Source organism: Arthrobacter sp. R1-13 (assembly GCF_054161475.1).
On the sequence record NZ_CP096420.1, the window covers coordinates 337,987 to 395,657 of the forward strand.

General features: G+C 61.4%; 51 protein-coding genes, 1 tRNA gene and 1 pseudogene (2 of these 53 only partly in view). 26 read left to right on the plus strand and 27 right to left on the minus strand.

Annotated features, from left to right (window positions below):
- The 5 genes from M1D88_RS01670 to pstB (M1D88_RS01690) all read left to right on the plus strand — a co-directional run.
- Positions 1 to 528, plus strand: the 3' portion of a protein-coding gene (locus M1D88_RS01670; protein ID WP_458112894.1) for a S8 family serine peptidase. 2,298 nt of this gene lie to the left of the window's left edge; the window shows 528 of its 2,826 coding nt (coding positions 2,299-2,826); the start codon falls outside the window, past its left edge; the stop codon is at positions 526 to 528.
- A 257-nt stretch (positions 529 to 785) separates the two neighbouring features.
- Positions 786 to 1,904, plus strand: coding sequence for a phosphate ABC transporter substrate-binding protein PstS (gene pstS, locus M1D88_RS01675; protein ID WP_458112895.1), 1,119 nt, complete (start codon positions 786 to 788; stop codon positions 1,902 to 1,904).
- A 204-nt stretch (positions 1,905 to 2,108) separates the two neighbouring features.
- A complete protein-coding gene (gene pstC, locus M1D88_RS01680; RefSeq protein WP_458112896.1) occupies positions 2,109 to 3,041 on the plus strand; it encodes a phosphate ABC transporter permease subunit PstC in 933 nt (310 codons plus the stop codon).
- Entirely contained in the window at positions 3,042 to 4,157 is a 1,116-nt protein-coding gene (gene pstA / locus M1D88_RS01685) for a phosphate ABC transporter permease PstA (protein WP_458112897.1), read from the plus strand.
- Between the two features lie 58 nt (positions 4,158 to 4,215).
- Complete coding sequence (pstB, locus tag M1D88_RS01690) at positions 4,216 to 4,995, plus strand: phosphate ABC transporter ATP-binding protein PstB (protein ID WP_309108482.1); 780 nt, start codon at positions 4,216 to 4,218, stop codon at positions 4,993 to 4,995.
- A gap of 14 nt (positions 4,996 to 5,009) precedes the next feature.
- On the opposite strand, the gene M1D88_RS01695 is transcribed toward pstB (M1D88_RS01690), so the two are convergent.
- From M1D88_RS01695 to M1D88_RS01725, 7 genes are all read right to left on the minus strand, one after another.
- Complete coding sequence (locus M1D88_RS01695) at positions 5,010 to 6,362, minus strand: glycoside hydrolase family 32 protein (RefSeq protein ID WP_458112898.1); 1,353 nt, start codon at positions 6,360 to 6,362, stop codon at positions 5,010 to 5,012.
- A 24-nt stretch (positions 6,363 to 6,386) separates the two neighbouring features.
- Entirely contained in the window at positions 6,387 to 7,751 is a 1,365-nt protein-coding gene (locus M1D88_RS01700; RefSeq protein WP_458112899.1) for a glycoside hydrolase family 172 protein, read from the minus strand.
- A gap of 32 nt (positions 7,752 to 7,783) precedes the next feature.
- Positions 7,784 to 8,665, minus strand: a complete 882-nt coding sequence (locus tag M1D88_RS01705) for a carbohydrate ABC transporter permease (RefSeq protein ID WP_458112900.1) — start codon at positions 8,663 to 8,665, stop codon at positions 7,784 to 7,786.
- Entirely contained in the window at positions 8,658 to 9,614 is a 957-nt protein-coding gene (locus M1D88_RS01710) for a carbohydrate ABC transporter permease (protein WP_458112901.1), read from the minus strand. Before M1D88_RS01710 ends, M1D88_RS01705 begins: the two co-directional genes overlap by 8 nt.
- Complete coding sequence (locus tag M1D88_RS01715) at positions 9,611 to 10,915, minus strand: ABC transporter substrate-binding protein (RefSeq protein ID WP_458112902.1); 1,305 nt, start codon at positions 10,913 to 10,915, stop codon at positions 9,611 to 9,613. Before M1D88_RS01715 ends, M1D88_RS01710 begins: the two co-directional genes overlap by 4 nt.
- A gap of 86 nt (positions 10,916 to 11,001) precedes the next feature.
- The gene (locus M1D88_RS01720; RefSeq protein ID WP_458112903.1) at positions 11,002 to 11,997 is read right to left on the minus strand and encodes a LacI family DNA-binding transcriptional regulator; all 996 of its coding nucleotides are present in this window, start codon (positions 11,995 to 11,997) and stop codon (positions 11,002 to 11,004) included.
- A 134-nt stretch (positions 11,998 to 12,131) separates the two neighbouring features.
- Positions 12,132 to 13,529, minus strand: coding sequence for a substrate-binding domain-containing protein (locus M1D88_RS01725; protein WP_458112904.1), 1,398 nt, complete (start codon positions 13,527 to 13,529; stop codon positions 12,132 to 12,134).
- Between the two features lie 38 nt (positions 13,530 to 13,567).
- Between M1D88_RS01725 and pstB (M1D88_RS01730) the strand changes: the two are divergent.
- A pseudogene (gene pstB / locus M1D88_RS01730) lies at positions 13,568 to 13,762 on the plus strand (phosphate ABC transporter ATP-binding protein); the annotation flags it as partial.
- Between the two features lie 121 nt (positions 13,763 to 13,883).
- On the opposite strand, the gene M1D88_RS01735 reads toward pstB (M1D88_RS01730), so the two are convergent.
- The 5 genes from M1D88_RS01735 to M1D88_RS01755 all read right to left on the minus strand — a co-directional run bounded on the left by M1D88_RS01735 (position 13,884) and on the right by M1D88_RS01755 (position 21,004).
- Complete coding sequence (locus tag M1D88_RS01735; RefSeq protein ID WP_458112905.1) at positions 13,884 to 15,350, minus strand: family 43 glycosylhydrolase; 1,467 nt, start codon at positions 15,348 to 15,350, stop codon at positions 13,884 to 13,886.
- A 22-nt stretch (positions 15,351 to 15,372) separates the two neighbouring features.
- Complete coding sequence (locus M1D88_RS01740) at positions 15,373 to 17,973, minus strand: LamG-like jellyroll fold domain-containing protein (protein ID WP_458112906.1); 2,601 nt, start codon at positions 17,971 to 17,973, stop codon at positions 15,373 to 15,375.
- 453 nt (positions 17,974 to 18,426) lie between these two features.
- The gene (locus tag M1D88_RS01745) at positions 18,427 to 19,443 is read right to left on the minus strand and encodes an anion permease (RefSeq protein ID WP_458112907.1); all 1,017 of its coding nucleotides are present in this window, start codon (positions 19,441 to 19,443) and stop codon (positions 18,427 to 18,429) included.
- 1 nt (position 19,444) lies between these two features.
- Positions 19,445 to 20,062: a DUF47 domain-containing protein gene (locus M1D88_RS01750; RefSeq protein ID WP_458112908.1), complete on the minus strand. Its 618-nt coding sequence runs from the start codon at positions 20,060 to 20,062 to the stop codon at positions 19,445 to 19,447.
- A 282-nt stretch (positions 20,063 to 20,344) separates the two neighbouring features.
- Positions 20,345 to 21,004 carry a hypothetical protein gene (locus tag M1D88_RS01755; RefSeq protein WP_458112909.1) on the minus strand — a complete coding sequence of 220 codons (660 nt, stop codon included), beginning with the start codon at positions 21,002 to 21,004 and terminating at the stop codon, positions 20,345 to 20,347.
- Between the two features lie 276 nt (positions 21,005 to 21,280).
- Here M1D88_RS01755 and M1D88_RS01760 point away from each other — a divergent pair.
- The 3 genes from M1D88_RS01760 (at position 21,281) to M1D88_RS01770 (ending at position 22,828) form a co-directional block, all read left to right on the plus strand.
- Positions 21,281 to 21,353: transfer RNA gene (locus M1D88_RS01760), tRNA-Lys, on the plus strand.
- A 197-nt stretch (positions 21,354 to 21,550) separates the two neighbouring features.
- A complete protein-coding gene (locus M1D88_RS01765) occupies positions 21,551 to 21,733 on the plus strand; it encodes a hypothetical protein (protein ID WP_458112910.1) in 183 nt (60 codons plus the stop codon).
- 66 nt (positions 21,734 to 21,799) lie between these two features.
- The gene (locus M1D88_RS01770; protein ID WP_458112911.1) at positions 21,800 to 22,828 is read left to right on the plus strand and encodes a LacI family DNA-binding transcriptional regulator; all 1,029 of its coding nucleotides are present in this window, start codon (positions 21,800 to 21,802) and stop codon (positions 22,826 to 22,828) included.
- Between the two features lie 116 nt (positions 22,829 to 22,944).
- Here the strand turns inward: M1D88_RS01770 and M1D88_RS01775 are convergent, their stop codons facing one another.
- The 12 genes from M1D88_RS01775 to M1D88_RS01830 form a co-directional block, all read right to left on the minus strand.
- Entirely contained in the window at positions 22,945 to 23,808 is an 864-nt protein-coding gene (locus M1D88_RS01775) for a sugar phosphate isomerase/epimerase family protein (RefSeq protein WP_458112912.1), read from the minus strand.
- A gap of 30 nt (positions 23,809 to 23,838) precedes the next feature.
- Positions 23,839 to 24,675 carry a carbohydrate ABC transporter permease gene (locus tag M1D88_RS01780; protein ID WP_458112913.1) on the minus strand — a complete coding sequence of 279 codons (837 nt, stop codon included), beginning with the start codon at positions 24,673 to 24,675 and terminating at the stop codon, positions 23,839 to 23,841.
- Positions 24,669 to 25,640 (minus strand): carbohydrate ABC transporter permease, encoded by a 972-nt coding sequence (locus M1D88_RS01785; RefSeq protein ID WP_458112914.1) that lies wholly within the window; start codon positions 25,638 to 25,640, stop codon positions 24,669 to 24,671. Before M1D88_RS01785 ends, M1D88_RS01780 begins: the two co-directional genes overlap by 7 nt.
- An 11-nt stretch (positions 25,641 to 25,651) precedes the next feature.
- Entirely contained in the window at positions 25,652 to 26,968 is a 1,317-nt protein-coding gene (locus M1D88_RS01790) for an ABC transporter substrate-binding protein (RefSeq protein ID WP_458112915.1), read from the minus strand.
- A 242-nt stretch (positions 26,969 to 27,210) separates the two neighbouring features.
- The gene (locus M1D88_RS01795) at positions 27,211 to 28,308 is read right to left on the minus strand and encodes a LacI family DNA-binding transcriptional regulator (RefSeq protein WP_458112916.1); all 1,098 of its coding nucleotides are present in this window, start codon (positions 28,306 to 28,308) and stop codon (positions 27,211 to 27,213) included.
- Positions 28,309 to 28,369: 61 nt separating this feature from the next.
- Positions 28,370 to 29,248: a PfkB family carbohydrate kinase gene (locus M1D88_RS01800; RefSeq protein WP_458112917.1), complete on the minus strand. Its 879-nt coding sequence runs from the start codon at positions 29,246 to 29,248 to the stop codon at positions 28,370 to 28,372.
- A gap of 87 nt (positions 29,249 to 29,335) precedes the next feature.
- A complete protein-coding gene (locus M1D88_RS01805) occupies positions 29,336 to 30,337 on the minus strand; it encodes an SIS domain-containing protein (protein ID WP_458112918.1) in 1,002 nt (333 codons plus the stop codon).
- 327 nt (positions 30,338 to 30,664) lie between these two features.
- Entirely contained in the window at positions 30,665 to 32,122 is a 1,458-nt protein-coding gene (locus M1D88_RS01810) for a family 43 glycosylhydrolase (protein ID WP_458112919.1), read from the minus strand.
- Positions 32,123 to 32,228: 106 nt separating this feature from the next.
- Entirely contained in the window at positions 32,229 to 33,245 is a 1,017-nt protein-coding gene (gene yjfF / locus M1D88_RS01815; RefSeq protein WP_458112920.1) for a galactofuranose ABC transporter, permease protein YjfF, read from the minus strand.
- Positions 33,245 to 34,276, minus strand: a complete 1,032-nt coding sequence (locus M1D88_RS01820; protein WP_458112921.1) for an ABC transporter permease — start codon at positions 34,274 to 34,276, stop codon at positions 33,245 to 33,247. The genes yjfF and M1D88_RS01820 overlap by 1 nt, the downstream gene beginning before the upstream one ends.
- Positions 34,273 to 35,799: a sugar ABC transporter ATP-binding protein gene (locus tag M1D88_RS01825; RefSeq protein ID WP_458112922.1), complete on the minus strand. Its 1,527-nt coding sequence runs from the start codon at positions 35,797 to 35,799 to the stop codon at positions 34,273 to 34,275. Before M1D88_RS01825 ends, M1D88_RS01820 begins: the two co-directional genes overlap by 4 nt.
- Before the next feature lie 101 nt (positions 35,800 to 35,900).
- Complete coding sequence (locus tag M1D88_RS01830) at positions 35,901 to 36,881, minus strand: ABC transporter substrate-binding protein (protein ID WP_458112923.1); 981 nt, start codon at positions 36,879 to 36,881, stop codon at positions 35,901 to 35,903.
- Between the two features lie 338 nt (positions 36,882 to 37,219).
- Between M1D88_RS01830 and M1D88_RS01835 the strand changes: the two genes are divergently transcribed.
- The 7 genes from M1D88_RS01835 to arfA all read left to right on the plus strand — a co-directional run bounded on the left by M1D88_RS01835 (position 37,220) and on the right by arfA (position 48,286).
- Positions 37,220 to 39,718: an alpha-L-arabinofuranosidase C-terminal domain-containing protein gene (locus tag M1D88_RS01835; RefSeq protein ID WP_458112924.1), complete on the plus strand. Its 2,499-nt coding sequence runs from the start codon at positions 37,220 to 37,222 to the stop codon at positions 39,716 to 39,718.
- A 159-nt stretch (positions 39,719 to 39,877) separates the two neighbouring features.
- Positions 39,878 to 41,653: a ribulokinase gene (gene araB, locus M1D88_RS01840; protein WP_458112925.1), complete on the plus strand. Its 1,776-nt coding sequence runs from the start codon at positions 39,878 to 39,880 to the stop codon at positions 41,651 to 41,653.
- A complete protein-coding gene (locus M1D88_RS01845; protein ID WP_458112926.1) occupies positions 41,650 to 42,345 on the plus strand; it encodes an L-ribulose-5-phosphate 4-epimerase in 696 nt (231 codons plus the stop codon). Before araB ends, M1D88_RS01845 begins: the two co-directional genes overlap by 4 nt.
- Before the next feature lie 24 nt (positions 42,346 to 42,369).
- Complete coding sequence (gene araA, locus M1D88_RS01850) at positions 42,370 to 43,890, plus strand: L-arabinose isomerase (RefSeq protein WP_458112927.1); 1,521 nt, start codon at positions 42,370 to 42,372, stop codon at positions 43,888 to 43,890.
- A gap of 137 nt (positions 43,891 to 44,027) precedes the next feature.
- Entirely contained in the window at positions 44,028 to 45,119 is a 1,092-nt protein-coding gene (locus M1D88_RS01855) for an alpha/beta hydrolase (protein ID WP_458112928.1), read from the plus strand.
- A gap of 136 nt (positions 45,120 to 45,255) precedes the next feature.
- Complete coding sequence (locus M1D88_RS01860) at positions 45,256 to 46,209, plus strand: hypothetical protein (RefSeq protein ID WP_458112929.1); 954 nt, start codon at positions 45,256 to 45,258, stop codon at positions 46,207 to 46,209.
- A gap of 541 nt (positions 46,210 to 46,750) precedes the next feature.
- Positions 46,751 to 48,286, plus strand: coding sequence for an arabinosylfuranosidase ArfA (arfA, locus tag M1D88_RS01865; protein WP_458112930.1), 1,536 nt, complete (start codon positions 46,751 to 46,753; stop codon positions 48,284 to 48,286).
- Between the two features lie 27 nt (positions 48,287 to 48,313).
- Here the strand turns inward: arfA and M1D88_RS01870 are convergent, their stop codons facing one another.
- Positions 48,314 to 49,297 (minus strand): family 43 glycosylhydrolase, encoded by a 984-nt coding sequence (locus M1D88_RS01870; protein ID WP_458112931.1) that lies wholly within the window; start codon positions 49,295 to 49,297, stop codon positions 48,314 to 48,316.
- A 115-nt stretch (positions 49,298 to 49,412) separates the two neighbouring features.
- Here M1D88_RS01870 and M1D88_RS01875 point away from each other — a divergent pair, with 115 nt between their 5' ends.
- A complete protein-coding gene (locus M1D88_RS01875; RefSeq protein ID WP_458112932.1) occupies positions 49,413 to 49,580 on the plus strand; it encodes a hypothetical protein in 168 nt (55 codons plus the stop codon).
- 136 nt (positions 49,581 to 49,716) lie between these two features.
- On the opposite strand, the gene M1D88_RS01880 is transcribed toward M1D88_RS01875, so the two are convergent.
- Complete coding sequence (locus M1D88_RS01880; RefSeq protein WP_458112933.1) at positions 49,717 to 50,478, minus strand: DeoR/GlpR family DNA-binding transcription regulator; 762 nt, start codon at positions 50,476 to 50,478, stop codon at positions 49,717 to 49,719.
- A 59-nt stretch (positions 50,479 to 50,537) separates the two neighbouring features.
- Here M1D88_RS01880 and M1D88_RS01885 point away from each other — a divergent pair, with 59 nt between their 5' ends.
- The 7 genes from M1D88_RS01885 to M1D88_RS01915 all read left to right on the plus strand — a co-directional run bounded on the left by M1D88_RS01885 (position 50,538) and on the right by M1D88_RS01915 (position 55,825).
- Positions 50,538 to 50,918: a DUF4406 domain-containing protein gene (locus tag M1D88_RS01885; RefSeq protein ID WP_458112934.1), complete on the plus strand. Its 381-nt coding sequence runs from the start codon at positions 50,538 to 50,540 to the stop codon at positions 50,916 to 50,918.
- Positions 50,915 to 51,625: an NUDIX domain-containing protein gene (locus M1D88_RS01890; protein ID WP_458112935.1), complete on the plus strand. Its 711-nt coding sequence runs from the start codon at positions 50,915 to 50,917 to the stop codon at positions 51,623 to 51,625. The genes M1D88_RS01885 and M1D88_RS01890 overlap by 4 nt, the downstream gene beginning before the upstream one ends.
- A gap of 343 nt (positions 51,626 to 51,968) precedes the next feature.
- On the plus strand, positions 51,969 to 52,283 hold the full coding sequence (locus M1D88_RS01895; protein WP_458112936.1) for a hypothetical protein: 315 nt from the start codon (positions 51,969 to 51,971) through the stop codon (positions 52,281 to 52,283).
- A gap of 121 nt (positions 52,284 to 52,404) precedes the next feature.
- Complete coding sequence (locus M1D88_RS01900) at positions 52,405 to 53,409, plus strand: LacI family DNA-binding transcriptional regulator (protein ID WP_458112937.1); 1,005 nt, start codon at positions 52,405 to 52,407, stop codon at positions 53,407 to 53,409.
- A gap of 23 nt (positions 53,410 to 53,432) precedes the next feature.
- Positions 53,433 to 53,870: an SRPBCC family protein gene (locus M1D88_RS01905; protein WP_458112938.1), complete on the plus strand. Its 438-nt coding sequence runs from the start codon at positions 53,433 to 53,435 to the stop codon at positions 53,868 to 53,870.
- 12 nt (positions 53,871 to 53,882) lie between these two features.
- Complete coding sequence (locus M1D88_RS01910) at positions 53,883 to 54,452, plus strand: cysteine hydrolase family protein (protein ID WP_458112939.1); 570 nt, start codon at positions 53,883 to 53,885, stop codon at positions 54,450 to 54,452.
- Between the two features lie 107 nt (positions 54,453 to 54,559).
- On the plus strand, positions 54,560 to 55,825 hold the full coding sequence (locus M1D88_RS01915; RefSeq protein ID WP_458112940.1) for an alpha-galactosidase: 1,266 nt from the start codon (positions 54,560 to 54,562) through the stop codon (positions 55,823 to 55,825).
- Here M1D88_RS01915 and M1D88_RS01920 read toward each other — a convergent pair.
- Positions 55,817 to 57,178 (minus strand): alpha-amylase family protein, encoded by a 1,362-nt coding sequence (locus M1D88_RS01920; protein ID WP_458112941.1) that lies wholly within the window; start codon positions 57,176 to 57,178, stop codon positions 55,817 to 55,819. The two genes, M1D88_RS01915 and M1D88_RS01920, sit on opposite strands and share 9 nt — an antisense overlap.
- A gap of 109 nt (positions 57,179 to 57,287) precedes the next feature.
- Here M1D88_RS01920 and M1D88_RS01925 point away from each other — a divergent pair, with 109 nt between their 5' ends.
- On the plus strand, positions 57,288 to 57,590 hold the full coding sequence (locus M1D88_RS01925) for an urease subunit gamma (protein WP_247043639.1): 303 nt from the start codon (positions 57,288 to 57,290) through the stop codon (positions 57,588 to 57,590).
- A gap of 9 nt (positions 57,591 to 57,599) precedes the next feature.
- On the plus strand, positions 57,600 to 57,671 hold the 5' portion of the coding sequence (locus M1D88_RS01930; protein ID WP_458112942.1) for an urease subunit beta. Its footprint extends 288 nt past the window's final position; the window shows 72 of its 360 coding nt (coding positions 1-72); its start codon is at positions 57,600 to 57,602; its stop codon lies off the right edge, out of view.

Here is a 57,671-nt window from a genome sequence, read left to right on the forward strand (position 1 = left end):
CTTGCCACAGAAGGAATCACTTCGGGGTGGCTTGAGGCGGACGGTTCCCGGACTTTCCGTTCTTCCCAGCCTGTGAACCGGGATCAGATGGCTGCCTTCTTGTTCCGGCTGGCAGGAAGTCCGGCCGAGTTTGTTCCGCCGGCAAAGTCGCCCTTCGCCGACGTGCCGACCAGCCACAACTTCTACAAGGAGATTTCGTGGCTTGCCAAGATGGAAATCAGCGGCGGTTGGGGTGAAGCCGACGGTTCAAAGACCTTCCGCCCGGGCACACCCGTGAATCGTGACCAGATGGCCGCTTTTATTTACCGCCATGCAGGAAAGCCGGAGTATGTGCCGCCGGCAGTTTCTCCGTTCGCCGACATTCCTACTAACCACGGTTTTTACAAAGAAATTGCGTGGCTTGCCAAGATGGAAATCAGCGGCGGTTGGGGGGAAGCCGATGGTTCAAAGACGTTCCGCCCGGGCTCGGCCGTCCTCCGGGACCAGATGGCAGCATTCATGTACCGCTACCGCCATCCCAAGACGTGATAGTTCCTTAGTCGGGTGTCTAAAGGTAGCGGTGCCACCAGCGGCACCGCTACCTTTACGCCTCCCAAATCATTGACGCAACGGTGACCGGCCATCTGTCAGCCAATATGCCGCCGTCGTTAACCCTGCGTTCACCTTTCACGGCTATTCCCTTTACCTGATGCCCATACCTTCAATGAAGGTAGAGAACTACGCATCAGCGAGCCAGGGCGACTCCGGCCCGGCCCGCGAATGATTCCCTGGAAGGGGCACATCGAGTGAAGGCATTCCGTTTCGGCCGCCATGCGGCCATTGCAGTCATCGCAGCAGGGGCACTCGCGTTGACAGCTTGTGGTTCCGACAACCCCACTGAAGCCGCCGCAAACGGCGGGGCCAAGTCCGGTTCCAACGCCACCGGCACATTGACCGGTATCGGTTCCTCCGCGCAGGGCGCAGCAATGGATGTTTGGAAGTCAGAGTTCGCTTCGGCAAACCAGGGCGCCACCGTCCAGTACTCCCCGGACGGCTCAGGCGCTGGCCGCAAGGCACTTCTGGATGGTTCGGCCCAGTTCGGCGGCTCGGACGCTTACCTGAAGGACGACGAGTACGAATCGTCCAAGGAGATCTGCGGTCCCGACGGCGCCATCAACATTCCGGTATACATCTCCCCGATCGCTATCGCCTTCAACATTCCGGACGTCAAGGAACTGAACCTCGACGCCGTGACAGTTGCCAAAATCTTCCGTGGCGAGATCAAAAACTGGAACGATCCCGCAATCTCGGAACTGAACCCTGACACGAGCCTGCCTGACCTCAAGGTCACTCCCGTGAACCGCTCCGATGACTCGGGCACCACCACCAACTTCACGGACTACCTTGCTGCAGCGGCTCCGGAAGCCTGGACCGACAAGGCTTCCGGCGTCTGGCCGGCCTCCCTGAAGGGTGAAAACGCCAAGGGAACCTCCGGCGTCGTCAAGACCGTCACCGACACCCCGGGTGCGGTTACCTACGCTGACGACTCCGCAGTGAGCGGCAAGCTGGGTATCGCCAGGATCAAGGTTGGGGAGACCTTCACCAAGATCTCCGCCGAGGCCGCCGCCAAGGCAGTCGATGCCGGCAAGCCCGTCGAGGGCCGGTCTGCGAACGATCTGTCCATCAAGCTGGACCGTAAGACTGCCGTCGAAGGTGCTTACCCCGTAGTGCTGGTCTCCTTCCACGTTGTCTGCTCCACCTATGACAGCAAGGAGACGGTTGACCTCGTCAAGGCCTTCGAAACCTACGTTGTTTCCGAGGGAGGCCAGGAAGCCGCAGCCGATGCCGCCAAGTCGGCACCGCTTTCGGCAGAACTCCGTGAGAAGGCCGTCAAGGCCATAGAATCCATCAAGGTCAAGTCCTAGGGTCAAATCCTAGGGATTCCCGACTGCTGCAAGGCATAGTGGAAAAACCAAACTGAACCAGGTTCCCTGCTCCGGCTGGGCGGTCACGGACCGTCCGCCGGGGGCAGGGATTCTGGCTGTTGTCCGAAGCACCACCAGATTCACCGCTTATCGGGAAGGAGAGCAGGCCTCCCGGCAAGCGGTTCTGATCCCAGAGGATCGTTTGTGACCATCACCTCCCTGACACGTTCCCGGGGCGCAGGCCGCGCCGGGGATAAAGTCTTCTCCGGAGCCGCCTTGGCAGCAGGCTGCCTGATCCTTGCGGTGCTCTTTGGCGTTGCCCTTTTTCTTGTTATCCAGGCCCTCCCCGCGTTCATGGCACCCGCTGACAAGATTCAAGGCGGCGAAGGGTTTTTTGCCTACATCTGGCCGATCGTTATCGGTACCTTGATCGCTGCGCTCATCGCACTGGTGATCGCCACCCCCATTGCCATCGGAGTGGCACTCTTTATCTCCCACTTCGCTCCGCGCCAGCTCGCCTCCGGGCTCGGGTACGTGATCGATCTCCTCGCCGCCATTCCGTCAGTGGTTTACGGCGCCTGGGGTGCAGCTTTCCTGGCCAAGGAAATATCACCGGCGTACAACTGGCTCGCGGACAACATGGGATGGCTGCCCATCTTCCAGGGCCCTGCCTCCGCAACAGGCAAAACGATCCTCACCGCCGGCATCGTGCTCGCTGTGATGGTCCTGCCCATCATCACTTCCCTCACGCGTGAAATCTTCCTGCAGACCCCTAAACTGCACGAGGAAGCCGCGTTGGCACTGGGCGCTACGCGCTGGGAAATGATCAAGATGACTGTGCTGCCGTTTGGCCGGCCGGGAATCATCAGCGCGGTGATGCTGGGCCTCGGAAGGGCGCTTGGCGAGACGATGGCTGTTGCATTGGTCCTTTCCTCAGGAGCCCTTACCGCGAGCCTGATCCAGTCCGGAAACCAGACCATCGCCGCGGAGATCGCCCTGAACTTCCCCGAAGCGAGCGGTCTTAAGGTCAGCACCCTGATCGCCGCAGGTCTGGTGCTGTTCCTCATCACCCTCGCCGTGAACATCGTGGCCCGCTGGATCATCAGCAGGCACAAAGAATTCTCTGGAGCCAACTAAATGACCGCCACCATGACCCCGAACCCGGTCCGCAAACGGTCTGCCCTCACGAAGGGCCAGCTACCTAAAGCGGCACCATTTATTGTCCTCGTCCTCGCCATGGTCATTGGCGCGGCCATCCTGGCTCTCGTCGGCTTCAATGCGTTCGGCTGGGGAATCGTCTCCGGCGTCCTCTTCGCTACCGGTCTGGTGGGCTGGAGCGCCGTGGTCGAAGGCCGCCGCAAGGCCCAGGACAAGTTGGCCACCTGCCTTGTCAGTGGCGCATTCATCGTGGCTCTGCTGCCGCTCGTATCCGTGATCTGGACTGTGCTGGTGAACGGCATCCCCGGACTGCTGACGCCTGGTTTCCTCACTTACTCGATGAACGGCGTGACCGGGGCCTATGACAACAGGGCTGTCGAAGAGGGCGCGCCAATTATCGGCGGCATCTACCATGCCCTGCTCGGAACCCTGGAGATCACCCTCCTGGCTACGCTCATCTCAGTTCCTGTCGGTCTGCTCACAGCCATATACCTTGTTGAATACGGGGCTGACCGGCCGCTTGCCCGTGCCATCACGTTCTTTGTGGACGTCATGACCGGCATCCCGTCCATCGTCGCCGGACTCTTCTCTGCCGCGTTCTTCTTCGCCATCGTGGGGCCGGGAACCAAAACGGGCGCGGTGGCCGCCGTCGCTCTTTCCGTCCTGATGATTCCCGTGGTGGTCCGCTCAAGTGAGGAAATGCTGAAGATTGTGCCCAACGAGCTCCGCGAGGCGGCCTACGCCTTGGGCGTTCGTAAGTGGCGCACCATCCTCAAAGTGGTGATCCCGACGGCGATTTCCGGCATCGCTTCAGGCGTCACCCTGGCTATCGCCCGTGTTATCGGGGAAACGGCCCCCATCCTGGTCACCGCCGGATTCGCGACGGCGATCAACGCCAATGTCTTCAGCGGCTGGATGGCGTCACTGCCCACGTTCATCTACACGCAGATCCTGAACCCGACGTCGCCCTCCAACCCGGATCCGTCATCCCAGCGTGCCTGGGGAGCGGCCCTGGTGCTCATCATCCTGGTAATGCTGCTCAACCTTGGCGCCCGCCTGATCGCCAAGGTCTTCGCGCCCAAGGCCGGCCGCTAGTACCGCAGCCCCGCTGGAACTAAACTTCAATCCGTACCTCAGTTAGTGAAGGAACAAAATGTCAAAGCGCATCGACGTCAAGGACCTGAACGTCTACTACAGCAAGTTCCTTGCCGTCGAAGACGTCAGCATCAACATCGAAGCCAAATCCGTCACGGCCTTCATCGGCCCGTCCGGCTGTGGGAAGTCGACTTTCCTGCGCACTCTGAACCGGATGCACGAAGTCATTCCCGGTGCCCGCGTTGAAGGTGAAGTACTGCTCGACGGCGACAACCTTTACGGCGCCGGCGTTGACCCCGTGACCGTGCGTTCCCAGATCGGCATGGTGTTCCAGCGTCCCAACCCGTTCCCCACCATGTCCATCCGCGACAACGTCCTGGCCGGCGTCAAGCTGAACAACCAGAAGATTTCCAAGGGCGAGGCGGATGCCCTGGTGGAGCGTTCCCTGCGTGGCGCGAACCTGTGGAATGAGGTCAAAGACAGGCTCCAGAAGCCGGGATCGGGCCTCTCCGGTGGGCAGCAGCAGCGCTTGTGCATCGCCCGCGCCATTGCTGTTGAGCCCCAGGTGATCCTCATGGACGAGCCCTGCTCGGCATTGGACCCCATCTCCACCCTGGCTATTGAGGACCTCATTAACGACCTCAAGGACCAGTACACCGTGGTCATCGTTACCCATAACATGCAGCAGGCAGCCCGCGTCTCGGACAGGACCGCCTTCTTCAACATCGCCGGAACAGGCAAGCCAGGCAAGCTGATCGAGGTCGGGGACACCCACACCATCTTTAGCAACCCGACTCAGAAGGCCACGGAAGACTACGTCTCCGGCCGGTTCGGATAGACCCAGCCCGCCTGCTACGGCTGTCCGGAAAGTGCGGCCTGATGGGCCGTTCCCGCGTTGTGGGCTCTCGACTTCGATACCGTGCGGAGTCGGGGAGTCAAAGCGGCATCGGCTATCGTCAGCGTGACCGGTGAGGCCACGATGGGGAGGGGGACAGCCATGATGCCTTGGCGGCCGGAGATCTCCAGTACACCCGCGTCGATGATGGCCCGCAACTCGGAGCCTTCGGCGGCCGGGAAGAACGCGTTGTCGAAGTCCCTATTCCCTGCCACAGTGACCCGGAGGCCGTTCCCCTCGTACCGGAGCGTGGCGAGTGGCCCGTCCAGCGTGGCGAGGCTGATAACCGTCCCAGCGGTAATGGCCCACCGGAGGTCCACGCCGTCCTCGAGCACCGTCTCGAAAACCCCATCGCTAACCTGCTCCAGGGATCCCGGTTGCAAGTACTTCTCGAGGTCGGCGTGCGGGGCGGCCACCAGTGTATCGCCGTCGAGTGTCAGCGTGTGCGGGATGCTCAGCGCGCTGGCCCATTGCCCTTCCGGGCTGATGACCCCGCGCACCCAGAAAATTAGGGAAGGGGCGCCGTCCTTGTCCCGGAAGAACGAAGGGGCGTAGTAACTTTTGCCGTAGGTGAGCTGGCCCCAGGATCGGGCAGTGAACCGACCGTCGGAGTAGCTTCCTACGCCATAGGCCACATAGTGCAGGACGTCGTCTTCCCAGATGGAGGTCACCAGGACGTGGGAGCCATCAATCTCAAAAAGCTGCGGGCATTCCCACATGGTGCCGGTCCACACCGGATCCGTCGCCGTGCCGGGGCGCTCCGCGGCGATACCGTCGAAGGTCCAATTGGACAGGTCCGCTGAGCTGTATGAAACCGCGGCCGCGGTTCCGCCTTCCAGCCCTGCGCCAACGAACATGCGCCACTGCCCGCCGTCGCGGAAAACGAACGGGTCCCGGTAGGCCAGGACACTGGCATCGGGAGCCGTCATCAGCCTGGTGCCCTTGGTCCAGGTGTTCCAGGAGGCATCGTCGGGGGTGGCGGTCCGGACTGTCCCAATGCCGATATCCGGTTCGGTGACCGAAGTGTAGAACATCGTAGCGTCACCGCCCGGACCGTTCACGATGGAACCGGACCAGACGCCGTCGTCCCCTTCTCCGGGTGCAATGGCAATGCCCAGTTCTTTCCAGGCGATCATGTCCGGGGAGGTGGCGTGGCCCCAGTGGCAGTTGAAAGCCCACGTGGTGCGGGCAGGGACGTACTGGTAAAAGAGGTGGTACTGGCCGTCCTTCCACGTCACGCCGAGGGGATCGTTGATCCATCCTTCATTAGCTGTGAAGTGGAAGGCGGGGCGGGGTTCCTGCGTGTTCATGCTGATCCTTGTCTGCTGGATGAATTACCGGGCCGGGACGCTGTCTGCGGCCAGGAACCGTTGCCGGACATCCCTGGCCTGCTCGGCGTTGGCCTTCTCCCACTCGTCGATCTCCGACCGGCGTTCGTTCCGGACAGCGTCCCGCGCTTCGGTAAACCGTTGCATGCGTTCAGCGGAGGCGTTTCGGGCGGCCGTCTGGGCCGGACTAAGTTCCGGCAGGGGAATCTCTTCCACCTGGTCACGTGGGCGCAGCGGCAGGCGATCTCCGACAGCACCGATGTCCAGGATGGGCGAGGGGAGGCTCTGGTACCAGTAAGCGGTGGAGGACCAGTCGTCGGAGAGGTGGTTGGCGTGGCCGTGTTCGAAGGTGACCTTGATGCGTTTCTGGAACCTAATGGGATCGGTCATGTGGAAGCGGTAGCTGTGGTGGAAGCCCGGTACGTTCTCTTCGTGGACCATGGTGCCGTTCATGAGGAAAGCGTTGTGCTGCATGCCCCAGGCGTGGCCGAAGTAGTCCTCCATCCCTGTGCCATGAAGACTGGGCGGCCAGGTGTCGTCGTCGATGAAAATCATGTCGTCGCCTTCTCCCCACCATGAGCCTTGGAAGTGGCGGACGGCGAGGTTGCAGCCCACGTAGTGCCCCTGGCCTTCGGTTTCGAGCACCACGTAGTTGTCATCGCCTGTGAGGTTGGGGATGGCCACTTCAATGCTGTTGGTCTGCAGGTCAGGGCCCCAGCCGGCGTTGGGCTTCTGCCGGCGCCAGTGGGCGTGGAAGTAGGCGGTGTCCTCGGGCAGGGGCTCGGTGTAGAGCTCGTAATCGATGTAGAAGTACTGCAGGTAGGGGATGTCGTTCTGGTTTTCAACGACGATCCGGGCGCGGGAGTTGAAGGGCATTTCGAAGTAGCTGTTGAACGCCGCGCTGCCGCCGAAGGTGTTCAGTTCGCCCTCCTTTGCGGAGACCGACAGTGGCAGTGAGTCGTAGGACCCTGAGAGGGAGTTCATCAGGCCGAAGAAGTCACCCAGCGGGGCGATAACGCTGGGGGTTTCCTGGTCGTCCCAGTACATTTTGAGGACGATTTTCCGGTAGTAGTCCGGGTCAACCACTTCCCAGCTGACACCGAGGGCGTTGTGGATTTCAAGCATTGGCACGCCCACCAGTTCCGGGGAGATCTGCCCGGGGCCCGGTTGGATCCGGCAGGACTGGGTCATCCAGATGTGCGTGATCAAGCCCGGTCCTTCGATATCAGCCAGGACGCGTTCCTCGCCGGGCATGATGATCCAGTTGTCCCTGTTGCGGCCGGTCTGGTCCCAGCTGGACGCCCGGGCGGTGCGGGCGGTGGAGAGTTTTGTCAGGCTTGAGAGCAGGCCCGAGCGCGGCGATGTTGCCATGGGTATGTGTCCTTTCAAAGAGTGCTTGTTGTTTAGCCCTTGACGGCTGACTGGGTGAGGCTGGCGATGATCCACCGCTGCGCCACAAGGAAGACGATGAGTGCGGGAGCGATGGCGATGGTGGTTGCCGCCATGACCTGGGCCACATTTCCGGCACCGTACGGCCCGAGCATCAGGACCAGGCCCAGCGGCAGGGTGGCAGTGTCCGTACTGTTAAGGAAGATGGAAGGTGCGAAGTAGGCATTCCAGCTGCCCAGGAACGTGATCACACCGAGGGTGCTGACGGCATTCTTTGCCAGCGGCAGTGCGATCAGGCGGTAGGTCTGCCAAGCGGTGGCACCGTCCATGCGGGCGGCGTCGATGATTTCCTGCGGCAGCCCCAGGAAGAACTGCCGCAGCAGGAAGACGCCGAGGGCCCCGGTGACACCGGGCAAGATGAGACTCAAAGGGTTGTCCAACAGGCCGAAGGTCCGCATCAGCAGGAACAGCGGAATGATGGTCACTTGCGCCGGTACCATCAGCGAGGACAGCAAGGCGACAAAGATTGAGTTGCGTCCAGGGAAGTCGAGCTTCGCGAAGGCATATCCAGCCATGGGTGCCGTGATGATCATGCCGATGCTGACCGCGATGGCGATGACGGCGCTGTTGAGCATGTTTCGGAGGATGGGGACCGGCCCGCTGACCGCATCGGCGTAGTTGGTCCAGTCCCACTCGGTGGGCAGCCATTGCGGGGGCAGGTCGTAGGCCTGGCTGGCGTCGCGGAGTGAGGTGGTGAACATCCACAGGAAGGGAGCAACCATGCCGATGGCTCCGAGGACCAGCAGCGCCACGGAAATACTCTTCCCGATTCCGGGACGGGGCCTGCTGCGCCTGGCGGTACCCCCGCCGGCGCTGAGGGCGTTGGTGTCACTCATTGTTCACCCATGACTTCCTGAGGCGGAACTGGACCAGCGTCACCAGCATGATGATGAGGAACAGTGTCACTGCGATGGCTGAGGCGTAGCCCATGTCAAATTTGTTGAAGGCAACTTCGGCGATATACATCACCACGCTGCGGCTGGCGTCGCCCGGGCCGCCTCTGGTGAGCACGATGATGGATTCATAGATTTGGAATGCGCCGATGATGGTGATGGTGATGTTGAAGAATGTGGCCTGGCTGATCATCGGGACCGTGATGCGGCGGAAGATCTGCCATTCGTTGGCCCCGTCCATGCGAGCGGCCTCAACCATGTCCTTGGGGACTTCCTGCAGGGCAGCGACGAAGATCAACATGGCAAACCCGACGTTCCGCCAGGTGTCCACAATGATCACCGATACCTTGGAGAACTCTGAACTGTTGAGCCAGTCGATGCGTTCTCCTCCCAACGCGGTGATGTAGTAGTTCAGAATGCCGGTGTCCTTCTGGAAGAGTGCCTGCCAGATGATGGATACGTACACCAGAGCCACGAGGTACGGGAAAAAGTACGCGGAGCGGAAGACATACGTCAAAGCCCGGGGAAGCCGCTGATTTATCAGGACGGCGAACAGGAGCGCGAAGCCGTTGATAAGTACGACGGCTGCCCCGACATACAGGACGGTGTTGCCGTAGGTTGTGGCGAGCCGTTCGTCCCTGAACATTCGGACGTAGTTCTCGATCCCCACGAACTTCGGGGCCGTCAGGATGTTGTACTTTGTGAGGCTCAGAAAGATGGCGGCGACCAGTGGGCCAAGGACGAAAACAAGGAAGCCGATGATGGTCGGTGCGGTGAAGAGGTAGCCCGTCAGTGCTTCACGACGGCGGGTGGCGGTGAGCTGCCCTGGGCGCCCCCCGCGCCCCTGAGGGGGCGCGGGTGGCAGTTCGGTTGTGGGGGCTGTCAGGGTCACTGCTTCAACGCCTCCTCGACATCCTTTTGGGCTTTCTCCAGCGAGGAACCGATGTCCTGGCCGGACATGATTTCATCCATGGCCCGCATGAACGCTGGATCCAGCACGTTGTAAGCCCCCGGGGCGGCCACGGGCTTCGCATACGACAGTGAGTTGTAGAACTCTTCAGCGTGTTCGGGGGAGGCCAGGAACTCGGGTGATGAAGCAGCCGTCTTGGTGGACGGTACGGCGGCACCGGCGTCGGCCCATTTCTTCTGCGTCTGCTGGTCCGTCAGCATCTTGATGAACTCCCAGGACAGCTCCTGGTTCTTGGAGGTCTTGGAGATGGCAAACGCTCCGGCACCGAAGACGGTGGACTTGGTGGTTCCCTTCGGCCAAGGCAGGATGTCGTAGTCGGCGAAGCCGGCCTTTTCGAAGCCGCCGGTCACGAAGTGGCCCGCTCCGGTCATGGCTGCCTTGCCTGCTGGGAACAGCTGGTAGGGGTCTGATCCCTTAGGCTGCGGTGCCACCCCGTGCTCGGTGACAAGGTCCCGTACCCAACCTAAGGTCTCCTTGACCTTCGGGTCAGTCAGCTGGGCTGTCGTCAGATCCTCACTCATCATCGAGGTGCCGTTGGAATACAGCCAGGGGGTGATGCCGAAGGAGTAGTACGGCATGGCGAACCCGTACACTTTGTCCCCACCGGTTCCTGTGGTCAGTTTCTTGGAGATCTCAAGGAAGTCATCCCAGGTCCAGTCATCGCTCGGCCGCTCGATTCCGGCTGCTTCGAACATCTTCGTGTTGTAGTAAATGACCATCGTGTTGAACGTATTGGGCATCAGGTAGGTGGATCCGTCCTTGCTGAAGCCTGCGAGCAGTTTCGGATCGATGTCCTCACGCAGGGACTTCGCCTCGGGGTCGTTTTTGAGGAAACCGTCCATCGGCGTGAACAGCTCATTGGCCAGGCCCAGCTCCACGCCCTCAGTGGCGATGTTGATGACGTCCGGGGCCTGCCCTGCGGCAGCCTGGGTGACAAGCTTGTTGACGTACTCTGTCCACGTCGTGATGGGGGTGAAGTTGTTGTTCACGGTTACGTTCGGGTACTTCTCCTTGAAGCGCTCGGCGACGCCGTCGTACACGGCCTTGTCGCCCGGGTCGCCCCAGTTCGAGACCGAGATTGTGGCCGTGATGTCCTTTGCCGGTGCGGAGTAGGGCCCATCCGCTGCCGGGGCCGCAGACTCCGTGGCGCTCCCGCATGCGGTGAGGGCCAGCAGGGCAGCGGCTGCCCCTGCGGCGATGGTGGTGCGTAGTGCTTTTCTCATGTGATGCTCCTTTGCATTCTGCGACCGGAGGAAGGTGCGCGGTTGGATGGGATGGGGGTTTTAAAGGCAGGTTTCTGATGGAGTGACTATTGCGTTGAGCGGCGGAATTCGATTTCGGAGTCGAGTCTGAGGATCTTCGTCGGCGCCGAGGGGTTGCCCAGGCGCCGCATGAGCAGATTGACGGCGCTCTCGCCGAGCCGGAAAGCCGGTTGGCGGACGGTGGTGATCTGGGGCTCGAACAGGTCTGAGTAGGTGAAACCGTCGAAGGCGGCGAAGGCCAGGTTTCCGGGCACCTGAAGGCCTTTGTGCTGGACGGCACGCAAGGCCCCTGCGGCCAGAAGCGTACTGCAGGCCAGGATCGCGCTGGGCTGCTCCGCGGAAGAGCTCAGCAGCTTTCCGACACGCTCAAATGTCGATGCCGCCGTGATGGTGCCTTCGCAGAGCAAGCCCTCCGGGACCTCGAATCCCCGTTCGCGCATGGCGGTGTGGAAGCCGTCATAACGCTCACGGAGGGACGAAACGCGCAGGTCCCCTGAGACGAGCAGAATCCGCTGGTGTCCTCCTGTGGTGAGGTGGTCAACGAGGGCTGCCATGGCGGATTGGTTGTTAACCCCTACCTGATCCACGTCCAGGTTTGCGAGCCGGTCCAGGAGGACGAGGGGTTTCTTCTCTTCGCGGATTCTTTCGAGCAGCCCGGCAGCCGAGCCAGCTGCCCGTGCAATAATCAGCCCATCCACGCGGCGGTCAAGCAGGGCCTCTACCGCCGAGAGCTCTCTGGCGGGATCTTCCGCCGAGTTGGCCAGCAACAGGGACAGGCCCTGCTGCGCGGCGGCTTCTTCGACCCCGTGCACCATGTCTGCGAATGCCGGCTCTCCGGCATCGGAGATAACAAGGCCGATGGAGTCGGTCCTCGTGCGCCGCATCGAACGGGCCAGTGCATCCCGCCGGTAACCCGTTGCCCGGACTGCCGTCATGACTCGGGCTCTGGTTTCCGGTTCAACGTGCCTGGTGTCGTTGAGGACGTGCGAGACAGTCGACGTCGAAACACCAGCAAGGGATGCGACATCGACGATGGTTGCCACATCGACTCCTTCCAGCGAAACGTTTGCGCGAACGTTTCGATGGTAGAGACAAACGTTTCGATGTGCAATAGCTCACAGAAAAAGAGTTTTCTCCGCTTCGTTCAGCAGTCATACTGAGGGAGTTTGCTGAGGGTTTAGGCGGAAGGCCCCGAGCCCGTGGACGCCCGGTATTCGATCGTGGGTGCAAGCCGCACTGTCGTGGGGTCGCCCGATTTGTCGGCGATTCTCTTGGTCAACAGCTCTGCTGCTGTGGCCCCGACCTGGAACGCCGGTTGGCGGACGGTGGTGAGCTGGGGCTCGAAAAGGTCCGCGTAGGCAAAGCCGTCGAAGGTAGCGAAGGCGATATCCTCCGGCATTCGAATCCCACGTTGTTGGATTTGCTGGAGTGCGGCTGCAGCGAGGACGGTGCTGCAGGCGATCACAGCCGTAGGAGGCTCGGCTGCTGACAGCGCTGCCTCGATGTCGGCGCTGGTCTTCCGGGCGTCGGGAGCTGTGACTATCAGGTGGCCGGATGGTGTGATCCCGGCTGCGGCCATCGCTTCCGTAAAGGCCTCGTGCCGTTCTTGCAGCGTGGCAACCCTGGTGTCTCCGGCGACCAGCAGAATTCTTTCGTGGCCCTGCAATACCAGGTGCTCAACCAACTCCTTGATGGGCTCGCGGTTTTCGACTCCCACCTGGTCGTAGGGGTCATCGGAGAGCCTGTCCATCAGCACCAAAGGTGTGTCGTGGTTGGCGAATTCGGAGAGGGCCTCGGGGCCGGAGCCCGCCGCGCGGGCCAGGATGAGGCCGTCCACCCGGCGCTCCAGCAGGGCCTCGACGGCCCGCGCCTCACGTTCCGGGTCTTCAGCGGAATTGGCCAGGAGCAATGTGATGCCCTGGGTTGCAGCCGTCTCTTCCACGCCTCGGATCATTTCGGCGAAGGCCGGTTCCCCGCCGTCGGAAACAATGAGGCCGATGCTGTCAGTCCTGGAGCGACGCATGGCACGGGCCAGTGCGTCCTGCCGGTAGGAGGTCTCCTCGATGGCCTTCAGCACGCGTTCCCGCGTTTCATCGCCCACATATCTGGTGCCGTTCAGGACGTGGGAGACAGTGGAGATCGACACACCGGCAAGCTTCGCCACTTTTACCATCGTCGTCATCGTCGCCGCCCTCGGTGAATCGTTTGCGCGAACGTTTCGCGTGCTCCCGGTCAGTCTACAGAGAGGAGCGCGGCCGAAGGCGGAGGCCCCGTTCTTACTGTCGCACGGCTGGACACGCTTGCCGTCAGGAGTGTTGTTGAAGGACACGGTGGCGTAGAAGTCCTTGCCCCAGTCCAGCCAGTCATGCTCCTCCATGCATGGAAGCGCTTCCGTGTCCGAGAGTACGAACTCATACGCAAGGGGATGTCCCCACCCACTGCGGTTGTAATCCACCACTCTGATAGTGGCCTGGCTGCCCCGGAATTCCTTGACGTCCCATGCGGCCCAGTCCAGGTGTTCGCTATCCGCTCCAGTGGCCGTCAGCACGGTTTGGCCATTGACCACCAGGTTCACGGTGGTTTCAGCGTTGCGGGGTTTGCAGGAACAGAGCCAAGGACCAGTACACCGTGGTCATCGTTACCCACAATATGCAGCAGGCAGCCCGCGTCTCGGACAGGACCGCCTTCTTCAACATCGCCGGAACAGGTAAGCCGGGCAAGCTGATCGAGGTCGGCGACACCCACACCATCTTCAGCAACCCGACCCAGAAGGCAACGGAAGACTACGTCTCCGGCCGGTTCGGATAGACCCCAGCCCGCCTGCTACGGCTGCCCGGAAAGTGCGGCCCGGCCGCCGTCGTCTGCTGCCGGTCCCCGAAAAGGAAACCGGCAGCAAACGGACAGTCAGTGCGGTGAGTGCAGGAGCACATTAGTCCAGCGTGAAGGTCGCGTCCTGGTAGCCGAGACCTGCACTGACGCTCTGAACCAGCATCTTGTAGTTGTAATGGCGCAAGTACCTCCCGGGGTTGGCCACAGATTCAAAGGAAACGCCCGAGCTCGAGGCCAGGCCCGCCCGCCTGTTGAAGGATGCCGCTGCAGCGAAGGACGCGCTGCCGTCGGATGCCTCCAATCGGACAGAGGTTCCCCTGTCCACTAGGTACTTGCCCGGGAAGTTTGCGGATTCCAGCGAAACCGAGGTTCCTCCCGCAAGACCCGTGGTGAGGTTGAACTGCGAATCTGCAAGAAGCGTCACGTCCGCGTCGAGGCGAGCCTCGTTGAGGTAATGGCGGACGCACCGGTTCGGGAAGTTAAAGGACATCAGCCGAAAGGGCAAGGGCCCGTTCTTCAGCGGAATTCCCAAGTTGGGCGTACCGTCTGCATTCCAGTAAACCTTCTGCACCCTCGTATGCCGGTTTTGGTCGTAAAGCGGCTCCCCGCTGATGTCCCGGTAGTCACGGGAGTGGTACACGAGGATGTCAGACACTCCGTCTTCTGCGACTGTAAACGAATTGTGTCCCGGCCCGTATTGGCTCGTTGCCTCCGAGGATTTGAAGACCGGGTTGGGAGATTTGGTCCACGACGCCGGGTCCAGCAAGTCCGCTGTCGCGGATGCCGTAAGCAGGCCCATGCAGTAGTTGGCATCGGTGGCACTCGCAGAGTAGGTGCAGAAAACGCGGTTGTTGCGGATGATCACCGCAGGCCCCTCGTTCACAACATGACCCACACGTTCCCAAGCAAGCGTCGGAACGGAGATACGGGCTTGCGGTCCGGTCAGGGTGGCGGGGCCGCTCATACGCGAGATGTAGAGGTTGGTGCCCTGGCCGACTGCTGCTTCCTGCTGGGCCCACACCATGTAGCGCTGGCCGTTGTGCACGAACGTTGTTGCATCCAGGGAGAACGTATCCCAGGCGGTGAAAATTCGTCCCAGTACAGACCATGTGGAGGTCATGGCGTCCGGACCACTGGACTGCAGCACGTAGGGGCGGACTCGGAAAGGCTCAGCGGATGTCCCGGCCGCAAAATACATGTACCAGCGATCATTGAAAAAGTGCAGCTCGGGTGCCCAGATATGTCCGCCCATGGAACCTGCAGAGCGGGTCCAGAGTACCTTTTCCGTGGCAGTACCGAGCCCGGCGAGCGTGGATGCAGAGCGAATCACCAGGCGGTCGTATTCCGGCACGGAAGCCGTGAAGTAGTACCGCCCGTCTGTGTGGCGCATGATGTGCGGGTCTGCCCGCTTCAGGATCAACGGGTTCGTCTGGCTGACAGCAGCGGCGAAGGCAGTTGTGGCGCCTGCCAGGGCGAGTGGCGGAAATGCGGCGGCAGCAGCTGCTGCGCCAAGGCCGGTGAGGATTCCCCGGCGGCTGATCCGGGGTGTTGCCTGAGGAGTAGACATGGGACTTCTTTCTTGGAGGTAGCTACTTGCTTGAGAGTGCGATTGCTTCATCGCTGGTAAGTGCCCGGTTGTAGATGGCAAATTCCCTGATCTGGCCGGAGAAGTATTTGTCGGCCGAATACACGGAACGGCCGATGTAGTTCGCCTTCGTGAGGCCACCCCCGATGTCACGCGGATCTATGGTTACTCCGCTCGCCTGTGAAACCTGTACGCCGTTGCTGTAGATGGTGGCCACGTCGCCTTTGAGGGTGTAGACCAAGTGCTGCCATGTCCCGCGGGGGAGCGCGGCCGTGCCGCTGACGCTCTGTTCGGTGGCCCAGTTCCCGGTGGCGATCGCGTTCTTGTAAGTTGAGTTGCCTGTCGCGAAGAGGTAGCCGTTGCCGACGCCTGAAGAGTTGGTGTTGCCTATTCCGTAGAGGAAGTAGCTTCCGCTTTGGGCAGCGTCCACAAAGACGTCCGCTTCGACGGTCACGTCCACCATGCCGGCCAGCAGGTTATCCGGAAGGTCAACGTGGCCGTCGGTGCCGTTCAGCTTCAGGGATCCCCCCGTCTGCCACGTGGTTCCACCGACAGCCGTGGCGTTGAGGCCGTTGCCCGAGGAGTCGGTGACGGTGGTTCCGGTGGTCTGGTTGAAGGAGTACCGCAGGATTTCACCGTTGGTGTTGCCCGATTTCGGGGCGGGCTCCTTCTTGAGCGCTGTCAGTTCGGCTTGCGTGACCGGGATGACCGTCCCGTGCCGCGGGCTGGCCGGAAGCTTGTAGGACGCCGGTATCTTCCAGTTCGGATTTTCCAGGCTGGTGCTCTCCAGCGGAATGTAGCCGCGGCCACCGAATTCGTCCACGAAGAGGTACCACTTGTTTTCGATGTTGGATTTGAAGGCCGTGGGGCCTTCAACCGCCTTGGTGCCGGCGTCCCTGCCAATGCAGGAGTCCATCAGGGTCCAGTTTTTGGGGGAGGTGGTGGGAAGGTCAACAGCCGTGAGGTTGCTTGACCGCTCCTGCATGATGTCAGTGCAGCCCGAGGCGCTTCCTTCGTCCTTGGTGAAGCGGTAGTAGAAGTTGCCTTCTTTAAGCACGGTGGAGTCGATGACGGAACTCCCCGGGTCAACCCAGATCTGGGGTGTGGAGAAGGTCACGAAGTCGCGTGTGGTGGCATACATCATCTTGTTGTAGGTGCTGCCCGTATGGTTCACGTCCGATTCGGCGTACAGCTTTGAGGCCCAGAAGACCACGTAGGCACCAAGGGAAGGATCGTAAACGGCTTCGGGAGCCCACAGGTTGCCGGCTGTGTCCGGCGCCAGTTTCACATGTCTTTGGGCGGACCAGGTGACAAGGTCTGTGGATTCCCAGACTTCCAGGAACTTGCTTCCGGTGCGCTGGGAAGCATCCCAGGTGGTCCCGCTGCCGATGGAAAGGTCGGTCGCGATCAGGTAGAACTTATCGCCTTCCGGGGACCGGACCATGAACGGGTCGCGAAGGCCCTTGGTTCCCTCGGTGGAGGTAAGGACGGGTTCGCCGGCGTTGGCTTCGGTCCAGTCCAGGGCATTGTTTCCGTTGCTGGCTGCGAAGTAGATGTTTTCGCCTGCGATGGAGTTCCCGGTGAAGTAGCTGAAAGCGTATCCGGCGAAGGGTGCGAGGACTGCCGCTGCCCGCACGCGGGCCACAATCGTCTTGGTGGCCTGGGCAGAGCCGGAAGTTACTTCGGCCGTCAGGGTAACGTCGGTGCCGGTGGCAGGACGGGTGACCACTCCAGTGGTGGATACCACCGAGGGATTCGAGGAAGTCCAGGTCACGGGCAAGCCCTGGGCAGATGAAGGTAGCGTGAGATTCCCACGCACATCACTGGCGTTGACTACAGTGATTGAATTCGCCGCATCCGTTGCCCGGCTTTGGTCGGTGGGGGAAAGCGCGGTCACCTCCTGCTGGGTGAGGGCGGCGTTGTAGATCCTGAAGTTCCGGACGCTGCCTTTTAGGTACTTGTCGGCGGAATACAAGGACCGTCCGATCCAGTTCGCCGTGGTGGTGCCGCCGCCGATTGAACCCGGCGTGATAGTGACCCCGGTCTTTCGATTGACTTCCACTCCGTCGAGGTAAAGGACAGCTGTGCCGGCGGACAGCGTGTAGGTGAGGGTTTTCCAGGCACCACGAGGAAGAGCCTGCGGGCTTGTCACGGTCTGTTCCGTTGACCAGTTCCCAGTGGCGATGCTGGTGCGGTAGTTGTTCCCGGTGGTGAAGAGGTAGCCGTTTCCTGCTCCGTTGGTGGAGTTCCCGAGGCCGTAAATGAAATAGGGATTTTGCTGGTCGGCATCGATCAGGACTTCGGTGCTGACCGTGACGGCGCTCAGGCCCGAGAGGATGTTGTTTGGAAGCTGGACGTAGTCATTTACACCGTCCAGCTTTACTCCAGCAGGGCCTGAGGGGGCGGCCCCATTGACCAGCGTGCCGTCATTTCCTTTGCCGGACGAGTCAATCACCCGGGTGCCCGCTGCTTCGTTCAGTTGGTATTCGAGGACCAGGCGGCTGTCCGCCGCGGTGGCCATGCTTGGCAGGGAAGTTCCGTGGACCAGGAGCCCCAGCAGGATGCCTCCTGCGAGGCGGGAGCGTAAACGTCGTCTTTGTCGCATTCATTGCTACTTTCCGTGCTTGCGGACTGGCCTTGGCCGTGAAGGGGAAGGTCCAGATCGCATGGGTGGCGCCCACCGGACGGTGGTCCGGTCGGCTGGGAAAAACTTTTGAGCATGCGGCAGCCAAGTATGGATGGCTGGTGCCGAGTGGGTTTCAGTCGTTGACTGAAGGGTGTCCTTGACTGGGGAGCCTGACCGAACGGACTCCGTGACTGAACGGAAGGGCCGACGGCGCCCTGCCGCCTTACCAACGCCCGTCGTCGTCGAGAAGGCGTTATTTCAGAGCATCCTGTCTCGGATTACGAGACAAGTTCACTATCATTTACTGGACAATCAAGATGCCTGAAAAAAATTGTTAGGGCTAACATAGGCTGGATTAGAGTATTTATGAAGACTCTGGATCCGTCAATAGCGGTCATTGAGAACACGCTTTCGGGGGCATCCTGAAGGCCGCTAGCTGCCTCGAAGCGGGGATAGCGCCAGCGCCAGAACCACGGCAGTGGCTGCGGTAACGATCGGCGTGAGCACCCAAAAGGACAGGATTCTCAGAACCACACGGCGGTTGGTGTCCGGGAACGGCTGGTTGCTCCCTGCACCCAGGGTCGCGGTGGTCACCGTGTGGGTGGTGGAAATGGGCCAGTGGAGCCCGATGGCGCCCAGCAGCAGGATCAGTGAGCTGCAGATCTGGGCCACAAACCCACGGAGAGGGTCAATTCTCGCCATGCGGTAACCGATGGTGTGGGAGATGCGCCAACCTCCCGCGAGTGTCCCGGCGGTCAGCATTGCGGCAGTCAGCAGAGCCACCCAACCCGGCAGGGTGGTGCCGTCGGACATCCCGGAAGCCAGCAACGCTAGGAGCAGCACGGCGCTGGTGCGCTGCCCGTCTTGAAGGCCGTGCGCGAAGGCAACTGCTCCGGCAGCAACGGACTGGATCCGGCGGGAGCGGCTGTTGACCACATTTGGCGGGGTATAGCGGGCGGCCCAGGTTGCCGGCCACACCAAAAGGTAGGCGCCGGCAAACGCGATGATGGGTGAAATCAGCAGTGGCAGCACCACTTGGAACAGCATGGAGTTGTCCACCCCGCCGACGCCGGGGCCTCCCAGAACGAGGCTCGCCAGCCCTGCTCCGGCCAGCCCTCCCACCAGTGCGTGGGTGGATGAGGACGGTATGCCTCGCCGCCACGTGTAGAGGCCCCATAGGACGGCGCTGATGAGTCCTGAGAGCAGGATGGTTAGTCCGCCGTCCCCGCTGGGGACCGTCACCCAGGCGTGGCTTACGGTCAGGGCGAAGGCGGCACTCAAGGCGGCGCCAATAAAGTTGAAGAAAGCAGCGAGCAGAACCCCTACAGTGGGAGTCAGTGCCCGGGTACGGACGGCCAGCGCCACGGAGGCCGAGGCATCGCGGAAACCGTTGAGGAAGGCGAAGGTCCCGGCGAACAGGACCACCAGCGTGAAAAAGACCCCCGTCACCTCAAGATTCCTTGACGATGATGCTGCCTACCTGGGTGGCGACACGGCGCATGTCCTTGGTGACATCCACAAGCTGGGTGGCGACGTCGCGATTGCGGGCGTACTGCGCGGCCTTCATGTCCTTGAGCATGTCGGCCACCCAGACGCGGTGGGTTCGTTCAGCCCGCTTTGCCAGGCGGAGGATCTCGATCCAGTAATCCTCAAGATCGTCGAGATTATTTAGTCCCCGCATGGCCTCCACGGTGAGCTCGGCCTGCCGGCTGATGATCTCCAGCTGATCCGCAGCCCGCTTCGGCAGGCGGTCAAGCTTGTACAGGGCCACCAGCTCCGCGGCGGCGTCGAGCTTTTCGATGGCTTCATTGAGATACCGGGAGAGGGCGTACATGTCCTCACGGGGAAGCGGGTTCACGAAGCTGGTGCGCATGTGGGTCAGGAGTGCGAAGTGCAGTTCCGCTGACTTTGCCTCGTGATTATGCATGTCTTCCACAAGCCGGCCATGCTCCGCCGCTGGCGTTCCGAGGATTTCCGCCATGGTTCCGGTCGCCAGGACGATCTGGCGGGCCATCTGTGCGAGGAGGTTCAGCCCGGCGGGCTCCTGGGGGAAAAGGCGCAGTTTCACGTGGGTTTTCCGGTCTTGGGGAGGAACTGACAGGGCTGTTTATCTGGAGGTGGAACATAGTGGCGGATGCGGACACAAAAGTGGCGCCGAACCGGATACGCCTCTCGGCGGTAGGCCGCTCTAGGCGGCTGAATGTTGAAGCCCGGGGGTTTCGCGGTTCGGCACCAGTCTCAGTGTTCTACGTTGCCCCAACCAAGTCAACATTGACAGTAAGGGCGTACCGTGGCAGGCTCACAGCCCCGATATCGAGGTCCTTCAGCTAACCTGCAGCGGCCTTTGCCTTCAGTCCAGTTCGCCGAGGCGCCAGGCATTCGCGGCGTGTTCCAGGTCTTCTGCAGTCTTTACCAGCAGGTGTGAATTCCTGGTCAGTTTCGATGCATGCCCCTCGTTGCTGTGCTCGGCATTGTCCGCCAGGGTGGCCTGACCAAGGGCTACCACGCGGCAGAAGGCAGCGGAACGTTCCAGCGCGACGTCGAACTCGCCGTCGAACGCTCCCGACAGGATGGCGTCAGCCATTTCCTTCAATTCCTGGGCTCCCGGAGGTTCAGCAGCGCCCGCCACTACGTTCGATACTTGTGCAGTATCCTTGCCCGCCCGGAAGTAAAGGGAGATCCTCTCCGGATCCTGAATGGTGGCCGCGCGCAGGGCATAAAGCCGCCATAATGCTCCCGGCAGGGAGCGTGCCGGGCTTTCCGCCCACATCTCGGCTATGGCTTCCAGGCCCTGTTCATCTGCCAGCTTGACCAGCCTCCGGGTGATCTGGGGGTCATCGCTGTCCCGGCCATGCTGCACCAGCGCCTGGGCAGCGAGATGGGCCGCTTCGGAGACGCGCGCCGGATCCGCGCCGCCAGCGAACGGCTCGAAATCGATGGGAGCGAAGGGCTTCGGCTTATGGTGCCTGTTCGCTCCGCCGTAGTGGCTGGATCCCGCTTGCTCGTTCATGCCCCCCACGCTACTCCTGTGGCGTATGGGAAATCGAGCATGGCCTAAACAGGTTTCCCTTGCCAGGCAAGGGAACGGGAGTGCTGCCCGTTTCGATGGTTCCCTGCTGGCTCAACGTTCGGCTGGCGTCGTCATTTGGGCAGGGAACCGCCGAAATGGCGCAGAGGCAAGCACGACGGCGTGCGCCCGGTCGCGTCAAAGCAGCCACAAGTCTGGGGTACAGTGTTAACGTCCAGAAATGGAATGGGCTGATGACCGTTTTGCGGTCGTTGGTTGGGGCCTTTAGCTCAGTTGGTAGAGCATCGGACTTTTAATCCGTGGGTCGTGGGTTCGAGCCCCACAGGGCCCACTCTTTTAGCGAAGAGTGGAAAACCCCCGGCATCCTGTCAGCAGGAGGCCGGGGGTTTTTTGTCGCTTCTGTCCTGAGAGGTCATCTGAAGTGCTCGCGGATCGCGGAGACCCCGCGCCATCAACGGCGACATCCTCTTCACCGATGGAGCCAACGACGACGCTGAGTCACTCGAACTTGATCAGCTGCTGGAGACTTTGCAGCGTGAACGGGATCCGGCGAAGCCGGTGGTGATCGTCACCATCGGCATTACCGAGGATGCTGACGCCAAAACACTGCAGAAAATCTCTGCAGCAACGGGTGGAACAAGCTACGTGGCCCGGGCGCCCCAGGATATCCCCAGTGTTTTTGCTGACGCACTTCTGGCGCGGCGGAAATAGATACTGTGTAAGCAGCCGTGGGCCATAGGATATGGATCAATACTCTCCCAGTGGAAAGGTCCCTTCGTGGCGAACACCAACGGCCGGCGGCTGCCGCGCCTTGAGGACGTAGCGGAACTGGCTGGTGTTTCGCACCAGACAGTTTCCAGGGTGGTCAATAACCATCCCAATGTCAGCAAGGCAACCCGGGCCCGCGTGGAGGTAGCCATTTCGGAGCTCGGCTACCGCCGGAACTCCGCCGCGCGGAGCCTGGTGACCCGCCGTTCCCAGACCATTGGAGTATTGGGGAGCGAACTGTCCCAGTATGGTCCCGCCAATACCATCCTGGGCGTTGAGCAGGCGGCCCGCGACGCCGGATATTTCGTCAGCATTGCCGCCCTTAAAACGGTCAACCGGGAAACCATCTCCGACGCCCTCAGGCATTTCCAGGACCAGTCCGTCGATGGAATCGTGGTGGTGGTGCCGCACTCGGAAACACTGCACGCTTTGGACGAGATGGATCTTCGCGTTCCCGTCGTGGCTGTGGGCTCCCTCGGAAACGACAGCGTGAGCGGCGTCATGGTGGACCAGAAGCGCGGCGCAGAGCTCGCCGTCAGGCATCTCATCGACCAGGGCCACAGCCGCATCGGCCACATTTCCGGCCCGCAGGACTGGATCGACGGCGCCGCGAGGGCCGAGGGCTGGAGCCAAACACTGCGTGCGGCCGGCTTGGAGGACGACCTCATCGCGGAAGGCGACTGGAGCGCAGGCAGCGGCTACGAAATCGGCCGAAAACTGGCTGAGAAACGCTCAGCCACTGCCATCTTCGTGGGAAATGACCAGATGGCCCTCGGGCTCTTGCGTGCCTTCAGCGAGGCAGGAGTCAGCGTGCCCGGAGACGTATCCGTGGTGGGCTTTGATGACCAGCCGGAGGCAGCGTACTTTGTCCCGCCGCTGACCACCGTGCGCCAGGACTTCGAAGAACTCGGCCGCCGCTGCGTTGATGCCATGGTGGGCGAAATCGAGCAAGGGGCCGAGGTCAGCGGCGTCGTCGTTACTCCCGAACTGGTGATCCGCAAAAGCACGGCCGCTGTCGCAGCAGTGCTGCAGAGCTAGTCAGCTACCTTTCCCGCGCGCACACCTGCCCGAGGCCGTCCAACCCGCCCGAACCACCCGCGCGAATCCAGGCCAACCGGGAGCAGACGCCCTCAATCTCCTCGAATCTGAGGGAGTCACCTGCCAGTTCGCGCGGGGAATCCGACAGCTGCCGCCTCGTCGAAAGCATCCAGGCAGCGAGTCAAAGCCGCGAGTGGGTCCAGGCCATAGCTGCCGTCACCGAAAAGCTCGAATGTCATCGAGTCTGCATAGCCGTGGAGCCCCAGATGGCGCAGGACGCCTGGTAGATCCAAACTGCCATCTCCCCACGCCAGATGGCCGGCAGGCTTACCGTCCACCAGATGCACATGACGTAACCGGCCGTCGAGCAGCGCTGTGTAGTCGTTCACCTCATCTCCGGCAACTGCCATTGCGACAGTATCGAGCACTCCCCCCAATCGAGGGGACCCAACGTCGCTGATCATCTGATGCAGCTCCGCCACTGTAGTAACCAGGTTTGATTCGGTGCGTTGCAGGGGCTCCAGCACACAGTCCACTCCCAAGGAGGATGCTCGTGCGGTGATTCGTTGCAGGCTTTCGACGGACCGCCCCCATGCAACCATCCGGTCTTCGTCTTCATAGCCGCGGCCGCTGGTCAGGAAAAGCAGCGGCGACTCAAGCTCGCTGCAGATTTCAGCGGCGCGCAGGAATAGTTGCACACTGTTCTTCCGCAGCCGTGAGCCACCGGAAGCGATATTCACCGGATAAGCCACTTGCTCCGGCGTTAAACAGACGAGGGAGAGCCCGCGCTCACGAAGTTTCCGTCGCAGGGCGCCAACCTGGGACGGACCTGCGTCTGGAACATGAAGGTGCGGGGCTACGCACCATAGCTCTATTTTCTGCAGGTCCAGCTGGACCATGTCATCCAGGCAACGTTCAAGAGTATGGTGCTGATAGGAAAAGTTTGAGCCCGAAATCTGTGCTCGACTGATGCCTTGCATGCCTTGCCTTTCTTCTTCTCGCGAACGGTCCTATTTGCCCACTCCGTCGGCCAGCCCGCGGATGAAATAGCGCTGTCCCACGAAGAAGAGCAGGATCACGGGAGCGGCGGCAATGACCATCCCTGCAAATACCACCGGGTAATCCGTTCCATGCTTGGACATGAGGTTGGTAAGCCCCACCGGAAGGGTTTGCAGTGCCCCGCCGCTGGTGAAGATCATCGCGAAGAGGTACTCGTTCCAAGTGAAAAGGATGTTCAGCAGCACGGTGGAAACAATGATGGGCCGGCACATGGGGAGGATAATCTGCCAGAAAGCCCGACACTTGGACGCTCCATCCACGGCCGCTGCCTCGTCAACCTCCGCCGGCAGGTCCATCATGTAGGCCCGGATCAGGAAGGTGGTGAACGGAACGCGGAAGGCCGTGTAGAGGATGAGAAGCGCCCAAAAGCTGTTGTAGAGCCCCATAGCCTGGAACATCTTCACCAGTGGAATGAGCGCCACGGTTGGAGCGAGCATCAGCCCGGCGAGAATAAGGATGAGCACCGTACGGCTGAATGGAATGTTTACCTTCGTCAGTCCGTAGGCCGCCCACGCGCTAATGAATACAGTTGCGATAGTGGAGGCCACGGTTACCAGCACGCTGGTGGTGAGATAGTCACCCACTCCCTGGTTCCAGGCCGTCACATAGTTTTCCCACCGCCAGGCCACGGGTGGGGCGAACGGGTTTCCGAACAGCTCCGCATTGGACTTCACCCCGTTCAGCAGCATCCACAGCAAGGGGTAGATGACGACTACTGCCAAGGCCAGGAGAAAAGCCCGGACAAACACCCGGCCGAGAATCAGAAGTAGAGACGTGCGGGTTACCATTCCACCCTCCTGCGTTTGGACAAATGGAGCTGAAGTACCGCGAGCACAAGCGTGATAACAAATAGAGCCGTGGCTATCGCTGCTGCATAGCCAAAGTCGTTGCGGACAAAGCCACTCCGGTACAACCAGGTGCCCAGGACTTGGCTTGAATTGTTCGGGCCGCCGGTGGTCATCACCATGACTTCGTTGAATACCTGGAAAGACCCTGAGACGGTAACGATCATCATCAGGCTGCTCATTTCGCGGACGAGGGGCAGCGAAATGGAGAAGAAGCGCTGGATCGGGCCGACGCCATCGATCGAAGCTGCCTCATACAGCTGAGTCGGGATCCGCTGCAGTGCCACGGCGAACAGCAAGGTGCAGTATCCAAACCCTTGCCACTGGCTCATGGCGATGATCCCGTAGATCGCAGTGTTTTCCTGGCCGAGCCAGGCCTGAGTGAAGTTTCCCAGGCCCAGGTTTGTGAGCGCGGCGTTCAGGATGCCCATTTGTGGCTCGTAGATGAAGTAGAAAAGCAGTCCTGCGACGGTGAGGGATACAGCCGAGGGTACAAAATAAACCGCCCTGAGGATGCCCCGCATACGTGGGCTGCGCAGTCCTTCAATCATCGCCGCAAGAATGAGGGCTCCAAACACCTGGAAGACGATCGAGATCGCGGCATAGATAGTGTTGTTGAGGAGTGACTTCCAGAAGATCGGATCGTTGAGCATCTTCACGTAGTTGTCTGCCCCGACAAAGGTTTGGCGGCCGCTGTAGATGTCCCACTTCAGCGTACTGAAAGCCAGGTTCTGCACAAGCGGCAGGTACGCGAAGACGCACAGGAGCACGACGGCGGGAAGCACCCACATGACGCCGCGCCACCGCCGTGGAAGTACTTTCCTTACCGGTTGCCGGGCAGGAAGCCTGTTCGGTCCCGGCCGGGAGGCCGGCGATACCGGCCTCCGGGCAGTATTGGAGACTGTCATCGCACCGCCCGCTACTTGGCTGCGGTGGAGGCAGATTGGACGGAAGCGAGGACCTGCTCGGGGGTTTGAGCCCCGGTGACCAGCGCTTCTCCTCCCGCGAGCCAAGCGTCGGCGACGTCGGGAACCGTGACTGAGTCAAGCCAGATGATGGCATCCGAGGCGTCATTGACCTGCTTGATGCCGGCGATGACCGGGCGGCTGGAGTTCTGTTCCGAAACGGCTCCCTTCACTGCACTCGGCTGACCGTAGGGGGGAGAGGACAACTTCATGGCATTTTCGGTGCTCGTGGCGAATTTCATGAAGTCCGCAGCGAGGGCAGCGTTCTTGGACTTTGCATTGATGATGTAGCCCTCAGGGGAACCTTCAATGGCCTTGGTATCTCCCTTGGCGCCTTTTGCCGCGGGAAGCTTGAAAATCCCCAGACCGTCCTTCTTCAACTGCGATTCTTCAGAGGCCGTGGTGTCGAACTCCAGGATTTCCTGGTAATACATGCCCGCTTTGCCCTCGGCCAGCGCCTGCTGAGCTGTGGTGTACAGCACGCCGTTGGAGTCCTTGCCGCTTCCAGTGCACTCATTTACCAGGGTGGTGAACTGTTCCATGGCCGTTATGTAACCCTTGTCCTCAAGCTTGGCTGTCTGTGGATGGAAGTCGGCTTCCAGCACGTCCGCGGGAACCTCGTAGGCGAACAACTGCTGCAGGTAGTGCAGTCCCGGCCAGCCATCCTTGTTTCCGAACGAGATGGGCTCGTAGCCTGCGTCCTTGAGGACGGAACAGGATGAAATGAGTTCCTCGAAGGTCGACGGCGGTGTCAGGCTCAATTTGCTGAAAATCTTTTCGTTATAGCCCATGAATTTGCCGTTGTTGTAGAGAGGAACGGCAAAGTACTTGTTGTCCTTTTCAAACGCTTTCAGCGCCGACTCACCGAAGGTGTCTCCCCATTCCGTGCCTGGTGCGATTACTTCGGTCAGGTCGGCGGCCAAGCCTCCGTCGATGAAATTGTTTGCCCAGTTTCCGGCCCAGGTGAAGTAGATGTCTGGTAAGGCCTGGGATGCGGTCAGGGTCTTGGTCTTGTCCTTGATGCTCTGATCGGTCTCTTGGATCAGTTCGAAAGACACGTCCGGGTGCAGCTTCCTGTACTCCGCGGACACCTCCTCGAAGTAAGGCTCGAGGGGGTCTCCGCCAAATTTGGTGAGGATGCTCAGGGTGCCCGAATATTCCGGTTCCTTGCTTAGGTCCAGCGGCGCTGAAGCCGGCGAATCTCCGCAACCGGACAGGACCAGAGCCGCGCCCGCGAAAAGGGCTGTCCTAACGTGGGTGCTCTTACGCATTCGTTCCTACTTTCGCTAGGGTCCTGAAGCGGAAGCCGCCCCAAGAGATTGAGGGAACGAGTGGACCCCTCATTGGATCTGTGGTGACAGCGGACCACTACTTCGTTTGTGGTGCACCGTGATACCGGTACCACAGTGAATCACACATGATGAATTGGGGGAAGAGGCCAGTCCTAAAAAGTCGGTCTGCTTGATGGACCGGTCCTGCGAGCCGGGAGGTGTTACAGACAGGCAAGCCGCGGTTAACGTGCGGGGGCAGGCCCATCAGAGGCCCGCGAGATGAGCCGTGAGGGCAGCACATGCCGTTCGAGGGAAGACGACTCGCCGTCGATGCGCAGAAGCAGCTGTTCCGCAGCCAGTGCCCCCAAGCGGCGCATCGGTTGTTCGATAGTGGTCAAAGGCGGTTCCATGACAGCAGCCCAGGCGCTGTCGTCGAATCCGATCAGGGAGATGTCTTTGGGCATCCGCAGATTACGCGCCCGTATGGCTTGAAGCGTGCCTAGAGTTGCTTCAGTCTCAGTCGTAAAGACCGCGGTGGGCGGATCGGCGAGGGCCAGCATTCCCGTCATTGCGCGGGCGGCCTGCTCTTGATTCTTCAGGACGTGGGTCACCAAGGCGGTGTCGAATGGAATCCCCGCATCCTGGAGGGCGTCGAGATATCCCCGGAGGCGTTCGCCGTCGCTCCACAAGGATCCGTCGAGGATCCGGTGCATGTGCTCCAGATCCGTCGCCGGGCTCAAGGTTGCCGGACCCCAAGCAAAAGCAATACGCCGGTGACCGTTTCTGATTAGTGACTCTACGGCGGAACGGGCCGCCTCACGGTTATCGATCACCACGGAGTCGGCATCCAGTTTGTCAACGAGGCGGTCGATCAAAACCATGGGAATCCCTCGCTGGATCGCGGCCGAAAGGTGAGTAACGTCGTCGCCTCGTCCTGCCGCGGAGGCGACGACAAGTCCGTCTACCTGTTTTGCGATAAGTACGTCAATGGCATCACGCTCAAGGGCAAGTTTTTCATCCGTGCTGAGAATGATGGCGTCGTACCCGCTGCGCTTGGCGGTTTCTGAAATGCCCCGAAGCACGCCGGAAAAGAAAGGGTTGCCGACGTCGGCCAGGACGATGCCGAGGGTCTTGGTAATACCCGTGGTCATGCTGCGAGCCAAGGTGTTGGGCCGATAACCCAGCCGCTCTGCTGCAAGCATCACCCGCGCGCGGGTGGCGTCGCTAACGGAGCCGTAGTTGCCAAGGGTGCGGGCGACGGTTGCCCTACCCACCCCGGCCGCGGCCGCCACTTCGGAGATGGTCGGAGCAGCCGTATGGTGCTGACGTTCCGACGACATCCGATGTACCCCTTCTGCGGTTGGAACGTTGCGTACGTTCCCATTTGCTGAACTGCCTGTATCAGATCCTAGTTGGTGCGCCGACCGCACGCCCGTATCCGAAGGCGCCCTCGGCATAACACTGCTCGGCCGCTACTTCAGCTGCCAGTGCCAGCGCCCGGCGCAGTGCTGGTTCCCGAGGTTGGTTGCTGCGGTTCCACCCCTCACGGAGCAGACTGACGGTAAGTCCGGTGAGGAAAGCATCCCCGCAGCCCATGGTGTCGACAAACCGGTCCGGTTCAGTGGGGGCGGCCTTTTGAAGGTAGAACTTGGCACCGTCATAGAAAAGGGCCCCCTTATTGCCGCGGGTTCCTAGTGCCAGGCAAGCTCCGGCGGCGGAAACGCGAAGGAGTTCGTCTGCGGCGTCCTGATCCGGCAAATCGCCGAGTGACAACAGGGCAAGGTCGATAAAGGGAGCGGTCTGAGCGAAGTAGGCGTCGGTGCGGTGCTCGGGTTCGGACGAGTAGTCAAAGGAGATCAGGGTCCCCGCCCTGCTCAGCTGCGGTAGTTGTGATTCTGAGGCCGAATAGACGCTGGAGTGCACGAGGTCGACGGTAGCCAAATAGCGCAGGTCGTCCGGCGACAGAACGAATGGATGACTGAGGGTGACCCCGCCGTCGTTCCAGCCCAGGAAAACACGGTCACCATTAACCGCCCTGATGTCCGTGACGCCGTTCAGGCCCTCGCGCACAATGCAGCGATCCAGCTCGACCCCGCAGTCAACCAGGGCGGCACGCACAAAGTCCCCCAGCGCATCGGATCCGAAGACACCCATATATGCGGATGGCACTCCGAGCCTGCGGGCAAAGACGGCGAAGTTTGCGCAGTTTCCGCCCGGGTACATGACCTGCCGGTCAACGAAACGGTCGACGATGTTGTCACCGAAGCCCACTACTTTCATGGTGTTCCTGTCTCGACGCCGCGGGCCCGGAAGGAGAGGGCCCGCGGCAGGGATGCCCGCAGGCTGTTGGCGGCGGCGGGTGATTACTCAGTACTCGACGACGCGGTAATACCGGCGGAGTTCAAGGGAATGGTTACGGACTCGCTCGAGGTGTTTACTGATGCGTTCCGTGACTGTGTCCAGAACCAGCGGGGCGAGCAAGCCGCGGAAGCGCGGGCTGATTCCCGGAAGCGCATAGTCTTTGGTGTCCAGCAGTGTGGTGTTCTTGCTGTAATTCTCCGCGAATTTGACCACGCGCTCCATGAGTGGCCGGCTCTCATCTTCCCCAAGGAACAGGAGCAGGCTGGTGTCTTCTTCGATGAGTTCAAGCGAGCCGTGGAAGAACTCGGCCCCATGCACCCGTGTGGTGCGCAGCCATTGCATCTCTTCCAGGATGCACATGGAGTAGAGGTAGGTGAAGCCCCAAAGGTTTCCCGCTCCCACCAGGAAGTGGTAGTCGGCGTCCTTGTTCCTCTCGGCAAAACTCTCAGCGGAGGGTTCAGCCTGTCGTGCAACTTCAACCAGGAGCTCGGGGATGCTCTGGAGCTCGCTGGCGAACTCCTCATAGCCCTCAAACTCTCCGCGTGCCGAGAGGAGCCGGGTGGAGAGCAGCAACATTGGAATGTCGAACGGCCAGGTCTTCGGTTCCGTTATCAGGGCCACGTCGAGGGCCTTGGCGAATGGGCTGTCACCGAATCCAGTGAATCCGATCGTGTAAGCACCGCGAGCCCTGGCATAATCAATGGCTTCAATAACGTCCTCTGTGGTGCCCGAAACCGAGGCGAACACTGCAACTGAGCCAGGACCGAAGGCCGGGTCCTGCGTTAGCATGAGCTCCTTTCCGATGGCCGCACGCACCGGCAGGGTGGACCTGGAGCGAATCAGGTGCTCGTAGGGCAGCATTGCAGCGTAGGTCCCCCCGGCGCCGATGAGGAACAGGTTCTCAAACCCGCGTTCCTGGAGGGCGTCTGCAAGTTGCTCGATCTGGCCTTGCAAAGCCAGGGCGCTACGAGTTTGCGTGAGGAATTCCTCTTCTTTGAAACCAAGCACAGGTGGTCCTTTCGTCATCTTGGGAGTCGGCACCGATACTGGTTGGTACCGGTATCACAACTGCCCACATCGTTTCACGGGATGCGACGTGCGTCAATGGGTTGAAGATGAGGGGCCACGAAGTGGCAAGCCGATGCCCTCAGATTTGGGGCAAAGTCGGATGGTCGTAGCAACGCTCTGCTTGCCGGAGCGTTTGATGGTCAACTAGGCCGCAGAGGGTATGGGTGCGTCACACGGATGGATAGCCACAGCGGTGATCCGGGAAGTGGGAACCTCCCGGATCACCTGCGCCGCTTGGTAACCTGGGACCGCGGCGGGGTCAGCGGGTCAAGACGTCAACTTGAAGGTGGCGGCTGCCCTTTGGCTGCTGCCGACCTTCGACACCGTCAGGACGCCTTGGTTAAGGCACAGGTAGGAACCCGGGATGTCCACTGATTCGAAAGAGAAACCCGCGCTATCCGACAAGCCCTTCTGCTGGACGAAGGCGGAGGAGGCGCCGGGGGCGGATGCAATGACGAGGTTTCCACCCTCGATCCTCAGGCAGCGTCCCTTGGTCAGGACGGGTTCAATCAGGACGGAGTTCTTCTTCGCATAACCCGGGAGAATCCGGAACTGAGAGGCAGCCAGGGATGGTGTTGCGGAGGCTGTGACGGTGGTTCCGTCATGGGCAAGGTACAGCTCAGGAGCTTCGGCTGGTTGCCACCGGGACGGCAGCGGGCCATCGCCGACGGGAACGCCGAACTGGGGCGAGCCGTCGGCGTTCCAGTGCAGGCGCTGCACCCGGGCATGCCGGTTGGGATCGTACAAGGGGTCACCCGTAATGGCCCGGTAGGACCTGGCGTGGTAGACGATTACATCATTGCCTGACTCGTCCACAGTGAACGAATTGTGGCCGGGCCCGTACTGCTTGGTCGCATCGGAGGTGGTGAATACCGGCGTCGGCGTTTTGATCCACGACGCCGCATCAAGCAGATCTGCGTCCTCGTCCGCGGTCAGAAGGCCGATGCAATAGTTGGCATCGGTGGCGCTGGCGGAGAAGGTCAGGAAGATCCTGCCGTTCCGTTTGATGACGGCTGCGCCTTCGTTAACACGGAAGCCCCGGGTCTCCCAGTCCAACGTGGGCACGGCGATGCGGACGGGCGTGCTTGAAAGCGTAGAAGGCGAGCCCATGCTGGAGATGAAGAGGCTGGAGTTCACCCCGGCATCCGCCTGGGCCCACACCAGGTATCGTGTACCGGCGTGTTCGAAGGTGGTGGCATCCAGGGAGAAGGTGTCGGCATGGGTGAAGACGCGGACAGGCGGTTCCCAGACTGCGGTGGCCGGATCTGCCGAGTCCGTCGAGATCACGTAAATCCGTACGCGGAACACGTCGGTGCTGTCACCGGCCGCGAAGTAGATATGCCATTTGCCGTCGAAGTGATGCAGTTCAGGAGCCCAGATATGGCCGCCCATGGTTCCCGAGGGCGGCCTCCTCCAGACCACTGTCTCGGAGGCGCTGCCAAGTCCGGAGATGGTGGAGGAGGACCGGATGATGATGCGGTCATACTCGGGAACTGATCCGGTGAAGTAGTACCTGTTGTCCGTATGTTTCATGAGCCATGGGTCAGCACGCTGATTGACGATGGGGTTGATCACCGGTTGTGGTCCGGTGGCGGCATGGGCGGAGGGCGCGTGGAACAGGCCATCGGCCGTTGTGCCTCCGGCGAGGAGCAGGCTGGCAGCTGCGGCTGATCCGGTACCCAGGAAGGAACGGCGGGAAAAGGAGGATGGAGGCAAAGCAGTCATTGCAGAGGTGTCCTTTCGTTTGTGCCTTGGCATGGCTTGGGCCCCGCAGAAAGCAGGGCCCAAGTCACACGTGAGTTCAGGAGGTGAGGCTGTAAAGCTGTCCTATCTAGGCTGTTCGTCTTGTGAAGAGCCTCTGCAGCAGGATGAAGACCAGGAGCAATCCGCCAATGACGATCTTGGTCCACCAGGAGCTGAGCGTTCCGTCGTAGGCAATGAAGGTCTGGACGATGCCCAGAACGAGGACACCCACCACCGAACCCAGCACGTAGCCCACACCGCCGGTCAGCAGGGTTCCGCCGATGACGACGGCAGCGATGGCATCCAGCTCCATGCCTTGTGCCGCCAGGCTGTACCCGGAGAGGCTGTAGAAGGAGAACAGAATTCCGGCTACGGCAGAGCAAAGGCCGCTGACGCAGTAAACGAGGATCTTGGTGCTCTTGACCGCGAGGCCCATGAGCATGGCGGAGTTCTCGTTGCCGCCAATGGCGTAGACGGTCCGGCCGAAGCGCGTGTGGTGCAGGATGAAGAACGCGAGCCCGACGACGACGAGAGCGATCAATACGCCGGGAGAGATGAACAGTTCCTCCGAGAGCGGGATTCTGGCTTGGGCCATTTCGGTGAAGAAGGGATCCGTGACGGGAATTGATTCCAGGCTGATCACGTAGCAAAGCCCGCGCGCCAGGAACATGCCTGCCAGGGTCACGATGAAGGGCTGGATGTCGAAATACTGGATGACCATGCCCATGAGCAGGCCCAGTCCTCCTCCGATCACCAGCACGGCGAGGATCACTATCGCGGGGTTCCAGCCGTTCTGAAGCATGGTGGCTGTAACCATCATGGAAAGCGCGACGACGGCGCCCACGGAGAGGTCAATTCCGCCGGTGAGGATAACGAAGGTCATGCCGACGGCAAGCACGATCAGGAACGTGTTGTCGATGAAGAGGTTCAGCAGGACCTGGCCGGACAGGAAGCTCGGGTACATTCCGGCGCCGACAACAAACATCAGGATGAAGAGGACAAGGGTAGCGAGGGTGGGGGCGTAGCGGGCGCCGCCACGGAGGCGGCTCCCGACGGACGAGGTTTTTTTGACGGTGGGCGGGGCCACTGTGGAGAGGGGAGACATTAGACTGCGACCTTTTCCTTAGTGCGGAGCGGGCTTGCGGGCTTGAGGTTCCTCAGGAGGTTCCGGGCCTTGGGCGCCTGCAACAGGCAGACGGTGAGGACCACCAGGGCTTTGAACACCAGAGTGACCTCCGGCGGTATGCCAAGGGTGTAAACGGTGGTGGTGAGGGTCTGGATGATGAATGCTCCCACCACTGTGCCCACGAGGCTGTAGCGGCCGCCGGCAAGGGAGGTGCCGCCGATGACGACGGCGAGAATCGCGTCCATCTCGATGTAGAGGCCGGCGTTGTTGGCATCTGCTGCAGTGACATTGGAACTGATCATGAGTCCGGCGATGGCTGCACAGAATGCGCTGAAGATGTAGACGATCCAGATGATGTTGCGGGCGCGGAGGCCTGCCAGCCGGCTGGCAACCGGGTTGATTCCCACTGCCTCGATCAGCGTGCCCAGAGCGGTCCTGCGGGTCAGGACAGCGGCCAGGACGAACACGACGGCGGTGATGAGGATCGAGATGGGGAGGGTGAAGAGGTAGCCTGCGCCGATAGCCTTGTAGCTGTCGTTGGTCACGGAAACGATCTGTCCGTCCGTGATGAGCTGGGCGATGCCGCGCCCGGCGGTCATGAGCACCAGCGTGGCAATGATGGGCTGGATTCCGATAGTAGAGACCAGGAAGCCGTTCCAAACTCCAAGGACGAGGCCGGCCACAACAGCAATGAGCACAGCCATGGCTGCAGTTACCGGTGAAGCGGGTTCAGGAGAAGCCGCAATGTAGGCACATGAAGCGGCGCCGGCGATCGCCACCACTGCGCCGACGGAAAGGTCGATGCCACGTGAAGCAATGACCAGTGTCATGCCGAGCGCGATGAGGATGGTGGGAGCGCCGTTGCGCATGATGTCGATAAGGCTCCCGTAGAGGTGGCCGTCCTGCATACGGAGGCTGAGGAAGTCTGCACGGAAGATCTGGTTTACTGCCAGCAGGGCGACCAGGGCTACGACTGGCCAGGCCAGCCGATTTTTCAGAATTGATTTCATTGTGCGCCTCCGGCGATGACTGTCAGGACGTCCTCGACGGAAACGTCGTCGTTACTAATGTCCGCGACCATGGCACGGTCCTTGATGATGGCGATGCGGTCGCTGAGCCGGAGCACTTCCTCAAGTTCAGAGGAGATAAACAGGATGGACATCCCCTCGGACGCCAACCGGTTGACCAGCTTCTGGATCTGGGTCTTTGCGCCGATGTCGATGCCGCGGGTCGGTTCGTCCAGGATCAGCAGATCCGGGGACGTCACCATCCAGCGCGCAAGCAGGACTTTCTGCTGGTTGCCACCACTGAGATTGCGGATCAGGGCCTCGGGGTTTGCCGGACGGATGTCGAGGGCCTGGATGAATTCGGCAACGAGCTCGTCCTGTACGCGGCGGGGGATCCGGCGGGCCCAGCCTTTGGTGGCCTGCATCGCGAGCACAAGGTTGTCCCGGACTGTGAGGTCGCCGATCAGGCCTTCCTCTTTTCGGTCTTCCGAGCAGAAACCAATGCCGTGGTCGATAGCGGTGCGGGGGCTGCGCATTTTCAGCGGCTGCCCCTTGATCTTGAGGGAGCCTTCGTCGGCCTTGTCCGCGCCGAAGAGCAGCCGGGCAGTTTCCGTGCGCCCTGCTCCGAGCAGCCCGGCCAGTCCCACAACCTCGCCCGGGTAGATGGAGAGGTTTACGTTGGAGACCGAGCCTTTTCTTCCGAGCCCGGCGGTTTCCATGAAGGGCTCGGCAGTAGCTGCCAGCCTGGCCTGGGATCGGGTGGAAGCCTGGTCGAGTTCCTCGAGGACCTCAAGGTCCTTGCCGATCATCTTCGAAATGAGGTTCATACGGGAAAGGTCGCGGGTCATGTACTCACCCACGAGCTTGCCGTTGCGCAGGACGGTCATGCGGTCCGAGAGCTCGTACACCTGCTCCAGGAAGTGCGATACGAACAGGATGGCAACCCCGCGGTCGCGCAGGTCGCGGATCACGCGGAAGAGCTGGTTCACTTCGTCCGCGTCAAGGCTCGACGTCGGCTCGTCCAGGATCAGGACCTTCGCGTTGACTTCCACGGAGCGGGCGATCGCTATCAGTTGCTGGACGGCGATGGAATGTTCTGAAAGCAGGGAACCGGGTTCCACCTGCTCCAGGTGCAACTGGGCAAGGACCTCCCGGGTCCGCGCCCGCACTGCCCGCCAGTCGATCGATCCGCGACGCCGGGGCTCGCGGCCCAGCATCACGTTCTCTTCGACGGTGAGGTTGGTGCAGAGATTAACTTCCTGGTAGACGGTGCTGACGCCGGCCGCCTGGGATTCCGCGGGAGTGGAGAAGTGTTCTTGCTGGCCGAGGACAGTGATCCGGCCAGAATCGATGGTGTAGACGCCTGTCAGCGCCTTAATAAGGGTGGATTTGCCCGCCCCGTTTTCGCCCATGAGGGCGTGTACTTCGCCTTGGAAGAGACGGAAGCTTACGTCGTCAAGGGCCTTGACCCCCGGGAATCCGATGGCAATGTCGGTCATCTCGACGACCGGAACGAGTTCGTTCATCCTATGTATCTTTTCTGTGTTGATCCGTGCGGTGGCGGATTGATCCGTGCGGCGGCAGTGTCATGTACTGCCGCCGCACGGACGATCAGGTGAGCGGGGGCTCAGTACTGACGGGTAGGCAGGGCCTTGATGGCCTGTTCCTGGGTGAAGGTGGTTTCTTCGGTGACGACGCGCTCGGGGACTGTTTCGCCGGCGAGGACCTTCTTGGCGAGGTCCATGAGCTGGGTGCCCAACAGGGGGCTGCACTCGACGATGTAGTTGATCTTGCCCTGGCTCAGGGCGGTCATGCCGTCCTTGACGGCGTCGATGGTGATGATCTTGATGTCCTTGCCCGGGACCTTGCCGGCGGCTTCGATGGCTTCGATCGCGCCGAGGCCTTCGTCGTCGTTGTGGGCGAAGACGACGTCGATGTCGGGGTTGTTCTTCAGGAACGCCTCCATGACCTGCTTGCCGCCGCTGCGGGTGAAGTCACCGCTCTGGGAGGCGATGATCTTCAGCTTCGGGTCCGCCTTGATGGCCTCTTCGAAGCCTTCCTTGCGGTCGTTTGCCGGCGCGGAACCGGTGGTGCCCTGGATTTCGACGATGTTCACGGTGTCTGTGGCAGCCTTGGACTCAGCAACGAGCCACTCGCCGGCCTTCTTGCCTTCGAGGACGAAGTCCGAGCCCAGGAAGGTCTTGTACAGGGACTTGTCGGCCGAGTCCACGGCGCGGTCCGTGAGGATCACGGGGATCTTCGCGTCCTTGGCTTCCTTCAGGACGGTGTCCCAGCCGGATTCAACCACGGGGGAGAAGGCGATAACGTCGACCTTCTGCTGGATGTAGGAGCGGATCGCCTTGATCTGGTTTTCCTGCTTCTGCTGGGCGTCGGAGAACTTCAGGTCGATGCCGGCTTCCTTGGCGGATTCCTGAACGGACTTGGTGTTGGCGCTGCGCCAGCCGCTTTCCGCGCCGACCTGGGCGAAGCCCATCACGATCTTCTTCTCAGCGCCTCCGGTGCTCGAAGCGGCCTGGCCGCCACCTCCGCAGGCAGTAAGGGCAATAGCTGACGCGGCCAAAACGGCTACTAGAGATTTCTTAAACACAACATCCTCCCGGAAGCGTTAGTTACATGCAGGCGGGAGACCCCAACACCGCCATTGCTGTGAGCTGCTTGCTCTGCCAGCCAGTGTGAACGCTAACAACGAGGTGCGTCAAGTAGTGAAGATCACAATTGGGACACTGCCGGTTTATGACGCAGGCGGGCGGCCAGGTTGCCGGAGGCCCCCTTTACTTTTGACCGGAGGCTGAACAATACTTTCAACAGCCTCCGCCTTGTTAGCGTTCACATGGATGCCGGACGGCAAACCATTCAATGGAGAAAGGGCTCTCACCTCCGATGCAAAGCACAGTTCGTCCGAGTCCCGTAAAGAGGGCTTGCACCATGGCCCTTGCGGGATCGCTCGCGGCAGCCACCCTCACTCTCGCACCGGCGCCTGGCGCCCACGCTGAAACCACTAATCGCACCATTACAGTCCATGCAGACCAAGCGGGTCCTGACATAGCTCCAACAATGTACGGGGCCTTCTATGAGGACATCAACCAGGGTGCGGACGGGGGCATCTACGCCGAACTCGTGCAGAACAGGTCCTTCGAATTCAATTCAACGGACAATCGCGCCTATACCCCACTCAGTGCCTGGGAGGTCCTCCAGCGGGGAAGCGCCGGTACGGCCACTGTCCAGAACGATGACTATCGCCTCAATGAGAACAACCGGAACTACCTGTTGGTCGAGGCGGCTACCGCAGCCGCGGGCGCCGGTGCCGGCGTCGGGGTCCGTAACAGCGGTTGGAATGGCGGGCACCGGCTGGAGGCCCGCCAGAAGTACGAGTACTCCGTCTGGGCCAGAACCTCCAATCCGGCCGGTTCCACCCTCGCCGTCGCACTGGAAACTCCGGAAGGCGCCCGGCTCGACCTCACCAGCATCAAGGTCAGGGGCGATGCCTGGAAAAAATACAACGTGACCCTTTCGCCTAAGTCCACGACGGCGTCGGGACGGCTTTCCACCGTTGTCCAAGGAACCGGCACCGTACGGCTGGACATGATTTCGCTGATGCCCCAGGAGACCTGGAACGGCCATGGGCTGCGTAAGGATCTGGCCGAAAAGATTGCTGAGCTCAACCCGGGGTTCCTGCGGTTTCCCGGTGGCTGCATCGTCAACACCGGCAGTTACGACTCCTACTCTGCGCCCAACTACACCCGGTCCCGCACTTACCAGTGGAAGGAAACCATTGGTCCTGTTGAGCAGCGTCCCGCCAACAGGAACTTTTGGGGCTACAACCAGACCTACGGGCTCGGCTACATGGAGTATTTCCAGTGGGCTGAAGACCTCAAGGCCGTCCCCGTTCCGGTGGTGCCTGTGGGTGTCACGGGTTGCGGCGACAACCGTGCCGTACCTGACCAGGCAACCCTGGACAAGTACATCCAGGACACCCTGGACCTGATCGAATTCGCGAATGGAGACGCCAGTACCGAATGGGGTGCCAAGCGCATTGCCTACGGCCACCCGGCCCCCTACAACCTTGACCGCATCAGCCTGGGCAATGAGGAGTACAAGCCTGAGTTCAAGGCGTACTTCACCCAGTTCCAGGATGCCGTTGAGGCCGCCTATCCCGATATCAAGGTCATTGGCAACACGGGCCCGGACGATCAAGGCGCCAACTTCGATGACCTCTCCAAGTTCAACGCCGACCGTAAGGTCGACTTCGTCGACGAGCACTACTACAACTCGCCCGACTGGTTCCTGACCAACAACCACCGCTACGACTCCTACGACCGTGACAGCTACAAGGTCTTCCTGGGCGAGTTCGCGTCACTGGCCAACAAGCCTGAGAACGCGTTGGCCGAGGCGTCCTTCATGACCGGCCTCGAACGGAACGCCGACGTTGTCAGGATGGCGTCCTACGCCCCGTTGATTGCCAATGAGGCCAACGTCCAATGGAGTCCGGACCTCATATTCTTCAACGGCACCTCCATCAGGACCACGCCCAACTTCGAAGTGCAAAAGCTCTTTATGAACAACGTCGGAAGCAACGTTGTGCCCAGTTCCCAGAACAACCCGCCAAGCCTGGCGGCACCCATCACCGGGCAGATCGGGCTTTCTACATGGGCCACCGCGGCAAAGTACGACGACGTTACGGTCACCGGCGCGGACGGCAGCCAGCTGTTTGCTGACGACTTCTCCGGCACCGCCTCGGCGTGGACAGGCAACGGTGTGGGAAGCTGGTCAGTCCAGGACGGCGCTTACGTCCAGTCGAGCACCACAGCACTGAACACCATGGTCACCGCTGGAAACCCGGCGTGGAGCAATTACACGCTCAACACCAAGGCCACCAAGACGGCCGGCGCCGAAGGATTCCTCATCGCTTTCGGAGTGAAGGACACCGGAAACTACTACTGGTGGAACCTCGGCGGCTGGAACAACAGCAAATCCGTGGTGGAGAAGGCTGTCAACGGGGCAAAGAGCACCCTGATCGAGACGGGCACCACCATTGAGACCGGCCGCCAGTACGACATCCGGATTGAAGTCACCGGACCGACGGCCAAGCTGTACCTCGACGATGTCCTCTGGGGAACGATCGATGAGACTCCCGTGGATCCCATCTACTCCGTCGCCACCAAGGATGCCGAAACGGGGGACACAATCGTCAAGGTGGTCAACACCTCGGGTGAGGCTGCCGCCGTCGACATCAAAGTCGCCGGGACGGCAAATATCAGCTCCAGCGCAGCGGTGACCACCTTGACCACTACGAGTGATGGCCAAAACCTGGTTCCGGCAACCAGTGTGTTCACAGGATCAGGCACTGATTTCACATACAACTTCCAACCGAAATCCGTGACATTCATCCGGCTTGCGCCAGCTGACGGACAAAAAGCCAAGTAAGGCCCAGGTGATACCCAGCCGGTTCCGACGGCTGGGTATCACCTTTGCGTAAGCGGTATCAGCGTCTTGACGTTGCCCGTGTTAGCGTTCACAATTAGTACTAACCATCAATTTCCAACGAAGGCAAAAGAGGTCGTTGCCTCTTCCCTGGAGGCAGATATGCAGAACGAAAACTCTCCCGCTCCCCACGGTTCCGTGGCTGAGCAATACGTCATCGGCGTTGACTACGGCACGCTCTCCGGCCGCGCCGTGGTCGTCCGCGTTGCCGATGGCAAGGAACTGGGCAGTGGTGTATTTGATTACCCGCATGCTGTGGTCACGGAGGCGCTGCCTGCCGATGTGGCGGGCGACGGCGGCGTGCGGCTTCCCGCTGACTGGGCCCTTCAGGTCCCGAATGACTACCGCGATGTGCTCCGCAACGCAGTTCCCGCCGCTATTGCCGACGCCGGAATCGATCCCGCCGCAGTCATCGGTATCGCCACCGACTTCACGGCTTGCACCATGGTCCCCGTCAAGGCTGACGGCACCCCGCTGAACGAACTGCCCGAGTTCGCCAACCGCCCGCACGCCTACGTAAAACTCTGGCGCCACCACGCCGCCCAACCCCAGGCCGACCGCATCAACACCCTCGCCGCTGAACTGGGTGAAAGCTGGCTGCCCCGTTACGGCGGCCTCATTTCCTCAGAGTGGGAATTCGCAAAGGGCCTGCAGCTTCTGGAAGAGGATCCGCAGGCATATGAAGCAATGGATCACTGGGTAGAAGCAGCCGACTGGATTGTGTGGCAGCTGAGCGGGAACTATGTCCGCAACGCCTGCACCGCCGGCTACAAGGGCATCTACCAGGACGGCCGCTACCCCTCCGCGGACTTCCTTACCGCGTTGAACCCTGCTTTCGAGACCTTCGTCAGCGACAAACTCGAGCACACCATCGGCCGCCTCGGCGACGCCGCCGGCTACCTCACTGCCGAGGCTGCGGCGTGGACCGGATTGCCGGAGGGCATCGCCGTCGCCGTCGGAAACGTTGACGCGCACGTGACGGCACCGGCCGCGAAGGCCGTTGAGTCCGGCCAGCTGGTGGCCATCATGGGAACCTCCACCTGCCATGTCATGAACGGAACGGAGCTGCATGAGGTTCCGGGCATGTGCGGCGTGGTGGACGGCGGGATCGTCGACGGCCTTTGGGGCTATGAGGCGGGCCAGTCCGGCGTGGGCGATATCTTCGGCTGGTTCACCAAGAACGGTGTTCCCCCGGCGTACCATGAGGCAGCAGCCGCCGCGGGTCTGGGCATCCATGAGTACCTGACCGAACTGGCCTCCCGCCAGGCCATCGGCGAGCACGGCCTTATTGCCCTGGACTGGCACAGCGGTAACCGCTCGGTGCTGGTGGACCACGAACTCTCGGGCGTGGTGGTTGGCCAGACCCTTGCCACCAAGCCGGAGGACACGTACCGTGCCCTGTTGGAGGCTACGGCCTTTGGCACCCGCACCATCGTGGATGCGTTCCGCGATTCAGGAGTTCCGGTCAAGGAATTCATCGTGGCCGGCGGGCTGCTGAAGAACAAGCTCCTGATGCAGATCTATGCGGATGCCACCGGGCTGCAGCTCTCCACCATCGGTTCCACCCAGGGACCTGCCCTTGGATCGGCCATCCACGCCGCTGTGGCAGCCGGCGCTTATCCGGACATCCGGGAGGCAGCGGCCGCCATGGGGTCCGAGCCCGGAGAAGTCTATGTGCCCATCCCCGAGAACGTGGCGGCCTACGAAGCCCTGTTCCAGGAATACCGCACCCTGCACGACTACTTCGGCCGCGGCGCAAACGACGTGATGCACCGGCTCAAGGCAATCCAGCGGGCAGCCAAACCCGGCCTGGGCGGTCCCTCCACTGAAGCAAGCGAATCCGACGCAGCCGAGCGGGATGAGAAGGTGAACGCATGAGTACCCTCCTGGAAACTATCGGCCGGCTCCGCGCCGAGGTCTGTGCCCTGCATGCGGAGCTGACCCGGTATGAACTGGTGGTGTGGACCGCAGGCAACGTTTCGGCGCGAGTCCCGGGCCATGACCTGATGGTCATCAAACCCTCCGGTGTCTCCTACGATGATCTGACCCCCGAATCCATGGTGGTCACGGATCTGTTTGGGGCCCCCGTGAACGGTGACCCGGCGGAAGGCGAGTGGGGCAACCCGGCCCTCGCGCCGTCGTCGGACACTGCCGCGCATGCATACGTCTACCGGCACATGCCCGAAGTAGGGGGCGTGGTGCACACCCACTCCACCTACGCCACGGCCTGGGCCGCGCGGGGTGAGGCAATCCCCTGCGTCCTGACGATGATGAGTGACGAGTTCGGTGGTTCCATCCCCGTGGGACCGTTCGCTCTCATCGGTGACGATTCCATCGGCCAAGGCATTGTGGACACCCTCAAGGACTCCCATTCCCCGGCGGTCCTCATGCAGAACCACGGGCCTTTCACCATCGGCAAGGACGCCAAATCCGCCGTCAAAGCGGCTGTCATGTGCGAAGAAGTGGCACGCACCGTCCATATTTCCCGGCAGCTGGGCGAACCGCTGCCCATCGATGAAGCAGCCATCGAATCCCTCTACGCCCGCTACCAGAACGTTTACGGCCAGTAGGCCCCCACTTTTTCAGGAGACATCATGAACAACGCCAACAACACCTCGCTCGAGCAGTATGAAGTCTGGTTCCTGACCGGCAGCCAGCACCTTTACGGCGAGGACGTTCTGAAGCAGGTCGCAGCGCAGTCGCAGGAGATCGCCAACCAGCTCAACGCCTCATCCTCCGTTCCGGTCAAGGTGGTCTGGAAGCCCGTCCTGACCGACTCGGACGCCATCCGGCGCACCGCGCTGGAAGCCAACTCCGCCGATCAGGTCATCGGCGTCACCGCCTGGATGCACACGTTCTCGCCAGCCAAGATGTGGATCCAGGGCCTGGACCTGCTCCGCAAACCGCTTCTGCACCTGCACACCCAGGCCAACGTCGAACTGCCCTGGGCGGACATCGACTTTGACTTCATGAATCTGAACCAGGCCGCCCACGGCGACCGGGAATTCGGCTACATCCAGTCCCGCCTCGGCATCCCGCGCAAGACTGTTGTGGGCCACGTGTCCAACCCCGAGGTCACCCGCCAGGTGGGTGTCTGGCAGCGCGCTTCCGCAGGCTGGGCCGCCGTCCGGACCCTGAAACTGACCCGTTTTGGTGACAACATGCGCAACGTCGCGGTCACCGAGGGCGACAAGACCGAAGCCGAACTCCGCTTCGGTGTGTCGGTTAACACCTGGTCAGTTAACGAACTTGCCGACGCCGTGCATGGCGCTTCCGACTCCGACGTCGACAAGCTCGTCGCCGAATACGAGGACCTGTACGAGGTGGCCGAGGAACTGAAGGCCGGCGGTGCGCGCCACGAGTCGCTGCGCTACAGTGCACGGATCGAGCTCGGCCTGCGCAGCTTCCTGGAAGCCAATGGTTCCGCCGCGTTCACCACCTCCTTCGAGGATCTCGGCGAGCTTCGGCAGCTCCCGGGCATGGCAGTGCAGAGGCTTATGGCTGACGGTTACGGCTTTGGTGCCGAGGGCGACTGGAAGACAGCCATCCTGGTCCGCGCGGCCAAAGTCATGGGTGCTGGGCTGCCCGGCGGTGCCTCGCTCATGGAGGACTACACGTATCACCTCACGCCCGGCCAGGAAAAGATCCTCGGAGCACACATGCTCGAGGTCTGCCCGTCGTTGACCGCCACCAAGCCGCGCGTCGAGATCCACCCGCTGGGCATCGGCGGCAAGGAAGATCCCGTCCGTATGGTCTTTGACACCGACGCCGGCCCCGGAGTTGTGGTGGCCCTGTCCGACATGCGCGACCGCTTCCGCCTGGTTGCCAACGCCGTGGACGTCGTGGACCTCGACGAGCCCCTGCCCAACCTCCCGGTTGCCAGGGCGCTGTGGTCGCCCAAGCCGGACTTCGCCACGTCTGCTGCCGCCTGGCTCACCGCCGGCGCGGCGCACCACACGGTGCTTTCCACCGCCGTCGGGATGGATGTGTTCGAGGACTTCGCTGAGATTGCCCAGACGGAACTGCTGACCATCGACGAAAACACCACCATCAAACAGTTTAAGAAAGAACTGAACTGGAACGCCGCCTACTACAAGCTGGCCGGTGGGCTCTAAGAGCTGACTGTATTCTTTGGAAACGGAGCGGGGCGCGGTGGACACCCACCACGCCCCGCTCCTGTTTAAGTCCGGTCGCTTGCCCTATCCTGAAGCTCTGAACAGATCCTGAACGCCTAACTGGGGGAGAGCGTGCAATGGGACCTTTAGAACCGACTGACACCACCACTGAGCGCCGAAATGTGGTGGACGCTCCGTTGGCTGATTTCGAGCAGAAGACGGCCAATGTCCCAAAGGCCAGGCGGAGAAGGTTCCGGATACTTGACGTCGTCGTAGTGGTGGTCCTCGTGGCACTGATTGCCCTGTCCATCACTCCTTGGCCGTCCGCACTCCTTATCCGCAGCGTGTTCGAGGGCGGAGCGAAGTCCACCGTCGAAGAGATGCTTCCGTACGTTCCTGACACTCCCTTGGCAGAAAGAAGGGACGTTTCGTACATGGACGGCGGTACGTTGGACGCCTTTACGCCGGAGAGCGCCGCCAGACCCTTGCCCGCCGTCGTCTGGATCCATGGCGGGGCATGGATCTCAGGGAACAAAACGGATGTGGAGCCCTATCTCCGGATCCTCGCCGCCAAGGGGTACACCACCATCAGCCTCGACTACCCCATAGCCCCGGAAACCACCTACCCTGCTGCAGTGGAGGACCTCAACAGGGCACTCGGATACATCACGGAGCACGCTGCCGAGCTCAAAGTGGATCCGAACAAGATTGTGCTCGCCGGAGATTCCGCCGGGGGGCAACTGGCCAGCCAGCTCACCACGCTCACCGTCAACCCCGCCTATGCCAACCTGCTGGGTATCAAGCCAGCGCTGGACAAGAAGCAGCTGGCCGCCACCATCCTGCACTGCGGCGTTTATGACCTTCAGGCCATGGCGGATCTCAACGGCATTGCAGCCTGGGGCTTCAAAGTATCGCTCTGGGGATACACGGGCACCAAGGACTGGTCGGACACTTATGCGGGCAGCACCATGTCAACGGTGGAGTTCGTCACCAATGATTTCCCACCCACGTTCATCAGCGGCGGGAACGGCGATGGCCTCACATGGCTTCAATCCATCCCCTACAGCAACCGGCTGAAATCTGCAGGGGTGCCAGTGACAGAGCTGTTCTTTCCTGCCGACCACGAACCGGCGCTTCCGCATGAGTACCAGTTCCACCTGGACTACAAAGCCGCCCAGGATGCGCGGGACCAGACGTTCGATTTCCTGGCCAAGCACACCCGACCTTAGGCTCACCGCCGCGTCACCGTGCCCGCACGCGCCGCGTGGCGGGGTAAGCCATGTTCTGAAAGGCAGCGCGGTGGTCTAGACGCGGTTCTTCGGGCGGGCGTATTCTGATCTCCCATTGTGCAGGTGGGGGTGAAGTATGGACCTCGCGCTAAATCAACGTCGCCGAAGTGTCCTGCGCCCTCTTTTATTTGCCGCCTTCGCTGCCCTCGCCTGGCTGATCTGGGGCGCTGGAACCGCGAACGCCGCCCTGCCGGACCCTGACCTCGTGCCTCAGCTGACGCAGGCCGGCGCCACCACTCTCGAGGATGCCTCCACGGGCGCAGCAGCACTTCCTGCCCCAATCCAACTTCCTACCAGCACGCTGCTTCCGGTGGCAGACGCCGTCATCGGCACAGCGTCCCCGGTGACGGCTCCCGTGGCCGATGCCGTCAGCGGCGCTGTCGCCAACATCACCCCCACCGTCGACGCCGGACTCGCTGACGTGGTGGACGTCGTTGGCTCGGCGGTAGATCCCGTCCAGCCGGTGGTCACGGAAGTTGGGGAAATCGTGGGCGGCTTAGCGGACGTTATCCCGACCGCTCCCTTGCCTGGACCTGACATGGTGCCTCCCGTTTTGCCTGAACCTCTTCCCTCGGTTCCGGGCGTTATTTTGCTGGGTCAAGAGGCTCTAAATGACAGCCAAAGCAGTGAGGTGCCGACCGCTCAGCCCGCTGCCGAAGCGGTTGCCGCAAACGTGCTGACGCCGTCATCCCAGAGTGGCACCTCCGCTACCCAAACCGCGGATGGAACCAGAACAGGGCAAGCGCTTTTGATCCCGCCTGCCTTACACACGCTGGCCGTTATGGGAGACTCCGGTGGATCAGTGCCGGTACCGGAGGCACCTGCCCCCGGAGAACGTCACCTCCAGGCTGCCCTTGCTGCCGGTCCAGGCTCCGCATCTACCGGATCTGCCGGAGGCGGAGCCCAAGCCTGGGCGGACGTGGCAGAGTTCTGGGCAGTTCCCTTGGCATCTCACTTTTCCGGAATGCCCAGCCTCCAGGAGCTTCCGCCCGTCGCCCCACCCTTTGATCCCGGGTCCACCCCCGACTGAACGGGTTAACTCTGCCCATTTCCAGGCAGACGAAGACCCCTGACGCTGTCAGCGTCCGGAGTGAAACTTCAGTCAGGAGAATCTCATGTCTGTTTGCACCCAACTGGACTGCGCCCGGGCCATAGCCCGGGAGCGATCCTCCACCAGAGGGCGGATCGGTTGGTGGCCGCATGCGGTGCGGGGCGCCGTCGGCAACTGGCCGGACCCTTTGGTCCCGACCGACTAGCTTCCAGTAGTTAGTCGGCTTCGACACGGGGTGTCTGGCCGGGCGGGTCAGTCCGGTCAGACACCCGGTACAAGGCCTGGAGAAGCAATCGGATCAAAAGCCGACTGGTAGCCCAACCGATGATCGACCCGCTGCCAAGACCGGTTGGCCTCTCTCTATTCGGCGCCTGCTGTCGCCGCGCTGCTGGGGGGCGCGGCGGCGGCTTCAATCCTGATGAGGAATTCCCAGGGCTGATACCCCTGACCCTTGACGAATCACGCTCAACCTTCAACAATGTTCTATAACGTTGTAGAAACTAGAGCGAGGATCCTTCCCTTGAGCAATACGGGCAATACTGAAACAGCCACGGCACAGGTCACCATCGACCCCGCCTTCACCGTCGGGCCGGTCCGCAGGAGGACTTTCGGCTCCTTTGTGGAGCACCTGGGCCGCTGTGTATATACGGGCATCTTTGAGCCCGGCCATCCCTCCGCGGACGAGGACGGCTTCCGCACCGACGTCCTGGAGCTCACGCGCGAGCTCGGAGTTTCCACCATCCGCTACCCGGGCGGAAACTTCGTCTCGGGGTACCGCTGGGAAGACGGCGTGGGGCCGGTGGAAAAGCGTCCGGTCCGTCTGGACCTGGCCTGGCACTCAACTGACCCGAACCATGTGGGCGTGGACGAGTTCGCCAAATGGACGGCGAAGGCCGGCGTCGAACCCATGATGGCAGTGAACCTGGGAACCCGTGGCACCCAGGAGGCGCTGGACCTTCTCGAATACTGCAATATCGACGGCGGAACAGCCTACTCGGACCAGCGCAGGGCCAACGGCGCGGAGACCGGCTATGGCATCAAGATGTGGTGCCTGGGCAACGAAATGGACGGCCCCTGGCAGATCGGCCACAAGAACGCCTTGGAGTACGGACGCCTTGCTGCCGACACTGCACGCGGCATGCGGATGATCGAACCTGACCTCGAACTGGTGGCATGCGGAAGCTCCTCACCGGGGATGGACAGCTTCGGCGAATGGGAGCGTGTTGTCCTGACGGAGACTTACGACCTGGTGGACCTCGTCTCCGCCCATCAATACTTTGAAGACTTCGGTGACCTGCAGGAGCACCTTGCCGCGGGCCACAAGATGGAACACTTCATCCGCGACACCGTGTCCCACATTGACCACGTGAAGTCAGTAAAGAAGTCCTCCAAGCAGGTGAACATTTCCTTTGACGAGTGGAATGTCTGGCACGGGAGCCGGGCTGAATCCAAGGTCCCGAGCGGCAAGGACTGGCCCGTTGCACCCGTGCTGCTGGAGGACCGGTACACGGTGGCGGACGCCGTCGTCGTCGGTGATCTCCTCATCACCCTGCTCCGGAACACGGACCGTGTACACTCGGCCAGCCTGGCCCAGTTGGTGAACGTTATTGCCCCGATCATGACGGAACCGGGTGGTCGTGCCTGGAAGCAGACCACGTTCCACCCCTTCGCGCTCACATCCCGCCATGCCGCCGGTACCGTGCTGAAGCTTGCCCTGGAATCGCCGTCGCTTAATGCCGGAAAAACCGAGAACTTCGACGCACTCTCCGCGGTGGCCACCTTCGACTCCGAGACGGGCGAGGCAGTGGTGTTCGCCGTCAACCGATCGGTGACGGACGCGCTCACGTTGGACGCCGCTGTGGCCGGACTCGGCAACGTGCGGGTGGTCGAGGCTGTGACCTACTCGAACAAGGAACCGTACTGGCAGGCCACTGCTGACGACTCGACGTCGGTCCTGCCCACCGAAAACACCTCGGCAAAGCTCGACGGCGGGCGGCTCACCGCCGAGCTTCCGGCGGTGTCCTGGAGCATGATCCGCCTTGCCGTGAACGCCTAGGGGCGACTAGGAGTCAGGCCATATTGCCTAGATAAGGGCAGGGTCCAAGTTGATGGGGGAGTCCAGGTCTCGTGTACAGACCAGGACTCCCTCCTCTACGTTAAGACGTGCAGCGTGGATGCTGGTGCGCTGCTCCCGCAGGGCCTCGGCAGGGTCCAGCAGCCCGTTGGCCATCTCGGTGTCCTGCCACTCTGGGTGGGTGAAGTAGAAAATGTAGGCGTGGTCGCCCTGGGTGACAACATCTGCATGCCGGCCGTACGTGGCGTCATCGGCGCCGCTCCCCGGAGCGTCGAGGATGAGTCCGTTGTTGGCCTCCTGCCGCTCCCACGCCAGACCGTCCGCAGAGCGGTGCACCGCCTGGCCGCGCCATTCGTCCACCACCATCCAGTACCACCCTCCCAGCCGGAATACGTTGGGCCCTTCGTGGGCGGGACGGCCAATTACCTGACCTTCAGACCGCCAGCCGGTGAGGCGTGTTGCATCGTTACAGACGGCTGACCATGTGGTGGCACCGTCCACTTCATCCTTGAACCATAGGCGTGGTTGGCCGTCCCCCACCACGGCGAAGGCGGCGTCGATGACGTTCTCTGAGCCGACGTCGATCGTTTCGCTGAAGTCCCACTGCTGGAGGTCATCGCTAGTGAAGTGAACCACGCGGCGTTCTGTCTGTTCAGCCCAGGTTCCGGGTGCTCCAGCACCCCACGTGAGGAACATGTGGTACCTGTCCTCGTGCCAGACAACCTCGGGAGCCCAATGCGTGTTGAGGCCGGGAGAATCCTCGGGATCCAGACCTTCCACTACGCCGCGGTACTCCCAGGAGGATCCACCATCCAAGGAGACTGCGATGCCGATACGGGTGCCCGTAATCCATTCGCATCCTCCGGCCGCAAGTGTTGCCCGGCGTGCGGTGTAAAACATCCACCACTCCTGAGTGTCGCGCTTATGGATGACTGTGGGATCGGCGGCGCCGTCGAATACGGGGCAGCGGAACAGTGGGGATTCAGGGATCATGCCGACGAGTTTACAACGTTGGAGAAACCGAGGGAAGGGACCACTGGACTGGCTGGATTGATGGGGCTATTCTGGCCATCCCAGTTAGCGTTGATGGACCACGAGGGAGACGACGATGTCCGAATCCAACCCTGAATCGGCCGAGGCGATCGACAGCAAAGACATTGCAGAGATCCAAGGAGATGACACTCTGATGGCCGCTGACCGCATGGACCTGATCGCAAACCAGGCTGTCCGCGATGGCGACGAAGAAGAACTGGACCTTGGCCCCGAATCAGACTGACGCGGGCGATGAACGCAGGGTTTAGGGCAGGGACTTGCGAATGGGACGTTCGGACCACGGGGTTTCGTCCTGCCGGATGGAGTATCTCCCGAGACTGGCCTCCGTCCCTTTGTGTACCGGATATGCGCTGCAGAGATCAGGTGTTCGCATCGATAAGGGTGATTCCGTCCCTTCGGAGCGCTTTGAGAGTCGGATCGTTTTCTGGTCGGTCGGTGATGATGCCTGCAATGTCAGTCAGGGGCAGGACTTGGTAGCGGGAGGCGACGCCGATCTTTTCTGCGCTGGCAAGAACGTAGGTATCGGCTGCCCGCCCAGCCAGGGCCCGCTTCATGGCCGCTTCCTCAACGTCCCCCGTGGTCAGCCCCTCCGAGGAGTGCACCCCTGTCACCCCGAGAAGGAATAGGTCAGCGGAGATCGCCCGTGCTGCCTCCACTGCGGCGGCACCGCAGGTCACCGCCGAATGTTTGAACAGACGACCTCCGAGGAGGAAGACGTCGATTCCCGTGAATGGCAGAAGTGCTGCGGCGATAGTAGGGCTGTGCGTGATGATCGTGCACTTGAGGGAAGGCGTTAGTGTCCGAACCACGGCGAGGGTGGTTGTGCCGCCGTCGAGGATGACGGTACTGCCCTGATCGATGAGGCGGGCAGCGCACCGGGCGACCCGATCTTTGCTCTCCGGCTGAACACCTATGCGAGCGGCGTAGGCCGCGGCCGCCGGCGAAACGGGCAGGGCTCCTCCATATACCCGTTGGCACAGCCCTGCGGCGGCAAGTTCTCTGAGATCACGGCGGATGGTGTCATCGGACAGACCTAACTCAGCCGCGACGTCCTTGGCTATCAGCTTTCCATGTTCGGCAAGGCGACTGAGCAGGATTGACTGGCGTTCAGCGGCTAGCATTCATGTTCCTTCCGATTCATGCATGTTGTTGCACTATTCTAATGTGCATGACCAAGTCCATGATGATATTGATTGCTGGCCCTTACCGTTCCGGGACGGGGGATGACCCCGACCTGCTGCGCCGCAACCTTTCCCGCCTTGAACAGGTGGCTTGGCCGATCTTCAAAGCCGGACATTTACCCATGATCGGAGAGTGGGTGGCGCTCCCCGTTCTGGGGAGTGCGGGCGTGGAAAATCTCTCGGATCCGATAGCTGGTCAGGTGATGTACCCGACAGCTGAACGCCTTCTCCAGCGATGTGATGCGGTCCTCAGGCTGGCCGGCGAGTCGCGAGGAGCCGACCAGGACGTTGCGATTGCCCGAGACCGAGGCATACCTGTTTACTACAGCCTGGACGAGATCCCCGGCGCCGTACTGACACAGACGGACGCCATTCAGTGAGACCGAATGGCGGGTATCCTGTTCTTGGACAGCCCGGCGTGGACGTCCCGGACAGCCGTGGCCGTACAGGCTTGGACCGTGCGGGTGTCGGCCTGGATCGCAACCCGGACGTCAGGATCACCGGGGTTGAAGTAACGTCAGACGGGTGGCACGTTCTGCGCCGGACCACCTTCGCTTACCGCCGGCGCGACGGGCGACAGGTCATGGAAGAGCGGGAAACCTACGACCGGGGCAACGGTGCCACAATTCTGGTCTACGATCCTTTTCGGAGAACGGTTCTGTTGACCCGGCAGTTTCGGTTCCCGGCCTACGTCAACGGGCACCGTGACGGCATGCTCATCGAAACGGCCGCGGGCCTTCTTGATGACGATGCCCCCGAAGTTGCGATCCGACGGGAAGCCAGCGAAGAGCTCGGAGTCACGCTGGGGGAATTGCAACATGTTTTCGACCTCTATATGAGCCCCGGTTCCGTCACGGAATCCGTCCATTTCTACGCCGCAGCCTACAGCCCCTCCGACCGGACAACGCCCGGAGGCGGTCTGCAGGAAGAAGGTGAAGACATCGAAGTACTCGAGATTCCCTTCAATGAAGCACTTGCGATGACATCCGATGGCAGGATCGTCGACGGCAAGACCGTCATTCTTCTCCAGTGGGCAGCCATGACCCACCTCTTTGGGAGCAATTCACCCGCCGTAACAGTGCTTTGACCATGACCCTGTTCCTGTCTGTTCTGGCGTCATGGTTTGGGGAGTCGCGGCCGCCATTGGACCGCCAAAATAGTCCTGCCATCGTTGTGATGTCATTGGTGGTGCGTAACTTCAAGGCTGCACTTGAGCTCCTGTTCCGGCAACAAACATCGCGTTTCCGGGCAACCAGCATTAGTGGAGGTCTCCTCAGGACCCCGAAGCATATGGATGAGCTGGAAGCTCACTACGCATCCGCTGCGGATTCCAGAGTTGAAGAGGGGCCCAGTCGGGCATACGCAGGCAATTGGCGTCGGTATTAATCCATTGTTTGGACTTTTTCTCAAACTCACGCATGATTACGGGTATGGGGAGCAAATATTCAGGTCCGGCGGTTTTCACCACTGCAGTCGTAGGCGTGGTGGGCTTTGCCTGGGGGATCAAGCTCTTTTTTGATTCCGTCTGCCTGTTTTCCTGCACTGCCCCACGGTCCCCCGCAGTCGACAGCGCCTTTATGCTAACCGTGTTGTCCTTCTTGCTTCTGGTGTTCACGTGCATCCTTGCTATCTGGGTGATTAAACGAGGCGACGAGGGGTGGGCCCTCGGCGGGCTCTTTGTAGCCGGCCTGCCTGTCATTTTTGGCGCAGTTATCGTCACCTACGTAGTCCTGTCATCGCTTTGACGTCACTCCGTGTTCCAGTGCATTGGTGAGTGAGTGAACATCTTCCTTCCCTGGAGTCCACGAGTAATGGATATTTCTGCAACGATGTAACTGGAAGAGTTGCCGGACGAAGGACCCAGCTATGGCTGTCACTATGAACGACGTCGCGCGAGCAGCCGGCGTCTCCCTCAAAACGGTGTCCAATGTGCTCAATGACTACGAGTTCATCCGGCCCGCCACCAAGCAGAAGGTGCTGGACGCAATCGCCGCGCTGGGCTACGAAGCCAACCTCACGGCACGCAGCCTCCGCTCCGGTAAGACGCGCATGCTGGGGCTGGTGCTCTCCGATCTCTCCTCCCCGTACTACGCCGAGTTGGCCTCCCACCTCATGAAAGTAGCTTCAGCAAGGGGATACCGGGTGCTCGTGGAACAGTCGGCGGCGACTAGGGAGAATGAACTTGCCGCGCTGCAGGGCCAGTTTCGCCAGCTGACCGACGGCCTCCTGTTCACACCCCTGGCGCTGGGGCCCGACGACGTCGCGGCTGCCCAAGGCGACAAGCCTTTGGTGCTGCTGGGGGAGCATATTGCAGACCCCCGCTTTGATCTTGTCACCATGAAGAACACTGAAGCCGCGCAGGCTCTCACCTCCCACCTCCTGGCGTCCGGGCGGCGTCGGGTGGCTGTTCTCGGTGCTGCTCCGGAAGACACCACCGGCAGTTCGGGTTTGCGCATGGTGGGCTACCGCCAGGCCCTCATGGCTGCCGGGCTGGAGTTCGATCCCGACCTGGCTGTGTTGTGCCAGTGGCGGCGGGACGCCGGGGCTTCCGCCGTCCGCCAGCTACTGGACAGCGGAGTCCAGTTTGATGCCGTGTTCGGGCTCAACGACACCGTGGCACTGGGGGCCTTGCATGAGTTACTGATGCAGGGGGTGAAAGTGCCGGAAGAAGTAGCCATTGCTGGCTTTGACGACATTGACGAGGCCCGTTTTGCCTCTCCCTCCCTCACCACGGTGGCCCCGGGCATGGACGAAATCGCAGAGCGCTCCGTAGGGTTGCTGATAGACCGGATTGAAGGAACGGCGCCGGAAGCCGAAGGACTCCAGCTGGAAGCGGGTTTCGAGCTCAGGATCCGGGACTCAGCTCCTTAAGGCTGCGAGGAAGGACAAGGGCAATGGTGGATGTCCAGGTGGAGACCGTCATCAACAGGCCGCAAGACCATGTTGCCGAGTATGCGGGAAACCCCGATAACGCCCCGCAGTGGTATTCCAACATCAAAAGCGTCAAGTGGCAGACACAACCACCCATGGCTGTCGGCTCGAAGCTTGCCTTTAGTGCCCGCTTCCTTGGCCGGACGTTGGACTACGTCTACGAAATCATTGAGCTCCTCCCCGGGCAACGCCTTGTGATGCGCACCGCCCAAGGCCCGTTCCCGATGCAGACCACCTACGCCTGGACTCCCGAGGGGACAACGTCCACCAGAATGGTCCTGCGAAATACCGGCAGCCCCGCCGGATTTTCCAAGCTCGCTGGTGCCGTTATGGCTCCGATGATGCGCCGGGCAATGCGGAAGGACCTCCGGAAACTAAAGGAAGTGCTCGAGTCCAACTGAAAGGAGTGGATCATGATCGCGGCCCTCATCATCGATATGCAGAACGCCTTTTTCGAGAATCCGGACCTGGCAGCCCAGCAGGATGAGTTGGTGGCTGCCTGCAATGACCTCATCGACGTCGTTGAAGAAGCAGGCGGCAAGGTGCTGTTGGTGAAGACTGAGCATGAGCGGGACAAGTCAACATGGACCCTCAGCATGCTCGACGACGACCAGGGCTTCATTTTCCGAGGCACCGGGCAGGCCGATTTCGTGCCGGGACTGAGGACTGAAGACCTGCCCTGCCTGGCAAAGACCAGGGACAGCGCCTTTATGGGCACCGATGTGTTACTTCGCCTGCGGAACTGGGGCGTTGACCAGATCATTCTCGGCGGTGTCTCCACCCACAACTGCATCGCCCAGACGGCAGCTGACGCCTTCGCCAACAATATCCGTGTGGCTTATGCCCGTGAAGCCATCGGTTCTGAGGATCAGGAGGCAGCAGAAGCGGTTTTATCCATCCTGTCCAAGGGCTACCGTCAGGCGGTTCTGACTCCGCCCCAAATCAAGGAACTGCTGAGGAAGAGGCTGACTAACCACGGCTAGATCAGCTCACCGCAACCAGAGACCGAGTAACAAAATCTTACGGGCTCTTCCGTTTCCAGGAGACGCTCTATAACGTTGTAGGAATGTTGTTAGCGCATACGCCTCCCATGGGCTGGAATAGCTGGGATTGCTACGGGACCACGGTCACTGAGGATGAAGTCCTGGCCAACGCGGAGTACATGGCCGCCCATCTGGCCCCCTACGGCTGGGGCACAGTCGTCGTCGATATCCAGTGGTATGAGCCGGCGGCAAAAGCGGGTGGCTACAACGATGGCGCGGCCCTGGTCCTGGACCACGCGGGCCGGCAAATGCCTGCCGTCAACCGCTTCCCCTCAGCGGCGGAGGGAAGGGGATTCGCTCCGCTGGCCGCGAAAATCCATGCCCTTGGCCTCAAGTTCGGCCTCCACATCATGCGGGGCATCCCCCGGCAAGCGGTCCGGGACAAACTGCCTGTAGCCTGCACGGGCTTCACCGCAGACCAGGTGGCAGACCTCGATTCGGTCTGCGACTGGAACACCGACAACTACGGCCTGAACCACTACCATCCCGGCGCCCAGGCCTATTACGATTCCCAGTTGGCGCTTTTCGCAGCCTGGGGTGTGGACTTCATCAAAGCCGATGACATGGTGGGTCCCTACCTGGCGGCAGAGATCCGGTCCTACCAGCAGGCCATCCGGAATTCGGGCCGGGAGATGATCCTCAGCCTTTCGCCGGGCCGCGCCCTGTCCCTGGCGCACCTTGAGCACCTCCGTGAAAACTCGCAGATGTGGCGTGTTTCCGACGATCTCTGGGACAACTGGGACGACGTCGAGGCGCAGTTTGGGCGCATGGCACGTTGGGCGCCCCATCAGAGAGCAGGAGCGTGGGCCGACGCCGACATGCTGCCGGTAGGCCGGATCGCCTTGCGTGCCGAACGCGGCCCCGAAAGGGTCACCAGGCTCACGCTGGACGAACAGCGCACCATGATGACGCTCTGGTGCATGTCCCGCTCGCCCCTGATGCTGGGTTGCGACCTTCCAAGCTCCCCGCCGGAAACGCTCGGTCTGCTGACCAACCGGGATGCGCTTGAAATCCTGAAGGCCAGCACCGGAAACCGTGAGCTCCTCCGCGAGGGGAACCTGGTGATCTGGGCAGCGGAAAGCACGACGTCGGAGGACCGGTTTGGTGCTGTCTTCAATACCGGGACTGAGGTGCTTCGCCGGGACATCCCACTCCGGGATCTCGGCCTCGGCGAGACGGCTGAATGGGAGCATTGGGCAGCGCTCGAGTCGTGGACCCAGGAGAAACTGGAAGTGAGCGGGGATGTGCTGAGCTTCGAGATTGCCCCGCACGGAGTGTGTCTCTACCGCTTTACGCCACGCAACCTAGCCTAAGATCGCCCACCCTCGTGGTGGCAACTTCACCCTTCGGGACTGAGCGTCGAGGCTTCCGGTTCCTGCAAGCAGCGACGCATGAGCAAGCAGGGCCACCGCCGATGCCCGTATGTCCGCCGTTACCTCGAGGTCTGCTGGCTCATCGGCAAGGTTCAACGCCACCACCAGCGCGTCGCCATCATTTTCGGCCACGAAGATGAACTGCTCGTTGGTCAACGACCACACAGCGGTGCGGGCCGAGTGGAGCCAGGCATGCCGCCGTCGTACTCCGATCAGCTCCTGGTAGAGCCGATAGGTGGGCCATCCCTCAGGGCTGAGATCAGCAGGCAAGGCAGGGAAGGCAGGCCGCACTGCGTCGTCGCCCCCGGCCCTGTCCTCCTTGATGCCGCGAAAGGCCTGCTCGTCCCCGTAGTAGATCGATGGTGTGCCTCCCACCGTCAGCAGGACCACAAGAGCGAGGGGCAGGAGGGCAGGATCCTGAAGCTTGCTGGCAATGCGCGTGACGTCATGGTTCCCGATGAAGGTCAGCGGTGCAAAACCAGCCATAAACGAGTTGTGCCGTTCCAAGGCCGCGGCGAGTTCGTAGAAGTTGCGGTCGTTGAGCGAGCTCCAGACGGCTTTCCAGAGTTCGTACTGGGTTGCGGAATCCAGGCTGCCGTCACTGACCGCCGCCGCGTAATCGCCGTGGATGTATTCGCCGACGAAATAGGCGTCGGGAAACTCGGCCCGGACTTCGGCCAGGACGCTGGACCAGAACGACGCCCTTACAGCGTACGCAGCATCCAGCCGCCAACCGTCAGCTCCCCGTGCCAGCCAATGCTTCATGACCCCGGCAACGAATCCGGCAACTTCCGGTTCGGCATGATTCAAGGCGACGAGGTGGTGGTGTCCCTCAAAATCCGTGTACTCAGGCTCCATCCCGGGAGTCCAGCCGGAGTCAGGCCACTTGAAGCGGAACCAGGAGGCCTTGGCCCCGGACGGGCCCTGCGACATCGCCTCCTGGAAGGGTGGGAAACTCCGGCCGGTGTGGTTGAAGACGCCGTCCAAAAGCACACGGAGGCCCCGGGAGTGCGCTTCTCGGATCAGCTCGTCAAAGTCGGCGTCGTCACCTAGACGGGGGTCCATGCGGAAGTAGTCAGTGGTGTCATAGCCATGCGTTTCCGAGGCGAACACCGGGCCCAGCGCGATGCCCGAAGCGCCCAGTTCTACGGCGTAGTCCAGCCAGGAGATGAGCTGAGGGAGCCGATGAACCACAGGCGCGCCAGGGGGCAAGGCATTTTGCTCAGCACCAACGAATCCAAGCGGGTAGACCTGCCACCACACTGCGTGCTGCACCCAATCCGGTTCGGGCAAGGCATGCTCCTTTGCTGGAGGGGAACGTACCCGGGCCATTCTGCCAGTGAGCCGAAATCTTTCCGAAACCTGGCGGGCTTACTCTGGTCACAAGCTGAAGGGATTACGGATGCATCTTTTACCCCGTGAGCAGGAAAAGCTCATGATCGTGGTGGCGGCTGACCTTGCACGGCGCCGTCAGGCCCGTGGGCTCAAGCTCAATTTCCCGGAGGCCGTGGCCATCATCAGCTACGAGTTGATCGAGGGCGCCCGGGACGGCCGGACAGTGGCCGAATTGATGAGTTACGGGACCACGCTGCTCACCCGCGAGGACGTCATGGAAGGCATCCCGGAGATGATCCATGACGTGCAGATCGAAGCTACCTTCCCGGACGGCACCAAACTGGTGACCGTCCACGATCCTATCCGCTAGGGGCAACAGATGATCCCAGGAGAATACGTCCTCCGGCCTGAACCGGTGGTGGTGAATGCCGGACGGGACGCGATCGACGTC

Coding starts and splice junctions, on each gene's coding strand:
- pstA (WP_458112897.1), top strand. CDS start 3,042: ATGACCGCCACCATGACCCCGAACCCGGTCCGCAAACGGTCTGCCCTC.
- pstB (WP_309108482.1), top strand. CDS start 4,216: ATGTCAAAGCGCATCGACGTCAAGGACCTGAACGTCTACTACAGCAAG.
- M1D88_RS01695 (WP_458112898.1), bottom strand. CDS start 6,362: ATGAACACGCAGGAACCCCGCCCCGCCTTCCACTTCACAGCTAATGAA.
- M1D88_RS01700 (WP_458112899.1), bottom strand. CDS start 7,751: ATGGCAACATCGCCGCGCTCGGGCCTGCTCTCAAGCCTGACAAAACTC.
- M1D88_RS01705 (WP_458112900.1), bottom strand. CDS start 8,665: ATGAGTGACACCAACGCCCTCAGCGCCGGCGGGGGTACCGCCAGGCGC.
- M1D88_RS01715 (WP_458112902.1), bottom strand. CDS start 10,915: ATGAGAAAAGCACTACGCACCACCATCGCCGCAGGGGCAGCCGCTGCC.
- M1D88_RS01735 (WP_458112905.1), bottom strand. CDS start 15,350: ATGTCTACTCCTCAGGCAACACCCCGGATCAGCCGCCGGGGAATCCTC.
- M1D88_RS01740 (WP_458112906.1), bottom strand. CDS start 17,973: ATGCGACAAAGACGACGTTTACGCTCCCGCCTCGCAGGAGGCATCCTG.
- M1D88_RS01755 (WP_458112909.1), bottom strand. CDS start 21,004: ATGAACGAGCAAGCGGGATCCAGCCACTACGGCGGAGCGAACAGGCAC.
- M1D88_RS01775 (WP_458112912.1), bottom strand. CDS start 23,808: ATGCAAGGCATCAGTCGAGCACAGATTTCGGGCTCAAACTTTTCCTAT.
- M1D88_RS01780 (WP_458112913.1), bottom strand. CDS start 24,675: ATGGTAACCCGCACGTCTCTACTTCTGATTCTCGGCCGGGTGTTTGTC.
- M1D88_RS01785 (WP_458112914.1), bottom strand. CDS start 25,640: ATGACAGTCTCCAATACTGCCCGGAGGCCGGTATCGCCGGCCTCCCGG.
- M1D88_RS01790 (WP_458112915.1), bottom strand. CDS start 26,968: ATGCGTAAGAGCACCCACGTTAGGACAGCCCTTTTCGCGGGCGCGGCT.
- M1D88_RS01795 (WP_458112916.1), bottom strand. CDS start 28,308: ATGTCGTCGGAACGTCAGCACCATACGGCTGCTCCGACCATCTCCGAA.
- M1D88_RS01800 (WP_458112917.1), bottom strand. CDS start 29,248: ATGAAAGTAGTGGGCTTCGGTGACAACATCGTCGACCGTTTCGTTGAC.
- M1D88_RS01810 (WP_458112919.1), bottom strand. CDS start 32,122: ATGACTGCTTTGCCTCCATCCTCCTTTTCCCGCCGTTCCTTCCTGGGT.
- yjfF (WP_458112920.1), bottom strand. CDS start 33,245: ATGTCTCCCCTCTCCACAGTGGCCCCGCCCACCGTCAAAAAAACCTCG.
- M1D88_RS01820 (WP_458112921.1), bottom strand. CDS start 34,276: ATGAAATCAATTCTGAAAAATCGGCTGGCCTGGCCAGTCGTAGCCCTG.
- M1D88_RS01825 (WP_458112922.1), bottom strand. CDS start 35,799: ATGAACGAACTCGTTCCGGTCGTCGAGATGACCGACATTGCCATCGGA.
- M1D88_RS01835 (WP_458112924.1), top strand. CDS start 37,220: ATGGCCCTTGCGGGATCGCTCGCGGCAGCCACCCTCACTCTCGCACCG.
- araB (WP_458112925.1), top strand. CDS start 39,878: ATGCAGAACGAAAACTCTCCCGCTCCCCACGGTTCCGTGGCTGAGCAA.
- M1D88_RS01845 (WP_458112926.1), top strand. CDS start 41,650: ATGAGTACCCTCCTGGAAACTATCGGCCGGCTCCGCGCCGAGGTCTGT.
- araA (WP_458112927.1), top strand. CDS start 42,370: ATGAACAACGCCAACAACACCTCGCTCGAGCAGTATGAAGTCTGGTTC.
- M1D88_RS01855 (WP_458112928.1), top strand. CDS start 44,028: ATGGGACCTTTAGAACCGACTGACACCACCACTGAGCGCCGAAATGTG.
- M1D88_RS01860 (WP_458112929.1), top strand. CDS start 45,256: ATGGACCTCGCGCTAAATCAACGTCGCCGAAGTGTCCTGCGCCCTCTT.
- M1D88_RS01870 (WP_458112931.1), bottom strand. CDS start 49,297: ATGATCCCTGAATCCCCACTGTTCCGCTGCCCCGTATTCGACGGCGCC.
- M1D88_RS01875 (WP_458112932.1), top strand. CDS start 49,413: ATGTCCGAATCCAACCCTGAATCGGCCGAGGCGATCGACAGCAAAGAC.
- M1D88_RS01880 (WP_458112933.1), bottom strand. CDS start 50,478: ATGCTAGCCGCTGAACGCCAGTCAATCCTGCTCAGTCGCCTTGCCGAA.
- M1D88_RS01885 (WP_458112934.1), top strand. CDS start 50,538: ATGATGATATTGATTGCTGGCCCTTACCGTTCCGGGACGGGGGATGAC.
- M1D88_RS01895 (WP_458112936.1), top strand. CDS start 51,969: ATGGGGAGCAAATATTCAGGTCCGGCGGTTTTCACCACTGCAGTCGTA.
- M1D88_RS01900 (WP_458112937.1), top strand. CDS start 52,405: ATGGCTGTCACTATGAACGACGTCGCGCGAGCAGCCGGCGTCTCCCTC.
- M1D88_RS01905 (WP_458112938.1), top strand. CDS start 53,433: ATGGTGGATGTCCAGGTGGAGACCGTCATCAACAGGCCGCAAGACCAT.
- M1D88_RS01910 (WP_458112939.1), top strand. CDS start 53,883: ATGATCGCGGCCCTCATCATCGATATGCAGAACGCCTTTTTCGAGAAT.
- M1D88_RS01915 (WP_458112940.1), top strand. CDS start 54,560: ATGGGCTGGAATAGCTGGGATTGCTACGGGACCACGGTCACTGAGGAT.
- M1D88_RS01925 (WP_247043639.1), top strand. CDS start 57,288: ATGCATCTTTTACCCCGTGAGCAGGAAAAGCTCATGATCGTGGTGGCG.